The organism is Vibrio thalassae (genome assembly GCF_900089835.1).
In the GTDB taxonomy this organism is placed as follows: domain Bacteria; phylum Pseudomonadota; class Gammaproteobacteria; order Enterobacterales; family Vibrionaceae; genus Vibrio; species Vibrio thalassae.
In genome coordinates this window covers 1-57,671 of sequence record NZ_OANU01000053.1, presented here as the reverse complement: position 1 = coordinate 57,671, position 57,671 = coordinate 1, and the positions used below count along the sequence as shown (strand labels likewise).

Here is a 57,671-nt window from a genome sequence, read left to right as displayed (position 1 = left end):
GATACAAGTTTGATTAATGTTTTCCTTGTAGATGATCACGAACTGGTTCGCACAGGGATACGACGTATTATCGAAGACGTCCGTGGAATGAATGTAGCAGGAGAAGCTGACAGTGGTGAAGAAGCCGTGAAATGGTGTCGTAGCAACCATGTTGACGTCATTTTAATGGATATGAATATGCCTGGTATTGGCGGTTTAGAAGCAACCAAGAAGATTCTTCGCCACAACCCAGACATTAAGATCATCGTGTTAACTGTACATACGGAAAATCCTTTTCCGACAAAAGTGATGCAAGCTGGTGCCGCTGGGTATCTAACCAAAGGTGCAGCACCGGATGAAATGGTCAATGCTATTCGACTCGTCAATAGCGGTCAGAGATATATTTCTCCTGAAATTGCTCAGCAAATGGCTCTTAGCCAATTTTCATCAGCATCCGAGAACCCGTTTAAAGACCTTTCTGAACGTGAACTTCAAATTATGATGATGATCACTAAAGGCCAAAAGGTTACGGATATCTCAGAGCAGTTGAGTCTGAGTCCAAAAACGGTTAATAGCTATCGATACAGACTTTTCAGTAAGCTAGATATCAATGGTGATGTTGAACTGACTCATTTAGCTATTCGACATGGAATGTTAGATACTGAGACATTGTAGTGTCGGAACACATTTTTGATTCAACATCATTTCTAAAGACTGTAACTAACCAGCCCGGCGTCTACCGAATGTACGACGCCGAGTCGGTGGTTATTTACGTCGGTAAAGCCAAAGACCTCAAAAAACGCCTTACTAGTTACTTCCGAAAACGAGTTGACAGCGAAAAGACCCGCACGTTAGTGAGCAACATCGCGAAGATCGATGTCACTGTTACTCATACTGAAACCGAAGCACTGATCCTAGAGCACAACTATATTAAGCAATATCTGCCCAAATATAATGTGTTGCTCAGGGACGATAAGTCTTATCCGTACATCTTTTTGTCAGGACATAAGCACCCTAGATTGTCGATGCACCGCGGATCAAGGCGTAAGAAGGGTGAATATTTCGGCCCTTATCCCGACTCCGGTGCCGTTAGGCAAACGCTCCATCTTCTACAAAAAATCTTTCCTGTACGTCAATGTGAAGACTCGGTGTATGCCAACCGTAGTCGTCCTTGTCTGATGTATCAAATTGGACGCTGTGCCGGACCTTGTGTTAGTAGCATTATTTCTGATGAAGAATACGCCGAGCTAGTTGGCTTGTTGCGACTCTTCTTGCAAGGGAAAGATAAGAACGTGCTGCAAATGCTGGTAGAAAAAATGGATGAAGCCAGCCGAAACCTGAAGTTTGAAGACGCGGCCAAATATCGTGACCAAATTCAAGCTATCAGGCGAGTACAAGAACAACAGTTCGTTTCTGAAGACAGTGACGACGATATGGATGTGCTTGGTTTTGCGCAAGAAAAGGGCGTCGCCTGCGTTCATATATTGATGATCAGGCAAGGGAAAGTACTGGGTAGCCGCAGTCATTTCCCTAAAATCCCGAGCAATACTGACCGCAGAGAGGTGTTTTATAGCTTCTTAAGTCAATATTACTTGAATCACACAGAATCAAGAACCATACCCACTCGAATCATCCTCAACGATGACTTAGTCGAGGATGTGAGTACGTTGACTAAAGCACTGTCTGAGATTGTTGGTAGAAAAGTGATTTTTCATGTTAACCCAACAGGTTCACGTGGCAGATACCTTAAGTTATCAAATACCAATGCGCTTACGGCAATAACGACCAAAATTAACCATAAGATGACGATAAACCAACGCTTTAAGGCTCTTCAAGAAGAGTTAGAGTTGGACAATATAGCTCGAATGGAGTGTTTTGATATCAGTCATACCATGGGAGAGAGCACAATCGCATCTTGTGTGGTGTTCAACCAAGAAGGGCCGCTAAAACAAGAGTATCGTCGCTACAATATAACGGGTATCACTGGTGGCGATGATTATGCAGCTATGGGACAAGTGCTTGAACGTCGCTACTCTAAACAAATTGATGTGGATAAAATCCCTGACATAATCTTTATTGATGGGGGAAAAGGGCAGCTCAATCGCGCTGTTGAAATCGTTTCAAAGTATTGGGGAGAGTGGCCTAAGCATCCATTATTGATTGGTATTGCGAAAGGTGTGACGCGGAAACCCGGTTTGGAAACTTTGATCACTCCAGAAGGTCGAGAGTTCAACTTACCGAGTGATGCACCTGCGCTACATCTTATTCAGCATATTCGGGATGAGAGCCATGACCATGCGATAGCGGGTCATAGAGCAAAACGCGCCAAAACAAGAAGGACCAGCCCACTCGAAGGAATTGAAGGTGTGGGCCCTAAGCGTCGCCAAGCTCTTTTGAAATATATGGGTGGAATGCAAGAACTTAAGCGAGCCAGTGTAGAAGAAATCGCCAAAGTACCCGGAATTAGCAAATCTTTGGCAGAAAACATCTATCAAGCATTGAAACACTAGAGAAAATCCCGCAACATAAAGGCGCAGTAGAAAAGAGCCGATAATAATATGCGTTTAAACATACCTAACATTCTGTCTTTGTTGAGATTATTTCTCATCCCCGTGTTCATTGTAGTTTTCTATCTCCCATACAGCTGGGCGCCGTTTTCTGCCGCTATGGTGTTCTGGGTCGCCGGTTTTACCGATTGGTTGGATGGGATGTTAGCTCGCAAGCTAGGGCAAACTTCTCGATTCGGTGCGTTTATAGATCCAGTTGCCGACAAAGTGTTAGTAGCCTCGGCATTAATTCTTATTACTGAACACTATCACAGTATTTGGGTGACGATCCCTGCGGTCACTATGATTGCCCGTGAGATTATCATTTCAGCGCTGAGAGAATGGATGGCTGAAATAGGAAAACGTGCCAGTGTCGCTGTGTCGTGGGTAGGTAAAGTTAAGACCCTCACACAGATGTTTGCACTGTGGGTACTTATCTGGCGCTATGACGATTGGATGGTATGGCTAGGCTTCGGTGCTCTTTATGTTGCGACGGTATTAACCTACTGGTCAATGTTCCAATATCTGGCTGCTGCTAAAGATGATTTATTGAATGCAGATGATTAGTGATAAAGAATAAGTGAAGGCGAGCAATGAGCTCGCCTTTTTTATCACTATTGAATGCCTTAATACTCGACGACAGGCGCTTCGGTAAGTGAAATCAGAGTTCTTAGGTTTTGTAGATATAAATATAACAACAGAGCAAAACAAGTTTTCTAGTGCTAAATGTGCATGTTTTTGCTAGAAAATTGAGCAAATTAGCGCTTTTTGGATGTTTCTTAGACAAACGATTCAAAATATAAAAAAACGTGTTGACTCATTTTCCTGATTGCGTAAAATGCCTCCCGTACTCAAGAGGAACTGCTTAAAGCAAAGCGCTTAGGTTAGAGCTCAGAGTGACAAGAAGGCGCCTTGGCAGAGTGGCTATGCAGCGGATTGCAAATCCGTGGACCTCGGTTCGACTCCGGGAGGCGCCTCCATTCTCTCTTAGAGAATATGCGACACTAGCTCAGTTGGTAGAGCGCAACCTTGCCAAGGTTGAGGTCACGAGTTCGAACCTCGTGTGTCGCTCCAAATTTTAAAGATATGGCGAAAGCGGTATCCAGATGGTGTCTCCATCACAATGAATTTTGTGTGCCCTGGTGGTGGAATTGGTAGACACAAGGGATTTAAAATCCCTCGGCGTTCGCGCTGTGCCGGTTCAAGTCCGGCCCGGGGCACCATCTCAAATTAGTCTGAAAAGACAAATGCGACACTAGCTCAGTTGGTAGAGCGCAACCTTGCCAAGGTTGAGGTCACGAGTTCGAACCTCGTGTGTCGCTCCAAACAAGAAAGCCCAGCATAATTGCTGGGCTTTTTCGTTTTTCCTTTCTACTCTCTTTATCTTCTTGATTCTTTTTGTAATGATGTCCGTACTAAAGGCACTTCACTAGTGAAATGAGGCATCTATGTTTACGGGAATTATCCAATCTGTCGCGACAATCGATAAAATTACTGATCTTAACGGCATCCGGACCTTTGAAATCGATTTTGAATCTGGGTTTTGCGTCGATGTTGAAATTGGAGCCAGTATCGCGGTGGATGGCGTCTGTTTAACGGTTACTGAAATTCAAAGTGAGACGCGTCTCTCTTTTGACGTCATGCTGCAGAGCCTGAACATCACCACATTGAGTGCGTTTGAAGAAGGCCAGAGAATCAATGTCGAGCGTGCGGCAAAAGATGGGGCCGAGATTGGGGGTCATCCGCTTTCAGGACATGTGGACTTCAAAACGCCATTGGTTGCTATTCATCAACAAGAAGACAACTACCGTATACAATTTCAGTTGCCAAAAGCGTGGAAGCCATACGTGTTCCCTAAAGGCTACATCGCTATCAACGGGGCAAGTTTGACGGTATCAGAAGTCGACAAACAAGAAGGGTGGTTTGACGTGTGGCTGATTCCAGAAACTCGCCGTATGACGACCTTTGAAGGCAAGCTGGTGGGGGATGAGGTTAATATCGAGATTGAGCGTGGCACACAAGTTGTTGTTGATACCGTGCGCGATACAATAGCTGACACTTTAGGCCCACTGTTGCCGATGTTTGAAAAATTCTTGGAACAAAATGGTGTTGACGTAGATACTATTGGCCAAGCGACCACCAAACGCCTCAGTGATCAAAAAGATAAGTAGCAAAATAAAGTAATGCCGCCTCCGATGAGGCGGGTTTTTTATCTAACCAATTTCATATTTTTAGTCGTTATTTTTATAATTTAAACAAAATGTTACCAGAGAAAACGGTTGCGATGATAATGAGTTGTATGTTACTTTTCCGCGCAATCTCGGAATGAATCTGGGGGAGACGCGTTGTGACCATTCAAGCTGATTGTGACACAACGTAGGGTAGGTACTGGTTATGCCAATAATCAGTAGACGGGATACTGATGCCTAGAAGGGCATGTTAATGGGAAACCCAACATTGAAACATATTAACTTACACTCAAAAATCAGCTTTGTACTTCCAAACTGTGTATTGCGCATAAACCGTAGTATCACAGAGCCTTGATTTCAAAACACTAATACTTTTCTAAATGAAGTCGTTCATCTAGGTCTTTGTCACATCTGAAATACGGTGGGACTTGTTTTGCTATGCGCGTAGCAAGTGATTTCGCACGCCTAATCTAGGTTACAAAAAATGAGTACAGCATTCGAATTTGACTCTAAAGAATTCGCGTCTTCAATTTCGGTACACGTTCCACACGTTGAAGGCACTTATGACCTGACACCTGATCAGGTTTTACTTGATCAAGCGGAGCACGAATCAGAAGTTCGTTCCTATCCACGTCGTCTGCCTATCGCCATTAAGCGTGCGTTTGGCGCTTTGGTGGAAGACACTCGCGGCCAAATCTTTCTTGATTGTCTTGCAGGAGCAGGCACGCTTGCGATGGGTTACAACCATCCTGAAATCAATCAAGCTCTCAAACAGCAGCTTGATTCAGGTTTGCCTTACCAAACTCTTGATATTACGACAGAAGCGAAAGATCGTTTTATCAAACGAGTGAAAGCGTTCCTACCGCAAGAGTTCGCTGACCAATCGGTGATTCAGTTTTGTGGCCCTTCGGGTGCTGACGCTGTTGAAGCCGCTATCAAATTGGCGAAGCAAACCTCGGGTAGAAATACGATGTTTGCCTTTCGCGGTGCCTATCATGGTATGACAAATGGCACCATGGGCATGATGGGCAACCTTGGCACCAAAGCGCGTCGCACTGGGCTGATGTCCGATGTTCACTTTATGCCTTTTCCTTATAGTCTTCGTTGTCCGTTTGGTCTTGGTGGCGATGCAGGCGCGAAACAGAGCATTCGTTATATCGAACGACTATTGAATGATGATGAAGCCGGTATCATGAAACCAGCTGCCATTATTGTTGAGCCAGTTCAAGGAGAAGGGGGCGTTATTCCTGCTCCGGCGTTTTGGCTGAGAGAACTGCGCCGACTTTGTGATGAGCATGAGATCTTGCTCATTTTGGATGAAATCCAGTGCGGCGTAGGCAAAACAGGCTACCGTTTTGCGTTTGAAGAGGCGGGGATTAGCCCAGATATTCTCTGTTTGTCCAAAGCGATTGGTGGCGGCTTGCCGATGTCGCTATTGGTATTTAACAAAAAAGTGGATACGTGGAACGCAGGCGAACACACGGGCACATTCCGCGGTAATCAACTGGCCATGGTTTCGGGCGAGAAAGCGCTTGAGATCATCGAGCGTGACAACCTTGTTGAGCATGCCAGAGTTGCTGGACAGTATTTACGTCTTGGCCTCAACAAAATAAAGAAAAGAGTAAACTGTATAGCTGAGGTTCGCGGCAAAGGACTGATGCTGGGCGTCGAGATTGTCAAGCCAACGGGTGAACACAACAAGTTTGGTGAACCTATTGCCGATGGTCAGCTTACCCTAGACATACAGCGCGCCGCGCTAGAACGAGGTTTGATGGTTGAAAAAGGTGGGCGTGAGGGTGCCGTTATTCGCTTTCTTCCACCACTTATCATCAGTTTCGAACAGATCGATTTTGCATTACGCACTATTGAAGAGGCTATCGTGGTAGCTGGTGGCGGGCAAAAGTCACAGCAAGATGACAAAGCAAAGTCGTGGAAAAAGCACTTCATCCACACGGGTGTGCAAGGAGCGACCGAATTTTCTCAGGTCATGAATCACACCACACAAGCGATGAAAGAAGTGTTTGAGGGCGTCTCGAAACCGTATTCGGGATTCGACGCAAAACTGCTTGAATCGGCCATTAACAATGTCAATCTTGACGGCAGTCATCACGATCTACAACGTGTTGTTGATGAGACAGCACGTTTGGTCGCAGATCATTCAATATTTACGCAACACCCTAATTGTATTGCACATTTGCATACACCACCTTTAATGCCAGCTGTCGCTGCAGAGGCGATGATCGCGGCGTTGAATCAATCTATGGATTCTTGGGACCAAGCATCAGCTGCGACTTATGTTGAGCAGAAAGTATTGAATTGGCTTTGTGAGCGCTATGAGCTTGGTGCGTCAGCAGATGGTATTTTCACCAGTGGTGGCACACAGAGTAATTTAATGGGTCTTCTGTTGGCACGTGACCGAATTGCCGATGTGACGGATGGTCATTCTATCCAAAAGCAAGGTCTTCCGAGTTATGCCGATAGACTTCGTATTGTCTGTTCCGATAAGTCGCACTTTACGGTTCAAAAGTCAGCCTCGTTGTTAGGCTTGGGTGAAAAAGCCGTGCACTGCGTTGCAACCCACGACAACGGTACCATCAAAACGGATGCACTTATCACTGACTTACAAGCGATGAGAGCTGAAGGCTTGATACCTTTTGCTTTAGTCGGAACAGCAGGGACGACAGATCACGGGGCTATCGATGATCTAAACTCTCTCGCCACCATTGCTGCCGAAAACCAGCTTTGGTTCCACGTTGATGGTGCTTACGGTGGCGCCCTTATTCTAAGCAGTCACAAACACAAGCTTAATGGTATTGAAAAAGCGGACTCTGTCAGCGTCGATTTCCATAAATTGTTCTATCAAACCATCAGTTGTGGCTCGCTGCTGGTAAAAGATCGCAGCAACTTTAAGTACCTGCTTCATCATGCGGATTATCTCAATCGAGAACACGATGAACTGCCAAACTTGGTCGATAAATCCATTGCGACAACCAAACGTTTCGATGCTCTAAAAGTCTTCATGACGATGCAAAACGTTGGTCCACAGGCACTAGGTGATATGTATGACCATCTGATGGCACAAACGCAAGAGGTGGCAAAACTGGTTCAAGCGCATCAACGATTTGAGCTATTGGCACAGCCATCATTATCAACGGTCTTATTGCGCGTTATTAATCATGACGCCAACGATTTGAATGAACTGAATAAAGCGATTCGTTTACAAGCACTAACACGTGGCGTTGCGGTGTTAGGGGAAACAGTAGTGAACGGTCAGTCGGCACTGAAGTTCACGATTCTAAATCCATGCTTAACGCTCTCAGATTTTGAGAGCCTACTGAATAACATTGATCAGTTAGCACTTGAGCTAGCTAACTCGTACTAACCGATAAACAGAATAAGGAAAGAAAATGGCAGTTTTACAGATTGGCGCAGGTGGTGTTGGTTGGGTAGTCGCGCACAAGGCGGCTCAGAATAACGATGTATTAGGTGATATTACAATTGCGTCACGCACCGTCGCGAAGTGTGAAAAAATCATTGAATCCATTAAAGGTAAAAATAACTTAAAAGACGCGACTAAAAAGCTAGACGCTCGTGCCGTTGATGCTGACGATGTTGAAGCGCTGGTTGCCCTGATCAATGAAGTGAAGCCAGATCTAGTGATTAACGCGGGTCCTCCTTGGGTAAACATCACCATCATGGAAGCGTGTCTGCAAGCAAAAGTCTCTTATTTAGATACTTCTGTCGCTGTCGATCTATGCTCGGAAGGTCAGCAAGTTCCTCAAGCTTATGATTGGCAATGGGGTTTCCGTGACAAATTCAAACAGGCAGGCATCACGGGTATTTTAGGCGCAGGTTTTGATCCTGGTGTGGTAAGCGTATTTGCCGCCTATGCAGTGAAGCATTTATTCGATGAAATCGACACCATCGATGTTATGGATGTCAATGCTGGCGACCACGGTAAAAATTTTGCCACTAACTTTGATCCAGAAACCAACATGCTAGAAATTCAAGGTGACTCTTTCTATTGGGAAAACGGTGAATGGAAACAAGTTGAATGCCACACTCGTATGCTTGAGTTCGATTTCCCATTAGTCGGCAAACACAAAGTTTACTCAATGGCACATGATGAAGTTCGTTCTATGCAAGAGTTCATTCCTGCAAAGCGCATCGAGTTCTGGATGGGCTTTGGCGATAAATACTTGAACTATTTCAATTGCATGCGTGATATTGGTCTACTTAGCCCTGACCCTCTAACTCTACATGATGGCACTGTGGTTCAGCCACTACATGTGTTAAAAGCACTGCTTCCAGACCCAACGTCTTTGGCACCAGGTTACACAGGTAAAACTTGTATCGGGACTTGGGTTCAAGGTAAGAAAGACGGTAAACAACGGTCAGTATTTATCTACAATAATGCAGACCATGAAGTGGCGTACGAAGATGTAGAGCATCAAGCCATTTCTTATACAACTGGTGTCCCAGCCATCACGGCGGCACTGCAATACTTCCGTGGTCAATGGGCAGACGCTGGAGTGTTCAATATGGAGCAATTAGACCCTGATCCGTTCCTAGAAACCATGCTTGAAATCGGTTTAGATTGGCATGTTCAAGAACTGGAAGTCGGTGCTCCGGATATCAAGATTCTTAAATAAAGTGACAGACCCTAGGTAGCTATCTAGGGTCTTTAAACTTAGGTCTACAAAATGATTAAAAACGAACTCAAAACTCCATACTTCATGATTAATGAAGGCAAACTGATTGAGAACCTAGAGAAAGCAAAACACCTCAAAGAGGTCTCTGGCGTAAAGCTAGTGCTGGCGCTTAAGTGTTTCTCAACTTGGGGTGTGTTTGACATTATTAAACCATACTTAGATGGCTCAACCAGCAGTGGTCCATTTGAGGTAAAACTTGGTTACGAGACGTTTGGTGGTGAAACGCACGCATACAGTGTTGGTTACAGCGAAGACGACGTACGCGAAGTGGCTGATATTTGTGACAAGATGATCTTCAACTCGCAGTCTCAATTAGCCGCTTATCGTCATATCGTTGAAGGCAAAGTGTCCATTGGTTTACGTCTTAATCCGGGGGTGAGCTATGCGGGACAGGACTTGGCCAACCCTGCTAGACCGTACTCTCGCCTTGGAGTGCAAGCCGATCATATCGACCCAACGATCTTCGATTCTATCGATGGTGTTATGTTTCACATAAACTGTGAAAATAAAGATGTCGATGCATTTATCGGTTTACTTGATGCTATTTCACAGCAATTTGGTCCCCATCTAGATAAGCTCGATTGGGTTAGTATGGGGGGCGGTGTGTTCTTTACGTGGCCTGGTTATGATATCGATAAACTTGGTGCTGCATTGAGTGCGTTCTCGAAAAAGCATGGTGTGCAGCTCTACCTAGAGCCAGGTGAAGCGATCATAACTAAAACGACTGACCTTGTTGTTACCGTTGTGGACATTGTCGAAAATGAGAAAAAGACGGCGATTGTAAATTCTGCGACGGAAGCGCATCGTCTGGACACGCTCATATACGATGAACCCGCTTCGATTTTAGAAGCCAATTCAGAAGGTGATCATGAATACGTCATTGGCTCATGTTCATGTTTGGCTGGTGACCAATTCTGTGAGGCCAAGTTTGATGAGCCGTTAGAGGTGGGGCAACAACTGCATATTATGGATAGTGCTGGCTATACCATGGTGAAACTCAATTGGTTTAATGGTCTGAAGATGCCGTCAATCTATTGTGAGCGCTCAAGCGGTCAAATCGAAAAGCTTAACGAGTTTGGCTACGATGACTTTAAGAGCTCATTGTCACGCTGGTCTATTAGCTAGGCTATTCTGACCAAGTCAACACTTGCCTGTGACACAAAAACAACTTACCTTCTAGTAAAATAAAGCAGACTCAAAGGTCTGCTTTATTTTTCTCTTATTCCGGTATTATCAGAGTGTTACCCGCTATGAAAAACAGATTCGCCAAGCTCCTGTGGGCTTCATCAGTGCTGTTGTTATTATCAGGTTGTGTGAGTTACAGCATCACTGAACGAGAAATGACGAATTATCTCAATGACAACCTACAGCTCAACCAATCTGTCGGCGTTGAAAACGTCATGTATGCCAAACTTTCAGTCGATGATCTTCAAGTTAAAATAGGACGTTCTGACGCTGATCGTGTAGCGGTATTTGCCAATACTAAGGCTCAGCTACAGTTGTTGGATGAACAAGATATTAACCTTGATTTGGATATAGAATTCAGTGCTATACCTAAATATGAACAAGAAAATGGTGAGATTTTTCTACAATCGATCCGTTTAGAAAAAATTGACCAAGAAGGGCAACTGCTAACACCAGAAATCAAAAAGCTAATTAAGCCAGCAGTAAGTATGATTGGTGCTGCTATGTCTACCTATCCGGTTTACAAACTCGATAGCAATACGGTCAAAGAGGCACTGTTGAAATCCTCTAATCCTGAAGTTGTAGTTAAGAACAACCAGCTAGTAATAGAGTTTTTCGAATAGCATTTAATATGCTTATCAAATATGGCTGCGCTTTAACTCAGTTTAGGCGCAGTACTGTCTCTCACTTCGAGATGGTAGGGAATAAAGCTTACGTGATTGGTCAAATCCAGTTCAGGCTTTTCAATTAGCATATGCAGTAAATGTGCACCGGTTTTACCGGATTTCTCAAAGCCATAAACCAGCGAGGTAATCTTAGAAGGTAATTGAAAGCATTGCAGTTGTTCGCGGGTCTATATGACCAGCGTTCTTGATTGGAGGATAAGTAAATGCAGCTACGATTAACTCTTTTGGTCTTCATATTATTGTCGTTTCCGATATCACTATTGGCTAAGGTGCTCAATGGATTCAACATCGACAATGCTTCTGTGCCTTTGCATCTCATTCAAAGGGGCGGGCCACCTAAAGATGGTATTCCAGCGCTCAATCAGCCTGAGTTTATTAAAGGCAAGGATGCAAAATTTATGCGTGCACAGGATATCGTGTTGGGGCTGCAGGTTAGTGATGTGGTTAAGGCGTACCCGATTCGAATTCTCAACTGGCATGAAATCGTTAATGACCAATTCGGTGGAACACGTTACGTCATCAGTTATTGTCCACTATGCGGCAGTGGAATGGCATTTCTTAGCCAGCCAACAGGGGAGCTCGAAGCTCTGGACTTTGGGGTTTCTGGTTTGTTGTATAACTCAGACGTACTTATGTACGACCGAAAAACCGAATCGTTATGGTCTCAAATTCATGGTGAGGCTATAGCTGGAGCATCAGTTGGTAGTAAACTCAAACAAGTGCCGCTTACACTTAGTCGTTGGTCTAATTGGCTAGCTCGTCACCCTGATTCACTCGTTCTCTCCACCAACACTGGTTATCAACGCGATTACCAGAGAGATCCTTATGCAGGTTATGGTAAAAATGCTGCCATTTACTTTCCTGTAGCAAATCAAGCACCCAATGAGTATCACCCGAAAGAGATGGTATTAGGGTTTAAAGTGGAGCAGTCGACTATCGCGTTTCCATTTAGTGAGCTGTCCCAGCTAACAGGACTGAAGCACGGCTTTGAATTGGCGGGGAGCCGTTATTTTGTACACTGGGATAGCGACAACCAGTCAGCTTGGATAACTAATGATAAGGGTAAAACCCAATCGTCAACGTTACTATTTTGGTTCGCATGGTACGCTTTTTATCCAGATACCAAGGTCTACAAATTGAAAGAAAGCGATAGTCAGGTGGATCCAAAATAAAGGGTCCCGCCATGTTAAAGATAGTCTAATACGAATACTTTCTCTGATGATACAAGGTTATACAACATAACGCTGCTTCTCTCACCGGATGGATGAATGGGCGTGCTTCTATGAGAACAGGAGCGGTGACGGATGATTTGGTTTTCATTTCATCAATTGGCAGGCTTGAGGCCATTGGGCGATACCCTGTTAGGGTCTCAAATGGTAGACTTAAGGCCACTTCGTTTAATATTGAGAAAGGTAGTGAAATGAATCCAATTATTGCAATGCTAAAAGAGAATAACATCAGTGATCAGCAGATTAGCGAAATCTTTGAAGTGCTGACACAGAACCCTTTGGCAGCAATGGCAACGATCAGTCAACTTGGTCTGCCACAAGAGAAGCTTCAAGCACTAATGGGTCAAGTCATGCAAAATCCGGCGTTGATTAAAGAAGCGGTCGAAGAGCTAGGGCTTGATTTTGCAAAAGTTGAGGCGGCAAAGGAGCAACTGAGTAAATAGTCGCTGACGATGGTAATCTTGCGGCTTGCCATGCAGGAATGTTAGGCAAGCCGCAGCTGATTTTATTCATCACGTCTTCTAACTAAAGTTCAACGCCCGCTTCGTCCTCCACTATGATATCTTGCTCGTGACTCGCTTGTATTAACCACGCTTTAATAGCGCTACTGTTAAGGACTCGCTGCTGATACTGCTGCGCTAGCTCGGACAGTTGAATCCCATAAGTTTGAAAACGAAGGGCCACGGGAGCAAACATGGCGTCAGCGATAGACCAGTCGCCAAACAACCATTGCCCATCATTCTCTAACATCTGCTCTGACCATAATATGTCAATTCTCTCGATATCTTTTAATGCTTCAGGAGAAAGGGTTACGTGGCGCGTGGCGCGACAATTCATTGGAAGCTCATTTCGTAGTGCTAAGAACCCAGAATGCATCTCACAGGATACTGCTCTCGCTTTCGCTTTCTCTGTGCTGTCTTGGGGCCAGCAGTGGTTATTCAGATATTGCTCATTGATATACTCCAGTATCGCCAGAGACTCCCAAACGGTAGTCTCGTCATCCACGAGTGTAGGAACTTTGGCTGTTGGTGTCAGCGCGTTAAGTGTATGATAAAACTCGGGTGAAAACAGCTTGAGTTTTTCTACTTCAACTTCTAGCTGGTACTGCTCAAAGATAAGCCACGCGCGCAATGACCAACTCGAATAATTTTGATTTCCAATATACAGCTTCATATTTGCCTCCCTAGTGATTTGATTTTCATACTAATCAATGGTGAGATGGGCGACCAACGCAAAATTTGAATGTATGTCATTAATAAAAATGATGGATGGAGGCGATATGGATATCGAGGCGTTGAGAAGTCTTCTTGCCTTTTCTGAGACCGGTAGTTTTACTCGGGCAGCCAAACAGATTAATCGGACTCAGTCTGCGTTTAGTGCGCAGATGAAAAAACTGGAATCTGAAACTGGTACGGTATTATTCGAACGGAACGGCCGCAATAGAGTGCTAAGTGAAGCTGGACTTACACTAAAAGCTCACGCCGAACAGATACTTTCTTTACACGATGCTGCACTGCATCAGGTTAAGCGTTATCAAAACAAGACCGCGTTGAGGCTAGGTTGTCCCGAAGACTATAATGATACCATCCTTCCCGACGTGGTGGCTGCAATTAATCAGGCAGAACCCACGTGCTCGATTCAGATATTCAGTCAACCTAGTGTTGTACTTCGAACTTGGCTCGATGAAGGAAAGTTAGATGCCGCAATTGTGACTCGAGCAGCAGATAGTGAGGAAGGCTACTGGTTAGAATCCGACAAAGGGGTTTGGATAGCAGCACATGATTTCGATACAGAGAGGCTTCCATTACCATTAGTATTGTTTCAGACAGACTGTAAGTATCATGCAGCAGCGCTGGATAGTTTAGCCAAACAGGGTGTTTCTCATCGTTTGGTTGCTTGCTGTAACACGGCTTCTGCGCAGCGTGCTCTGGTGGCGAGCGGAGTTGGGATAGGGGCGATGGGGCGTTTAAGCACGAACGAACAGGTGAAAATACTAAATGGAATGCCTTCATTACCGAGTGTCGATATCGTACTTCTGACAGCAGCGACGCCTCATCCATCACTGCGTAATTTGTTTATTAATTAGTCATTACTAGCACGTTACTAATGTGTCTAAATGAGTTTGATAGTCATTTATAAAATCAAATAACTATCAATACAAAAAGTTATTGTTCCTTTAAATAACAAATTATTAATTTCTATAAATGCCAGAATAAAAAACATTCCACTAAACGCTAAAGACATGCCAAAAAACTAACTATTAAGTATTAGAGTTGATTTTTATCAACTGTTTTACCTGATTTCGTTAGTAACATTCGCTCGATGATGCATAACTATAATCGAGCATGTCTTTATGAATAATAAACTGAAGCAATTATTGACGCCGTCGCTGACGCGTCGAGGGTTCATAAAATCCTCTTCAGCCATCGGTGGTCTTGCTGCTGCAACCAGCGCCATTTCCCTCCCTTTTAAATCTGCCCAAGCGGAAACCAAACCACAAGCCAACGACGAAAAAGTGGTGTGGAGCGCATGTACTGTAAACTGTGGCAGTCGATGCCCACTGCGCATGCATGTCGTTGACGGTGAAATTAAGTGGGTAGATGCCGACAATACGGGTAAAGATGATTACGCGAACAAAGACGTTCAGGTACGAGCATGCTTACGTGGTCGTTCTATGCGTCGTCGTGTGTACAACCCAGACCGTCTGAAATACCCAATGAAGCGTGTCGGTAAACGTGGCGAGGGGAAATTCAAGCGTATTTCTTGGGATGAAGCTTACACGGAGATCGTAAACAGCTTAGACCACATTAAGAAGCAGTACGGTAATGAAGCTATCTATCTCAACTACGGGACGGGCACATTAGGCGGCACTGTCACTAAGTCATGGCCTCCTGGTAGCACGTTAATCGCGCGTCTGATGAACCTCACGGGTGGTTATTTAAATCACTATGGCGACTATTCAACAGCGCAAATTGCCAAAGGTTTGAGTTATACCTACGGTGGTTGGGCGAATGGTAACTCTTTCTCGGATACCGAAAACAGTAAGCTCATAGTTCAGTTTGGTAATAACCCTGCTGAAACGCGCATGTCTGGCGGCGGTTTGATTCATCACTTGATTGAAAGTAAAGAGAAATCCAACGCACGGATGATCATGATTGACCCGCGCTACAATGACACGGCAGCGGGTCGCGAAGATCAGTGGATTCCAATCAAACCGGGCACTGATGCAGCGCTTATTGCCGCAATGGCTCACGTCATGATCAAAGAAGATTTGGTAGACCAAGAGTTCTTAGACACTTACTGTATTGGTTACGATGAGAAAACACTGCCAGCGTCTGCGCCAGCCAACAGCGATTACAAATCTTATATCCTAGGTTTAGGGGAAGATGGTATTGAGAAGACGCCTGAGTGGGCGGCACCAATTACGGGTATTCCTGCAGATATTATTATCAAGACAGCGCGTGAAATCGGTTCAACTAAACCTTGTGCTATCTATCAAGGTTGGGGTCTTCAGCGTACACAAAATGGTGAAATCGCGTCACGTGCGATTGCTATGCTAGCGCTATTAACCGGTAACCTAGGTATTCATGGTGGTGGCTCTGGTGCTCGTGAATCGGACTATAACATTCCGTTTGTGCGCTTCCCAACACTAGAAAACCCAGTGAAAACAGCGATCTCTATGTTCTTATGGACTGATGCGATTGTTCGTGGCCCTGAGATGACGGCGACGCGTGATGGGGTACGTGGTAAAGACAAACTTGATGTGCCGATTAAATTTATCTGGAACTATGCTGGTAACTGTGTGATTAACCAGCACTCAGACATCAACCGCACCCACGATATCCTACAAGATGACAAAGCATGTGAAATGATCGTCGTGATCGATAACCACATGACGTCTTCTGCAAAATACGCCGACATCATTCTGCCTGACCTAACGACGTCAGAGCAGGCGGATTTCTGTATGGATGGTAAAGCGGCGAACATGCCTTACTTTATTTTTGCCGATAAAGCGATTGAGCCTCAATTTGAAGCACGCAGCATCTATCAAATCTGTTCTGATTTGGCGGAGCGTATGGGGGTAGGTCCAGCGTTTACCGAAGGTCGCGACCAAGAAGGTTGGTTACGTCATTTGTATGCTGAGACATTGAAGCTAGACCCGACAATGCCAGACTTTGAGACAGTGCGTCAGCAAGGCATCGTAAAACGTAGCGATCCAAACGGTCACTATGTGGCGTACCAAGCATTCCGTGCCGATCCGGTGAATAACCCACTTAACACACCGTCTGGCAAAGTGGAGATCTACTCTGAAGAGCTTGCTCGCATTGCCGCGGAATGGGAGTTGCCAGAAGGTGACGTCATTCACCCATTACCGATTTACGTCAGTACTTCAGAAGGCTGGGATTCACCGCTACGCGATAAGTATCCGTTGCAGCTAACGGGTTTCCACTTTAAAGCTCGTTGTCACTCAACATACGGTAACGTCGATGTATTGAAGCAGGCTGCACAACAAGAAATGTGGATCAACCCTGTAGATGCTGAGCGTCGTGGTATTAAAAATGGTGACCGAATCAAGATCTTCAATGACCGTGGTGAAGTTCGAATTAACGCCAAAGTTACGCCAAGAATGATGCCGGGAGTGGTGGCTCTCGGAGAGGGTGCATGGTATGCACCAGACGGCAACAAGGTTGACCATAACGGTTCAATTAACGTTCTAACGTCTCAACACCCAAGCCCTCTGGCGAAAGGTAACCCTCAACACACTAACTTAGTAGAAGTTCAACTGGCAAATAAGGCGTAAGGACTAACTCATGAAACAATACGGTTTTTATATCGATTCGAGTAAGTGTACTGGCTGTAAGACCTGTCAGTTATCTTGCAAAGACTTTAAGGATCTTGGCGTTGATCGTAGCTTTCGTCGAGTCTACGAATACGCTGGTGGTAACTGGGTAGAAGAGAACGGTACTTACCGTCAAGACGTGTTTGCTTATTACACTTCTATTGCGTGTAACCACTGTGATGAACCAGCTTGTGCAAAAGTGTGCCCATCAGGTGCGATGCACAAACGTGAAGATGGTTTTGTCGTTGTGGATGAGAAGGTGTGTATTGGCTGTAAACACTGTGCTAATGCTTGCCCATACGGTGCTCCTCAGTACAGCAAAGAAAAAGGTCACATGACGAAATGTGATGGTTGCTTTGAACGCGTAGCAGAAGGTTTTGAGCCAATTTGTGTCGGCTCTTGTCCACTTCGTGCGCTGGAGTTCGGTCCGATTGCCGAGCTACGCGCTAAATATGGCACCAACGCCGATGTTGCGCCATTACCGTCATCAACATTAACGAAACCAAATATCGTGATCAAACCAAACCGTCATGCGCGTCCAACGAATGACACCACTGGTCACCTAGCAAACCCTAAGGAGGTTTAACATGGGATGGCATGAATGGCCTCTGATTTTCTTCACTGTATTTGCACAAACAGCCGTTGGTGCGTTTATCGTGATGGGCGTAATCACACTGTTAGGCAAAGCGGATGCACATGTTAAGACAGCGATGACTCGCAATATGTTCTTTATTTGGGTGTTTATGGGACTCGGCTTTATGGCGTCGACCATGCACCTAGGTAGTCCACTGCGCGCGATTAACGCGTTAAACCAAATCGGCACATCGTGGTTATCACGTGAGATTCTGTTTGGCTCGATGTTCTTTGGTTTAGGGGGGCTATATTGGCTGCTCTCTGTGATCAATAAAGGCAGCGAGGTAATTCGCAAAGGATTGATGGTTGCAGCGATGGTTATTGGTGTGATTTTTATGGTCGCTATGACGAACGTTTACATCATCGATACCGTTCCAACTTGGGATACGCCATTTACCAGTCAATCATTTACGCTTACAGCTATCCTTTGCGGCGTGATGCTGTCACTTATCCTGATGCGTGGTGCTAAATTAGAATGTCCGCGTTTAGGTAAAGTGACGGCAATCGTTGCTGGCGTGACTGCTGTTGCCATGGTGATGGTCACGATGTCCATGGTGGCTGACTTACCAAACATTCACTCGGCGATTGTTGCAGCGAATGAACTAGTACCAAATATGGCTGAGATTCAAAACTTGCGTTTTGTTCTAGTGTTTGTTGGTGTTGCTGCGTGGATCTGGGCGATGCGCTCTGAATCTCGCTCAATGCCAATTGCGGTGATTGGTTTTGCTATGGTGTTAGTTGCCGAACTGATTGGACGCAGTGTGTTCTTTGGTCTGCATATGACAGCAGGCATGTAGAAAAGACAAGAGCAGGCTAACATAGCCTGCTCTTGTTCTAAGGTTCAATTTAGTCACTTTTCAAATTTGGTAAATTCATGTCAGAAAATCAATCTATCGACCTACTTAGTTTGCAAACCATGGCAAAGGTATTTGGTTCACTGTTTTACTTCCCTCTTACCGACAGTAATAACCAGATCTTGCTGGCTGCATTGGCACAAGATGAAAACTTGCAAGACAGCGATCTGCAAGCCTGGTGCCAACAGGTAAAAGGCGAGAGCAATGAGGCGCTAAATCAAGATTTCTTCTTGCTGTTTGAAGGCGGAGAAGCGATGCTGGCACCCCCATGGGGCTCAGTATATATGGATCGAGAAGAGGTGATTTTTGGTGAGAGCACGGTAGCATACCGTCAGTTTCTTCGATCTCACGATATTGCCCTAGATACTGGGATGAGAGAGCCAGAAGATCAGATTGGTCTAATGTTGTTCGCCGTTAGTCAGTTGGTGGAACAAGAGCAAGATATTGAATCGGTCAAAGTGCTATTCGCAGAGCATTTACTGACGTGGTGTTACCGCTATTTCGAGTTAGTTGAGAAGCATGCTGCTACCACAAGCTACAAACAGTTAGCCAAATTGGTATCACAATGGTGTGAAGCTGTTCAGGAGCTGCTCACTATTACTCCTCTTGCCGTCAAACTGTATCGCTAAGGTTGGTAAGTACTCATGACCAGAGATGAAAAATACTACAAAGCGTATATGGAGCACAAAACCATAAGTCGTCGTGGTCTTTTTCGCGCTTTGGCAAAGGGTAGTACTCGAAATTCACCGATAACGGCTAATGATGATTCAATCGCGGCTAAGTTAGATTGCCAAGAAATCTCACGAACCGTCCCGAGACCGCCCAAAGCGGTGGATGAAGTGCTGTATCAACAGATCTGCAATGCGTGTGGAGATTGTGTCAAAGCTTGTCCGGAGCAGGTCATTACTGTTGAAGATGAACTCGCCCGGCTAGTACTTGACTATGGCTACTGCAGTCAGTGTGGCGCATGTAACCGAGCATGCCCAACGGGAGCATTACATGGGCAGAACAGCAATACGGGCTTAATTCCACAGTTTTCAGATGGATGTCAAAATGCGCTGTTTGGTGATTGCTACCTATGCCAAGAAGCCTGTCCAAAACAGGCGGTAAGTATCGCCTCATACGCTTTACCAGAGCTGAATAAGAACGCTTGTGATGGTTGTGGACGCTGTAAGCAGGGCTGCCCTTTTTCTGCGATATCTATGGTGTTGTCCACACAGTAGCGCATAAAAAAACAGCTCTGCGTTTTAACGAAGAGCTGTTTTACAATGGCTTATGGCTTATGGCTTATGGCTTATGGCTTAAGCTTTGATGATTCGAGCGCGGAAATTACGGCCTTTCATCTTACCATTGGTAATCTTAGTTAAAGCTTGCTTAGCAATCCCTTTTTCGACCGCCACATAAGCACTCATCGGGAACATATTGATCTTACCAATTTGATTGCCTGAAAGTGTTTTATCACCGGTTAACGCCCCTAGAATGTCACCCGGACGCAGTTTTTGCTTCTTACCGCCTTGGATTTGAATCGTCACCATTTTTGCTTGGAATGGTTGATTGTTTGACTTAGCAGGCAGTGCACTAGGCTCAATTGGCATATCCATGTATTCATCGATACGCGCGACACGATAAAACTCTTTCTCGTTATAGAAGCTAAAAGCTAGACCTTTGTTGCCGGCGCGGCCAGTACGGCCAATGCGGTGTACATGGACTTCCGGATCGCGAGACAGCTCATAGTTGAATACAGCATCGAGGTTATCCACATCAAGACCGCGAGCTGCGACATCGGTTGCCACAAGAATCGACACACTTTTGTTGGCAAATTGCACCAGTGCTTGATCACGCTCTCTTTGTTCCAAATCACCATGAATGTCAATCACACTAAAGCCACGATGAAGCAGTTCATCCGCCACGTTCTGAACCTCTTTTTTGGTGTTACAAAACACCACTGCGGATTCAGGTTGGTGAGTCAGCAGCAAGTTTTCAAGTGCATTATCACGCTCTTCGAGAGTGTTGGTTTGATAGAAGAACTGTTTGATGCTTGAGTGATCGTGTTTACTCTCTACTTTGACCACTTCTGGTTGCTTCATAACACGAGCAGCAATAGTTTGAATTTGTTCTGGGAATGTGGCGCTGAAAAGCAGGGTTTGTCGCTCTTTTGGTGCTTCGTTGATGATGGCGTCTAATGCGTCTTTGAAGCCCATATCTAGCATACGGTCGGCCTCATCAAGCACCAAAGTATTCAGTTCGCTAAGGTCGATGCGACCTTTTTCTAGATGATCGAGGATGCGACCGGGCGTCCCAACTAGGATATGCGCTCCGTGTTCCAGAGAACCGATTTGTGGTCCCATCGGCATACCGCCACACAAAGTCAGTACTTTGATATTGTGGATACCACGAGCGAGGGTGCGAATTTCTTTTGCCACTTGATCCGCAAGCTCACGAGTTGGACAAAGAACAAGTGACTGCACGCGAAAGCGCTTTACTTTTAAGTTGCTAAGTACACCGAGAGAGAAGGCTGCGGTTTTACCTGAGCCTGTTTTTCCTTGGCCGATAACATCCTTACCCGCCAAAATTTTTGGTAGGGCTTCAGCTTGGATTGGCGTCATTGAAGCGTAACCCAGACTGTCTAACGTGCCGAGTAATTCAGATGGTAAGTTTAAGGTAGAAAAGGCTGGAGTGTTCAAGAGCTGTCCTCAGTCGGTATGCAGAGCGGGTATTATCAACATTCCCGCTCTAGATGCTACTTTTATCTACGCTTTTGCAGATTTAGTATGAGGATAGCAGGCAAAGACTATTTTGTGTTTGGTTGCGCAGTACTCATCCAATCACGATAGTCATTGGCACCGTCTTCGCCTTCTGCTGGCGACCAAGGTGCGAAATCTTCTTGAGGCGTCGGAATATACGCGCCTTCTTTGATTTCAAGTCCCACAGTACCTGATTGCATACACGCGTAACCATGCCAAGTACCCGGTGGGATTTCGATAGCGCGATTCGTCTCTGGTGACAGACTATGACGTTCGGTCACATTGCCTTCATCATCAAAAATCAGTAAATCCAGTTGTCCTTTAAGAACAAGGAACAATTCCCATTTGTGCTCTTCACTGTGACGGTGAGGGCGCATATAAGTTTCTGGTTCGGTAGAGATGAATAGACGTTGAACGCCTGCGTCTAGTTGTTCGTGAAGGTTATGATGACTGCGTTTACGCGGTGCGTCTTTTGCGTTTTGCGCAAAGGTATCGAAGTCTTGGTTACTGATGATTTTTAACATGACATTGTTCTTTGAAGTGTAAAGTGCCGTTATTCTACCGTCTCAATAAAAAAGTTCAGTAACAAATTGCTGCCGTCGTTCACTGTCCGATAAAGTTTAGAAAGTTTTGGGTCAAAACTCGTTAGATTGTGACGGTAGTTCCAGAAATGTTTGAAAAATCTGTACGATCTGATCAGAGTGGTATTATCACACTGTTTAGGAAATAACCCGTAACTAAGGTGGTACAGCAGTGGAAGCAGTCATCAACCAACTGAAAAAAGACTTTTATGCACACCTTAATTCATCCCACGGTGCTAGCTCAGGAGAGCTGTCACAAACGATTTCTTTGCTAACGAAGGAAGAGTTAGCGGAATTAGAGAATGTGTGGGTGCAGTTAGCGGTGTGGAAACAAAAACAAGCCTAGCGCTTATCGTTCCTGTCCCCTCAGCAAGAGATTTCTATTAGCCCCGAGTGCGATCACTCGGGGCTTTTTTAGTTTCTTATCGTCAGTGATTGTTATAATATAACAATCACTATATTGATCTTATTGTTGAAAAGTCGAGTATTAGCCCCCATAGTTCACTTTATGGAGAATAGAGCGATGGCTGAGATAAGTTCATTACTAGCCCGAGATAATCTAGTGAGAGAGACTATGGCGGAAGTACGTGCCAGAATAGAATTAAAAGTCGGTTCAAGAAGTGATACAGATGCTGAAATGTTGTCGTTTCGTGGACTCAAGACAGATAAAGAACATGTGGCGATTATTTTTAGATCATCTGACAAGACCCAATCTTTACCTTTAGTAAGGATGCATTCAGAGTGTTTGACCGGTGATGTGTTCCACTCGTCACGCTGCGACTGTGGCGAGCAATTGGAAGAAACTATCCAAAGAATGGGTAAAGAAGGTGGAATCATCCTATATTTGCGCCAAGAGGGACGGGGTATCGGGCTCTACAACAAGTTAGATGCCTATAAGCTTCAATCTGAAGGCATGAATACGTATGAGGCCAACAACCATTTGGGGTTTGGTGATGATTTGCGTGACTTTACTGAAGCGGCTCAAATGCTCAAAGCGCTAGACGTGCACTCCATTCGCCTGGTCACTAACAATCCTAAAAAAGTTCGTGAATTGCGCGAGCACGGCATCAACATTGAAGAAGTCGTGAATACCCACGCCCACATCAAAGATGGCAATGAAAACTACCTGAAAGCGAAAGTTTCTCACGGTAAACACTACCTCAAGCTATAGAGCATTAATCAAAGCGCCAAGTAAAAAGTTGTTAGTAAAATGATATAAAAGCCTCACTTTCGTGAGGCTTTTTTGTATTTATTCTTGAAAATAAATTGTAACTGAGTATTATCGCACTTCGTAGTATAAATGATAATAATTCGCACTACTAATAACTATTAAGCTCAACAAGGATGCTTTTGATGAATCTAACAACCATGGTGAAGGGGGCTGTGGCAGCCTCTCTCGTAATGACTTCAAGCGCTGCGTTTTCTGCAGTTTCTAAAGACCAAGTGGTCGAACACTATGCCGATCTTGCTCATGCGGTATTCGCAGATGCACTGACTAAGGCGAAAGATCTAGACACATCTATTAACACATTCTTAGCGAACCCCTCTGAAAAAGGGCTTGCTGATGTACAACAAGCATGGCTTGCTTCTCGCGTACCTTATCAGCAAACCGAAGTATTTCGTTTTGGTAATGCCATCGTTGATGATTGGGAAGGTCAACTGAACGCATGGCCGCTCGATGAAGGTCTTATTGACTATGTGAGTGCGGACTACCAGTATGAGCTAGGTAATGAAGGTGCTCAAGCAAACATCGTGGCTAACGAGAGCCTAAAAATTGGCGCGACAACGCTTGATATTAAAGAAATTACCCCTGAAGTGATTGCTAACTTAAATGAAGTTGGTGGCTCTGAAGCAAACGTAGCATCAGGCTATCATGCGATTGAGTTTTTATTGTGGGGCCAAGATCTTAATGGCACCAACGCGGGGGCTGGTGAGCGTCCTTATACTGACTATGTAATCGGTGAAGGCTGCACCAACGGTAACTGTGAACGTCGTGCACAATATCTTCAAGCAGCGTCAAAGCTATTGGTCCATGATCTTCAATGGATTGAAAAACAGTGGTCTGCCGCTGAAAAGGACAACTACCGCTCAGAACTTCTTGCTGATAAAGCGGATAACGGTATTCGTAAAATGCTCTTTGGTATGGGTTCATTGTCTCTAGGTGAACTCGCTGGTGAACGTATGAAAGTGGCTCTAGAAGCCAACTCTACAGAAGATGAACACGATTGTTTCTCTGATAACACGCACAACTCGCACTATTACAACGAGCAAGGCATCTACAACGTTTATACCGGTACCTATCTACGTACTGACGGCACTATGGTTGATGGGCCAAGTATTGCGGATCTCGTTGAAGCGAAAGACAAAACAGCGGCGAAAGAAATTCTAACCCAGTTTGATGCAGCACGAGCTCAAGTTGGCAAACTAGTGACGTCAGCCGAAAAAGACAATCAACACTTTGACCAGTTGATCGCATCAAACAACCCTCAAGGCAATAAACTCGTCAATGACACCATTGTAGCGCTGATTGGTCAAACAGGTTCTATCGAACGTGCAGCTGGTATCATTGGTATTGATAGCTTAAATCCAGATACTGCTGACCACGAATTCTAAACACCATAACCATAATAATTAGGGGGCTACTGCCCCCTTTTGTCGATCTTTTTGTGAGCTCTGTATGTCTAGAACTTATCCTTTTTTAGCCACGCTATTTTTGCTTTTTGTCGGATCTGCATTTGCGGAGTCCGAGTCTTCCCATCTATCTGGCGGTAAAACAACAGTAAAAAAAGAAGGGCCGAATGCTTATTCAATGCCAGCGGCTAACTTACCTATGTCAAAGCGACTAGATTTTAGTGTTGGTAACAGTTTTTTTAGAAACCCGTGGGTTCAAGCTCCCGCGTCAACGGACGCAAGAGATGGCCTGGGGCCACTATTTAATACCAATGGGTGTCAAAACTGTCATATTAAAGACGGTCGTGGCCACCCCCCTGAAGAAAACGATCAACATGCTGTCTCTATGCTAGTTCGTTTGAGTATTCCAGCCGTGACAGTGCAGCAAAAAGCTGCCTATGAACGTGATGGCTTGATACCTGAACCGAGCTATGGCGGTCAGTTGCAAGATTTTGCTTTGCCCAATATGCAGCCTGAAGGGCAAATTGATATTACTTACGATGAGGTTGCGGTCACCTTTGACGATGGGACGGTCGTGATGTTGCGCAAACCTAATCTCAAAATCGTAGAGCTTGCTTACGGCGACATGCATCAGGATGTGCTGATGTCTGCACGAGTGGCACCGCCGATGATTGGTTTAGGGTTAATCGAATCGATACCCGAGTCGGCTATTTTAGCCTTTGCTGCAGAACAAAAAGCCGAGAAGACAACAGTTTCGGGAAAGCCAAACTATGTGATGGACGTTCGCTCCAACAAGATGGAACTGGGCCGTTTTGGCTGGAAAGCAGGGCAGCCTAATTTGATGCAGCAAAATGCGGCGGCGTTTAATGGTGACGTAGGTTTAACCAGTTCGCTGTTTCCAAGTGAGAACTGTTCTAGTAATCAGGACATCTGTACCGCACAGCACAGCGGTGGCGAACCTGAAGTCAGCGACAAAATTCTCAACTTCGTCGAGTTTTATACTCAGCATTTAGCGGTACCTCAACGACGTAATATCAATGATCCGTTAGTTGTTGAAGGTGAAAAGCTATTCAATAAGGTGGGTTGTCAAAACTGCCATAGGAGCGATATTCAAACCAGCACACGCGAAGGACTCCCTGCCATTTCGAACCAGACGATACACCCTTATACTGACATGCTATTACATGACATGGGGGAGGGGCTAGCAGACCATCGACCAGAGTATGCAGCAACGGGTCGTGAGTGGCGCACAGCACCATTATGGGGCATTGGTTATACCGAAGAAGTCAATGGTCACACCTATTTTCTTCATGATGGGCGAGCGAGAAATCTCACCGAAGCGATTTTATGGCACGGTGGCGAAGCAGAACATGCAAAACAAAACGTGTTAGCTCTTTCTAAATCAGAACGTGATGCGCTACTAGCGTTTCTAAATTCACTTTAAGGAGAACTGCGTGAATTACAAACCTTCGTCCATAGCGCTGAGCTTACTTTTATTAACGGCATGTCAGTCGAGCAGTGTGACTCAAACCGCTAAGCCTGAACTGACGACACATCTTAGCCAAGCCTTATATGAAGTTGAGTTCGACTCTGCGCTGAAGTTTAAAACCGCAATGGTGAACCTGCAATCGCAAACCGAGCAATTCTGCCAAGCAAAATCGAGTCTAGAGCAGGTCTCCTTGGCATGGAAACAAGGGATGTCCCGTTGGATGTGGATACAAGGGCAAGAGCGCGGCCCTGCGATGGCTCTGGAACAGAATTGGAATGTTCAATTCTGGCCAGACAAGAAAAATACCACAGGTCGAAAGATGTCACAGGCGGTGAAAACTGACGTTTGGAGCATGGAGTCGGTGCAATTACAGAGTGTCACCATTCAAGGACTCGGTGCCGTTGAATGGCTGCTTTATGATGAGGCATCAACACTAGCAAAAGGTACCCGAGAGCACTGTGCATTGGCAACTGCCATAACCGCTTCTTTAACCGATCGGGCTGATACAATTTTTAAGGCATGGCAAACTAATCCATGGTCCTCGTTGGATAAAGAAGCATGGGAGGCAGAATATCTTGCGCTGCTTTCTAACCAGCTTGATTACAGTATGAAAAAGCTGTCTCGTCCGTTAGCCAAAATAGGGGCTCCGCGACCGTATTTCTCAGAGTCTTGGCGTTCTAAAATATCGATGAGCAATTTAAAAGCCAACGTCGAAGCACTGCAAGCGCTCTATTTAGCTAAAGGAGAGGGGCTTGATAGGATATTGCGTGATGAAGGTCATGCACCATTGGCAGACCGTATTGTTAAGCAGTTTGAAGACACCTTAGAACCTTGGCCCAATGAAACCAGCTTATTTGCGCTATTGCAATCCAAGCAAGGTTATCGGATGGCGCTGTCGCAATACAACAAGCTTGAGCAGCTTAAGTATCTGATCAATGAAGAGGCTTCGATTCAGTTGGGTGTAGTTATAGGGTTTAATGCGACCGATGGCGATTAATATTTCTAGACGCAACTTCACCAAGTGGGCCGGCATCACAGCGATGTCGCCTTCTTTATTAACGGCTTGCGCATCCACGGCAACCCACACTAAGGAAACCTTGATAGGGGGATCGGTTCGCAGTAAAGGGGACTACGAAGTTATCGTCTCCAGCGAAAAGGCGACCACTATACATAGGTTACCTCTCCCCGCTCGTGGGCACGGTATCGCGGTATCGCCACACTCTCGTCATGCAGTGATGTTTGCTCGTCGGCCCGGAAGTTATGCGATGGTGTTCGACTATCTTGAAGGAACGATGAAGAAGCTCATTCTAGCACCAGATAACCGACATTTTTATGGGCATGGTGTCTATTCTAATGATGGTCGCTGGTTGTATTCAACGGAAGGCGAACGCTCAAGTAGTCGAGGCATTGTGGGGGTCTATGATGTGAACAATGACTATCAAAAAGTAGGGGAATTTACCGATTTTGGATTGGGACCCCACGAAGTTATTGTGATGGCAGACGATTCGTTGGTTGTTGGTGTAGGCGGTGTCCATACCAATGGTCGACGACCACAAAATCTGGCGACCATGCAACCAAGCTTGAGTTACCTGTCTCCTCATGGTGAATTATTAGAACAAGCGACGCTGAGTGATCATCACAAGAGTATTCGGCACCTTGCTCATGATGGTGATAAAACGGTACTGACGGGACAACAATACCGAGGTGAACCTGATGATTATGTGCCGCTCGTAGCGATTCATCAACGAGGCGACGCGATGCAAGAGCTGGGGGGAGAGCCCGAGCAATGGGCGAGATTTAACCACTACATTGCAAGCATTGCTGCAACAGAGACGCACATTCTAGCCACATCTCCTCGTGGCAGCTGTTACGGCATTTGGGACAAAGCAACTCGAGCGCTGCTCGAAATCAATGCACTTCCAGATGCATCAGGCGTGGTGGTGAGAAACGGCGATTTCCATGTGAGTTCAGGTGTTGGTCAGGTCGTTCAAATTAGCCCAAATTTGCAAAAAAAACGCTTTTACTCTGGTATTCAATGGGATAATCACTGGAGTGCAATCACATAAATGAGACGGTAGCTGGTTTAGCGTAAATTTATCATGTTGACAGTGTGATTTCTGCCATACTTATGATCCTTGTTGGAAAGGAGTTTGGCAAATGCAAAACAGACGGCTCTCATTGTGTGTCGGTTGGCTCTCCTTTGCGTTGACCAGTATGTTGGTCGCAGCGCCGGATCAGCTTGTCTCAGGTTCAACAGGGCTAGCTTCTTATTCTGTCAAACATATCAAGCCAATTCTCGAACAAGGCACGTCGCCCGCAATGACCGCATCCGGTAATACGGTCGAGGATCATCAAAACGGTTTGCTCTATCCCTCATTAGTAGATTACCTATACTCTCGATTGGGCGTGGAATCACTCTGGAGCGAAAACGAGCTCAACGCTCAATTGAATCTGCAACTGGATATTATGAGGCTTGCTGGCTTTAGTCCGTTATTCCAATCCAGAGTGGAACAGCTGCAACAGCATTACCAACAAGGCGAAATGAGCCAATACGATAAGGTGGCAACCGATACCTTTTTGCTCTACCTAAGTTATGTGGCTGAATCTCAGGACAAAGGTAAGGAGTGGCTGTTTACCACAGATTTGGTTGAGCCACTTTCTCGCCCTTCGGCGACAGAAATTGATTTAATGGTGAAAGCATTTGTGGCGGGGAATGAACTCAGATACATCACGTCATTCGCATCTCCTATGCTTAAACAAGACGGGTTTGAAAACGCCTACATTGCTCTGGTCTCTAAATCGCAGATGACCAATGTAGACTATGAGCAGTTTGGCCTTAAACGGCTTGGAGACAGTTTTCCAGACGCTTCTTATTCTGTACTGTTGGAGCGATTGTCAGAATCAAACATTTTTGTTGCGGCAAGAGAGGATCGTGTCTTCGATGAGTCACTTGAGCTTGCTATAAGGCAGTTCCAAACCATTTATGGTTTAAACGATGACGGCATTATTGGTCCTAATACGATTGAGTGGTTGAATAAATCTGCATCTGATAAATTGCGGATCTTAGCACTTAACTCCGAGCGTTCTCGCCTGTGGCCGCAGCAACGGGATAATATCATCTTGGTGAATGTGCCAAACTTTCAGCTTCAATATTGGGACGACGGGGAAGAAAGATTTGAGTCACGTGTTATTGTCGGTAGAGCGTCGCGCCAAACACCACTACTTGAGACAAAAATGGATTCGCTTATCCTGAATCCTACCTGGAATGTGCCGTGGAAAATTATGGTCAAAGATATCATTCCGAAAGTGAAAAGGAATCCTACCTATTTGTTCGCACAGCGAATCGAAATCCTCGAAGGTTGGAACAACCAAGTCACGATTGACCCGACCATGATCGATTGGCAACAAGTTAATGCTCGACGTTTCCCTTATCGTATGCGCCAGCAAGCTGGCGAATTAAATGCACTCGGACAATATAAGTTCAATACCCCTAATGCCCGAGCGATCTTTTTGCATGACACGCCCAGCAAACATTTGTTTGATGAAAGCTTACGTGCGTTTAGCTCTGGTTGTGTGAGGGTTGAGCATGCAGATCAGTTTGCTCAAGTGCTGCTTGAAGCCCAAGGAAAAACGTTGGGAGACGTTGCAACCGAACGCCCAAACAAAGCGATTGCACTCAAACAACGTATTCCCGTTCATATCATTTATCAGACCGCTTGGATGGCTGATGGACAGGCACATTTCCGTGGAGATGTTTATCGCTACGATGCAAAGCGAGAAAGTATCGACAGTGCGGCCTTATCAAAAAAATGACACAAATTTGAACAATATAAAAATCGCTTTTCGGTCAAAGGGTAACCAATAGTTGTAGAGGCAATAGCGGCCTCTTGGTTGTTATCCGATTTGTAATAAGTGCGGTAAACACGTATCTTGCGCCGCAATTCTGTTGTTCCCTTTCGCTAAATAGTATGAATCAAATCAACATATCTAGACGAGGCGCCCTCAAACTCGCTTTGTGTGGCGCGACCGCAACACTGGTGCCGTCCCTATCTTTTGCTACACAGTCAGCTGCACCAAGAACATTGGCTCTGAATAACTTACATACAGGTGAAAGTCTGGAGAGCTGTTATTTTGATGGGGCTCAGTATATTCAAGCGGAGCTTGCTCGCCTCAATACGCTGTGTCGAGATCATCGACGTAATGAAATCCATAGTATGGATAAGCGCCTATTTGATCAATTATCGGAAATTCAGAACTTATTAGGGGTTAAGTCTGAAGTACTGATCATCTCTGGGTATCGTTCCCCAGAAACCAACGCGGCGTTGGGTGCACGATCGAGCGGTGTGGCGAGGAAAAGCCGTCATATGCTGGGTCAAGCAATAGACTTTAGATTGGAGGGCGTGAAACTAAGTCATGTTCACGAAGCGGCGTTAGCTATTCAATCAGGTGGGGTTGGGTATTACCCTAAAAGTCAGTTTGTGCATATTGATACGGGCCCTGTGCGGAATTGGTAGCACTTGTCATTCCGTTAGTGTGATGTCATAGTCCAGCTAATTGCAAAATTAATAGGATGTATGATGAGTCTTCAATATCAAGTAGTGCCTGTCACTTCATTTGCCCAAAATTGCTCGATTGTTTGGTGTGATGAGACCATGAAAGGGGTGGTGGTTGATCCCGGCGGTGATGTAAAACAGCTGGAAATGTTGATTAAAGAACTTGGCGTTGAGGTGGAACAGCTCGTATTGACACATGGCCATCTTGACCATGTTGGTGGAACAGAGCCACTGGCCGCCGCCCTTAATGCCCAAATTGTTGGCCCTCATAAAGCGGATAACTTCTGGTTACAAGGCTTGGAAAACCAAAGTCAAATGTTCGGTTTTCCATTGACGACTGCATTTGAACCAAATCAGTGGTTAGACGATGGCGATACGGTAAAATTTGGTAATCAAACGCTCAATGTCATTCATACTCCAGGGCACACTCCAGGTCATGTCGTGCTGTTTAATGAAGACTCAAAAGTCGCGTTTGTTGGTGACGTATTATTTAACGGTGGGATCGGTCGAACCGATTTCCCGCAAGGTGATTACGCGACATTAATCAACTCCATTAAAACGAAGCTATGGCCATTAGGTAATGATGTAAGATTCGTTCCGGGGCATGGACCTCAATCTACGTTTGGTCATGAACGAGCGTCAAACCCATTTGTTGCCGATGAAATGCCACTTTATTAATGAAGGTTTTTTTAAGCGCTGACGGCCTCGTTTCGCGCTTCGCCTCGCTTTTAGGGGTACTCTTTATCCGCTGCTGCTAAGTAGCGGCGGGTAAGTCCAACAAATTCCTCTGCGGGTCTATCTAAGTCGGCTTCTGCGACAAAGACATCAAAGCCATGAAACTCCCTTTGGTATCGCATTCGATTGGCGAGCATGGCGAGCAAGCCTCGATACTCTTTCCCGCTGTCAGTGACATACGCTTCCGAGTCCAAAACAATGTCTTCAAAATTGAGTGAAGGAGAAGTTTGCTGAGCTCCGATATAAAGTAACGCACGCTGACTTAATAACAGATCCGTTGCCACTCTCGGGCAGATGGCATCCAAGTATGGCTCGTAATGTTTGAGTCTTATGCCTATCCATGGCAAAGGCTTGTGCCAGCCATCTTGATGATGAGTACACATACCGATACGTTCAATATTGCTCCATTTTACCACCCATCCGCCCTTAAATACGTGCTGTTGAAAGTGAGTGGCAGTCAGAGTAAAAGTGACACGACTTTTGATGAGCATAAAGTAGGCGAAAGTCATGACGGCAATAACTAGGCATATGAAAACCAACGCCTGTTGCCAATTGGGCGACAATAAAAGAAAGCTAAAACACGCTAAACCGCCCACCGCGGCGACGACTTTGATGGTTGGAGACTGCCATGTGTAGTTATGGTTGCTGAAATGTAATGTATCCATATTAACTGTTGATGTTGACCTTACCTGTTTCTTTATACCGATGAGCTGATAAGAAAGTTTATTGTTTAAATAATAGCCATAAACGGCGTAGGTCTGCATTTTTGCCTCCACTTTGTGTCAATACTCTACAAAAGCTATCAAAATTTTGGTATAAAACGCGCTTCGAATTTTGACCACTGTCCTGATGCAGTGAATTGGAGAGAAAACTAAATGAGACTTGCTCATAAGCGCAAAGTGCAATCTAAGTTGCAAAAGCGTATTAAAGCGGTAGTTGCCAACACAGCAGCTGCAACAAAAACAGAAAAACCTGTTGTAGCGAAAGCACCTGTAGTTGAAACCGCAACTGCGACAAAAAAAGTTGATGTAGCCTTAACTCCTAAGCAGCAACAAGTGCTAGACATCGTTGCTAAAAATGCTGACGGTATCAATCCAAAAGGCATCGGCCTTGAAGCTGGCCAAGAAGAAGCGAAAGCGGCATCTTGGGCGACTGGCGCACTTAAGAAACTTCTAGAAGAAGGCTTAGTGGCGAAAGAGCAGCTAGCAGGCAATAAAGTGATCTACAAAGCGCTATAAGCGTTCACTTTAACCTATTTTCAAAAAGACCCCTATAAAAGGGGTCTTTTTGATCGTCCAGATTTAACGCTTGTTAATGTTAGCGACTGATGTCACAAAAGTAGCGTGCGTGTAATAACCTTCTGATAATAAATACCTAAGTATTTAATCCTGTAGCTGACAATGGTTGTGGGCTTAATTTATTGATTTAATTCGCTTTTAATTTTATTTATCTTATTTCCTGCGTATATCTACGTAATACCAAGGTCGGAAGGGTCTAATTGATTCTTTTGTCACTGCGTGCTCTCCCGAATATCCGTTGTTCAAATTTGCATCCATAGTAATGGGGAATGTGAAACTTGGAGCTACCTAGTGGCTTCAACAGGGAACTTACTCAAGGAACTGAATAATGAGTTTTATCAAGAAATCAGTAACACGTGTCATGAAGAGCACGGCTATTGTTGCGGCAACCTGTTTGGCGTTTGTTGCAGGTACTGCGAGCGCGGCCGATAAAGTGTATCGCTTGAAATTAGCAGAAACATGGGGGCCAAACTTCCCTATCTTTGGTGACGCAACGAAGAACATGGCGAAAATGGCTGAAGAAATGTCAAACGGTCGTTTGCAAATCCGCATTGACTCTTCGAACAAGCACAAAGCGCCTTTCGGTGTGTTTGATATGGTGAAATCTGGTCAATATGACATGGGTCACTCAGCGTCGTATTACTGGAAAGGTAAAGTGCCAAATACCCTCTACTTTACGACAATGCCTTTTGGTATGACGGCACCAGAACAGTACGCTTGGTTCTATCACGGTGGTGGTATGGAACTAATGGAGAAAGTGTATGCGCCGCATAACATGATGTCTTTCCCTGGTGGTAACACTGATGTTCAGATGGGCGGATGGTTCCAAAAAGAGATCAACAGTGTGGATGACCTGCAAGGTTTGAAAATGCGTATCCCAGGCTTTGCTGGCGAGATCTTAGCAGAGGTTGGTGCTAAACCAACGAATATTGCTTCTGGTGAGCTGTATACTTCTTTAGAGCGCCGTACTATTGATGCTCTCGAATGGGTGGGCCCATCACTAGACCTTCGTATGGGCTTCCACAAAATTGCACCGTACTACTACACAGGTTGGCATGAGCCAGCAACAGAGCTGCAGTTCCTAGTGAACAAACGTACTTGGAACAAGCTACCTGATGATTTGAAGGCCATTCTACAAATCGCGATGAAGACAGCCGCGTACGATATGTACATTCAATCTACTCACGAAAGTGGTAAGAACTGGGCAACGATTCAAACAGACTACCCAGACGTGAAAGTAAAAGATTTCCCACGTGAAGTAATGGATGCACTGCGTGATGCTAACGACAAATTGCTAAAAGAGCATGCAGCGAAAGATGAGACGGCAAAAGAAATTCAAGCTTCTCAAGCGGCTTACCTTCAGCAAGCCCGTTCTTGGACTGACATTGCATCGAAAGCTTACCTAAATAAGTTCGACAATTAATACCCCCCTTTAAGTGGCGCGGCTCCTGCGCCACTTTTCCCCAAAAAATGGTCATATGCCCTTAACTAAAACATTGAAATAAATATGGCGGATAGGCGGAAAGTTGTATGCGTAGTTTAATTTATATTGAAAGACTGTTTAACAAAGTAGCAGACGTGCTAGGTTGGTTATCCAGTATTTTATTTTTACTGTTACTAGCGAATGTTGTTTATGACGTAGTGATGCGCTACGTGTTTAATGATGTTTCCATTGCCTTCCAAGAGATGGAATGGCATTTGTTCTCGGCGGTGTTTATGCTCGGTGTGCCCTATGCGATTAAAGCGGGTGGACATGTACGTGTGGACGTGTTCTATGAGCGTCTATCTATTAAGGCTCAAGCTATCATCGACCTGTTAGGCACTTTTGCTTTTCTGTTCCCATTTTGCTTATTGGTCGCTTGGTTCGGTATTGATTTCGCCAAAGAAAGTTACGCGCTTGGTGAAACCTCTGGCGATCCAGGCGGTTTGCCTTATCGCTGGATAATCAAAGCGATGATTCCTCTGTCATTCTTCTTTATGGCGATTGCTGGTGTGGGTTTAGTTCTGCATTCATTGAACAAGCTGTTCAATCCACACCTCATTTACGTTAAATCTTCCGGCTCAAACGAATAAGGACATTCTCGTGATCGGTATTGTGATGTTTTTTGTAGCCTTATTCGCGCTACTACTAGGTTTCCCTGTTGCTTTCACTTTTGGCGGTATCGCGCTGATCTTTGGTGTGTGGGCCGAAGGGATAGAAATGTTTGCGTTTATGCCATACCGCATACAGTCCATTATGGAAAATACGGTACTAATGGCGGTTCCTCTGTTTGTCTTTATGGGGTTGGTGTTACAAAAAACTCGACTCGCTGAGCAGCTTCTTGAATCAATGGGACGTTTGTTTGGTGGTGTGCGAGGTGGGATTGCGATTTCAACCGTGCTTGTGGGTGCCTTGCTGGCCGCATCAACGGGTGTTGTAGGAGCGTCCGTGGTCGCCATGGGGCTTATCTCACTGCCTGTGATGCTCAAATACAACTACGATAAAGGATTAGCCTGCGGCACCATTTGTGCGTCGGGTACGTTGGGACAAATCATCCCGCCGTCTATCGTACTGATTCTTCTGGGTGACGTACTAGGGGTACCAGTAGGGGATCTCTTCCAAGCAGCGTTGTGGCCAGGCTTTGTTTTAGTTGGTGCTTACGTCGCGTACATACTTATCTACGCCAAGCTAAACCCAGAGAGTGCTCAGCCGATTCCAAGAGATGAAACGATTTCACGCTCAGAGGAAGTAAAAACAGCGCTAAAGGCTATCATTCCACCTCTTGCACTGATTGTGGTGGTACTAGGTTCTATCTTTGCAGGTATTGCAACGCCAACAGAGTCTGCGGCTCTTGGTGGAGCCGGTGCGATTGTTTTGTCAGTGATGTATCGCCAATTTAGTTGGAGCATGCTTTACGATGCATCCAAGGAGACGGTGAAAGTAACGGCAATGGTATTCGCCATTCTACTCGGTGCGACGGCGTTCTCAATGGCGTTTACCTATACTGGCGGTGATATGTTGGTTGAGGAATGGATGCTTGCACTGCCAGGTGAAAAATGGGGCTTCCTAATCATTACTATGGTGGTGATTTTGATTCTTGGGTTCTTCATCGATTTTGTAGAAATTTGTTTCATTATCGTACCTATGATTGCCCCTGTAGCGGAGTTAATGGGTATCAACATGACGTGGTTTGCGATTTTGATTGCGATGAACCTGCAAACGTCGTTCTTAACCCCACCGTTTGGCTTTAGCTTGTTTTATTTGAAAGGTGTTGCGCCTAATGGCGTGACTACGAGAGATATTTATCGCGGTGTCATGCCCTTTATCGCAATACAAATAGCGGTCTTGGCATCGATACTTATGTTCCCAGAATTCTATGGAATGTGATCGACACTGCGTTAGCTCGGCATAGTAGTTCATTTCTATTTTAGACATTGCTACTGTTTACGATAGGAAACAATAAGCTACATCCAATGCAGCTTAGAAAAAGGACTGCTATGCCGCTGAAAGCAAAACTTATCCTTCTGACACTGATCCCACTTATTATTGTGACAGCGAGTGTCAGTTGGATAACTCTTCATCAAGCGAAAGCGCTCGGAGAAAATGAGATTAACATTTTCCGAGAGAGCCTCATTCGTTCAAAAGAATCCGCACTCAAAGACAGTGTTGAAATGGCGTTTGATGCTATTGAACAGGTCTATCACAATACGTCATTGACGGAAGAGCAAGCACAAAGTCAGGTCAAAGCCACTCTGAATCGTCTTCGCTATGGAAAAGACGGGTATTTTTTTGCATACGATAAAAATGGCACCAATTTAGTCCATCCTATTTTGCCTCAATTGGTTGGGCGCAATCTCTTAAAACTGCAAGATCAAGATGGCGACTATCTGATTGAGACTTTGTTGTTTCAGGCGCAGTCTGGAGGCGGATATCACCAGTACTTGTGGCAAAAGCCCTCGACTGGCGAGACAGTGACAAAACTCAGCTATGCCGCATGGCTCGATAAGTGGGACTGGATGATTGGCACCGGTCTTTACATAGAAGATGTTGCACAAGAAGTGGCTATTCTCAGAGCAGCTATCGATAATAATATCGAGACCACGATCTTTTCTATAGTGACGATTTTTGCAGTGACGGTAGCCGTCATTATTGTGTTAACACTCGCAGTCAATTGGCATGAGCATAAGTTGGCGGATAGAAACCTCAAGGAATTGGCGCACAAGACGGTCATGTTCCAAGAAGATGAGCGAAAACACTTAGCCAGAGAGCTGCATGATGGGGTGAATCAATTGCTAGTATCGAGCAAATGTCATTTAGAGTTGATGGATACCAAAAGTGTGGGCGAACGCTCGATGGGTCATTTACAGCACTCTCAGAACTCCTTGTCAGAAGCCATTATGGAAGTGCGCCGTATTTCTCATCATTTACGCCCCAGCGCGTTAGATGATATTGGTTTGGAAGCGGCGATAACTACGCTATTGCAAGACTTTAAAACTTACTCTTTAGCGTCAACGGAACTGGTATTGGACTCCCATGCATCCAAGCTTAAATCCGAAGTGGCGACGACACTTTATAGGGTTGTTCAGGAGTCATTAAACAACATTGAAAAGCATGCTCAGGCGTCGAAAGTCACGGTGTTTTTGAAGCAATTTGGTGGTGTTCTACAATTGATCATCGCCGATGACGGCATTGGGTTTGACGTGTCGAATGCAATGAACAGCCGCGGTATTGGTTTACGGAACATGCGCGAACGCGTGGAGTTTATCGGTGGCGAGTTCGAGCTGATCAGTGAGTATGGGAAAGGAACAGAAATTACCGTATTGTTAAAGGTAGAGGAGACAATGTAATGGACGAAAAGATCCGAGTTGTTATTGTCGATGATCATCAGGTTGTACTGGAAGGGTTTATGGCTCGGCTGGAGCGAGAACCAGAAATCGACGTCGTTGCTACAGCTAGTAATGGTGTCGAAGCCATTGAAGTAGTGAAAAGTACCTTACCAGATGTGGTTCTTATGGATGTGAGTATGCCTATTATGAATGGTATTGAGTCCACTCAAGTTCTGAAAGAAGAGCTACCGAATATTCGGGTATTAATGCTCACCATGCACGATAACCGTGAATACATTATGAAAGTGATGCAAGCGGGAGCAGTAGGCTACATGTTGAAAGAAATCTCTGCGGAAAAAATGGTTCAAGCGATTAAAACTGTCTATCAAGGTTCGACTTACTTCTGTGAATCGGTGACTCAAACCCTATTCTCGCAAGAGATTACACCAGTGGTGGCCAAATCTAATCCATTGAGCCGACGTGAAGAATCTGTCCTAAGGCTCGTTGCCCAAGGGTGCAGTAGTAAGAAAATTGCCCAAATGCTGGATATCTCATACCGAACCGTTGAGACTCATCGACAAAATATCAAACATAAATTGGACTTACATTCTACCGCGGAGTTGGCCAAATACGCCTTAGAGAACGGACTGTCATCGTAAGGAGAGCTGGCGAGAGAATTTCCTTTGGCCGCTGTTTTTGCCTTTTTAGAGTCGCGATGTCCAAGCCACATTGGTTTCGCAAAAGCTGTGATCGGTAAAGACTTTTACCAAAATCTCGACGTATTCTGCCCAGCGTTCTGTTATAAATAGCGCGCTAGCACATTGAAATATTGGATCAGACCTTGGAAAAACACGAAGAAGTATTAGTGGCACTGCGCCAAATTATCCGCGCAATTGATCTGCACTCTAAAAAATTGAAGAAAGAGTGTGGTCTTACGGGGCCGCAATTGATTTTGATGAAGGCCATTAAAGATATGGGGGATGTGACGATCCGCGAACTGTCAAACTCTACCAATATCAGCCAAGCTACCGCGACTACCATTATTGACCGTCTTGAAGCACAAAATTTTGTACAACGTATCCGCAGCCAGCAAGATAAGCGGAAAGTTCACGCGGTGTTGACGGCTAAGGGGAGCGAAGTACTTAAAGACTCGCCATTGCCACTTCAAGACAGTTTTGTGCAAAAATTCCAGCAGCTAGAGAGTTGGGAGCAAACGTTATTGTTATCATCGATCCAACGTATCTCGTTGATGATGAATGCTGATGATATCGATGCATCTCCGGTGCTTCAACTCGACAGTAGTATCTCTAAAAACTAGTCCACATACTCTCATTTAACAGGGGGAGTGAAACGCAATATGAACGGCGAAATCCCTCCCTTTAGTCACGCAATCTGCCAATTTAATTTGAACTCTAATTGTTAATTATGTCTCTAAAAGGTGGCTCGAACAGCTCGTGCTACCTAACATTATGTGAAATTCGGCTTACGATTTGGTAATATAGGCGGTTTGCATAGTATATATCATTCTAGGCCATGTTTTTTGCTAACGTTTAGCATCTATGGTGCTGAACTGAAATGCTTTGAGTTAAAAGGATTGAGTCGTAGAGAGGATTAATGACAAAGGGTATTGATAAGTACAGTATTGATAGTACTGACTACACCATTGGACAAGATAATGTCCAAAAGTGGGGGTTTGATGTTCATAACCCCGTGTTCGGAATTAGTGCAGGATTTATTGCACTATTCTTGGTATTAACCGTTGTGGTTGACGCTGACACCGCGAAGTCCGCTTTGGATGGTATTAAGTGGTCAATCATCAATAAGTTTGACTGGCTATTTATGTGGTCAGGCAATATTTTTGTAGTGTTCTGTTTAGCGCTGGTGGTTTCCCCTTTCGGTAAAATCCGTCTTGGCGGTACCGATGCGGTGGCTGATTATTCCTTTATATCGTGGCTCGCAATGCTGTTCGCTGCGGGCATGGGTATTGGTCTTATGTTCTGGAGCGTGGCAGAACCTGTTGCTTACTTCACCGGATGGTTTGAAACCCCGCTAGGTGTAGAAGCCAATACTGCGAGAGCAAAAGAACTTGCAATGGGGGCGACCATGTTCCACTGGGGTTTACACCCTTGGGCTATTTATGGTGTGGTTGCACTGTCTCTTGCTTTCTTTGCTTACAACAAAGGTTTGCCTTTGTCGATGCGCTCGATTTTCTATCCTATTTTAGGAGACAGAGCGTGGGGTTGGGCTGGTCACATTGTTGATATTTTAGCTGTGCTGGCAACCCTATTTGGTTTAGCAACATCACTCGGTTTGGGTGCTCAACAAGCGGCAAGCGGTATTCATCATGTCTTCGGTGTTGAATCGGGCATGACACTGCAAATTGTTGTGATTGCCGTGGTCACCTTACTGGCCGTTGTTTCGGTGCTGCGTGGTATTGATGGCGGCGTTAAGGTTATTAGTAACATCAACATGATCATTGCATTCTTGCTGTTGATCCTTGTGGCTATCATTGGTTATGCGGTTACTTTTGCCGCTATTCCAGAGACGCTAATGGCGTATATCAAAAACATTATTCCATTGAGTAATCCACATGGTCGTGAAGATGAAGCATGGATGCACGGCTGGACGGTATTCTACTGGGCGTGGTGGATTTCTTGGTCCCCATTTGTCGGTATGTTTATTGCTCGTGTGTCTAAGGGCCGTACGGTTCGTCAGTTCATTACTGCGGTCTTGATTGTTCCAACTGCAGTGACGGTAGTGTGGATGTCTGTGTTTGGTGGCATGGCCATTGATCAGGTGGTAAATCAAGTTGGTTCGCTAGGTACAAATGGGCTAGGTGATATGCCATTAGCCATGTTTGAAATGTTTGATGAATTGCCGATGGGCACCATGCTCTCTATCGTTGCTGTGGTATTGGTTTTGGTTTTCTTTATTACATCGTCGGACTCTGGCTCGTTAGTTATCGATAGTATTACAGCGGGCGGTAAAGTCGATGCACCCGTTATCCAGCGCGTATTTTGGGCGTTTATGGAAGGTGCTATTGCGGTTGCTTTGCTTTGGATTGGTGGTAATGAGGCCATTGCCGCGTTACAGGCCGGAGCGATTTCGTCAGCATTGCCGTTTACGGTGATATTACTGATGATGTGCGTCAGTTTGTTACTAGGGATGAGAACAGAAAAATACTAGTAGCGATGAGAACAAATCGGAAAAGAGCGGCGAATTAGCCGCTCTTTTTTTGTTTATGCCTAGGCAAGTAACCTACGACGCGCGCTTGGATGGAGTTATTCAAATCGAGCCCTAAAGAAATTACTTAATCAGCCGATTATAGTGTGATTGATTAATTCCCCAGCATAATGCAAATGAAACCAGAATTTGCAACGTTGGCGATGGTCAATGGAATGTCACTAGAAAGTGCTTGTAAGTCAATATATTGGCGCTCTATTTTGCTGATAAATATGTATATTATTCGCACGCCATTTAGTAGTTAACAATAAAAATAACGAACGCAATCCGTTAAAGACAGAATAATAAACTATGAACTTATCATTAAGACAAAAGCTTATTGCCGCGACATTAAGTGCAGTGGTGCTAATGGCGGCCGCGTTGACCATTCTTGCTGCTCATCAATTATCTTCACAAACCAATGCAGCGATCAGTGCCAGAGCAAATAACATCTCATTTGCAGCGGTAGAAGGGATTAATAACTGGGTGGATATTCGAAAAAATATCGCCTCTGCATTTAACGGCTTTACTGGGCAACAAGACAAGGTGCCTTATTTGCAACAAGCCCGAATAGCGGGTGGTTTTGATGACATTTTCTTTGGAACACCAAAAGGTGAGATGCACCGCTCTCACCCAGAACGCAACCGCGCAGACTATGATCCGCGCACGCGTGTTTGGTATCAGGATGCACAAGCCGCAAACAAACAAATCATCACAGAAGCTTATCGAGATGCGATTACTAATGCGTTATTGGTGACGATTGCAGAGCCAGTCAAGCAACATGGCGAGCTGTTAGGCGTTGTTGGTGCGGACGTTCTTATTGACCAATTAGTGAAGGATGTGATCAGCTTAAACGTTGGTCATAATGCCACAGCGATGCTGATTGATATGACCAATGGTACGTTCTTAGCGCATCCTAATTCTGGGCTACTTCTAAAGCCAGTCTCAGCATTCAGTCCGAGTCTGAATCTTCAAACGATTCAACAAAAAGCCATGGGCAGCTCAATGCTAGAATTAGCGGTAAACGGTACCGATAAGTTGATGTTTTTCTCGAATGTGCCAGGTACCAATTGGGTCTTTGCTATTGAGCTTGATAAGGCGACGGAATTAGCAGGACATAAAACCGCGTTAACACAGCTAGTAATAACGTCTCTAGTTATCGTTTTACTAGTCGGCATAGTGGCATCTTGGCTAATTAGCTTTTTAGTCAATGACCTTACACGAGTGTCTAAAGCGCTAAAAGAGATTGCTTCAGGTGAGGGAGACCTTACTCAACGACTAGAACCTCGTAGCAAAGATGAGGTTGGGCAATTGGCACGTAATTTCAACACCTTTGTTAGTTACATGCATGAAACTGTTATGCATTTAAAAGACGTCTCTTTGGCACTCTCTGAGCAAGCGAAAGATACTGCGACTCATGCTCGTGTCCGCAGCCAGCGAATCCAGACTCAGCAAGACGAAATAAACATGGTGGCAACGGCCATTAATGAGATGGCTGCAGCGACTCAGGAAATTGCCAGTAACGCTGATATGACAGCGTCCAATTCGTCGGAGGCGGTTGGTGCAAGCAATCATGGTGCTGGACAAGTGTCGCAGACTCAAGGCTCTATACAAAACCTTGCTGCAGAGGTTGAAGTGGCGACTAGCGTAATTCAAGAGCTTGAAACTCACGGTAACAGTATCAATGCGATTCTTTCGACTATCCAAGACATCGCTGAGCAGACCAATTTACTTGCGCTCAATGCAGCCATTGAAGCAGCTCGTGCGGGTGAACAAGGTCGCGGTTTTGCGGTGGTTGCTGATGAAGTTCGTGTACTTAGTCAACGTACCCATGCTTCAACCCAAGAGATACAAAGCACGATAGAGACGCTACAAGCCACAACAGCAAAAGCGGTTGGTATTATGAACGACAGCAGAAAACTGGCGGATACCAGTGTTGACGATGCTAATTGTGCTGCTGCAAGCCTAACGCAAATTCACGCAGCAGTAGAGCAAATTAGCGACATGGCGGCACAGATTGCAACGGCGGCAGAAGAGCAAGCATCGGTGACCTCTGAAATCACGCGCAATACGCAAGGTATTCGTGATGTATCGGACGAGCTGGCAGATGAGGCTGAAGAGGCGGCACAACAAGCCGTGGAACTGTCTAATCTCTCTCAAAAACTTGAACAAGAGATTGGTCGATTTAAGATCTAGGCTCTATATTTCAGCTCTGGCGAGCAACGCCAGAGCTGAAACCTTATAACCAAAGCTCTTTAATGGTATGTTTACCTTCGAAATGATACGCAAGCTGCGCTTGCAATAGCTCGGCGGTGGCAATTGCGTCCGTCAAAGCATGATGGGGTGGATAGTCCGGCAAGCCATAACGGCGACGGCTTTGACCAAGGCGGACTGATTCAGCTCGTTTCCCTTTGAGTTTATTAATAAGGCCTCCGGTAAGGCGAGCTTGATAATCCGATTCAATTTGCATCGTGTCGACCACAGGAAATTCGATGCCCTCACCAATCATTCGTTTGAGGGCACTGTTTAGAAACCCTCTCTCTATTGGCCGATAGTGGACGACGATAACCTTCCCAGCTAAAGCACTCAACACATCACTGAGCACTTCATCGAGTGTCGGGGCGTCGAGGATATCATTGTGCGTGATGCCATGAATCACGACAGACTCTTCTTCCAGTTTTGCTTTGGGCCTAATCGTCCAGTGCGCCGCTTGGTTTAATCGAATTCGAGCCGAGTTAAATGGCACTAAGCCAATGGATAAGATCCCATCTTTATCCGGATTTAACCCCGTCGTTTCAAAGTCCAGCGCCACAAACTCAATCTGTTTCAATGGTGTCGTTGCACTGGGTAACCCCGCTGAATAAAAGTCGCGAAGCCGTTGATCGGTTACTCTCTGTGCCAAAGTCGCAAACTTGTTTTCCCATTGAATGGATGGAACTTGAAGCAGTTTCTTAATCATTTGAACCTACTTTAATGCGTTGTTAGCTTGGTAACGAAATTTAAGGAAATTTTGACTATTGCTTAATATCTGGAAGGCGTCTTTTAAGTTACGACGTTCAAAATCAGATAGGTTTTCTGGTTCAATATTGTTATCTGGTTCAATACCTTGTTCGACGTCTATCGCTTGGTGGCGGATACGCACCATGGATATAAACTCAAGAGCATCTTTGAGATCGCGCGCTCGTCCTTTGGGCAGAATTCCCGCTTCGTGGATATCGTCCAACCGCTCAAAAGAGTTAGTGGAGCGAGAGCCAACGGCCAGTGCATGGACTCGAATCAAATCGACCAGAGGAGCAGTACCGCGCCGCTTTAAGTTTATCGAGTTATTGTGTTGACCATCTTTTTCCATCACGAAGTCTTTAAAGAAGCCAAGCGGTGGTTTTCTATTTAGTGCATTACGTGCTAAACAGGCTAGGAATCGGTTATTACGACGTGCTCTTCTGACGATGAAGCTATTAAGTTGCTCAGCCCACTTCAGTTTGCCATAGACACCATCAAGGTCGAAGAAAATGGAGGCATTAAGCAGCGCCTTAGGATTCGGGTCATCAATCCAATCTGAAAAACACGCTTCCCATTCTTTGCGTGTCATTCGCCATTCTGGATTGGTAGCCATAATGTCACCGGTACAGTAGGTGTAGCCGCAATCAGCTAAAGCATCGCAAATGAATTTCGCAAAGTTTTCGAAGTATTGGCCATGTTTCTTTTCGTCATAGCTGTCATCAAGAATGATGGCGTTATCTTGATCCGTTACCACAAGCTGTTCATCTCGTCCCATAGAGCCAAGTGCTAAGAAGCAGTAGGGGATAGGAGCGCTGCCCAGTTCTTCTTCGGCAAGTTCGATAATACGTTGCTTAAAACTTCTGCCAATGACGGACATCGCAGTGCCAACCATGTGAGCGTTGGCATCTTCGTTAACAAGACGCACAAAGCTGTCACCGACTTGTTCTGAGAGCGACTTAAGGTCTTCTACCGATTGCTGTTGGAAAATACTGCTGACCAAGAGTAGTGAGTTTTGAGACTCGTAGCGCACGATATCTGTGGTTTCAATGATGCCAATGGGTTTCTTGTTTTTTAGTACCGGAAGGTGATGCACGTTATAACGAAGCATGGTTAGCATCGCTTCGTAAACATAAGCATTGTGATCGAGAGAAATGACATCAGTAGACATGACGCTTCCCACTTCATCTTGTGGGTCGAGGTTTTCTGCCAGAACACGAGTACATAAATCTCTATCGGTAATAATGCCCAATACTGGCGACGTGTCGTCTTCATCGTTCTCAACAACTTCGGGGTCAATAATAAGAAGAGAGGAGACCTGTTCGTCAGCCATCAACCTCGCAGCACTTTGAATGGTGTTTGAACGTTCAATCGTCGGGGCATCTCGAGTAAGTAAGGTTCTCACCTTGGAAGTAGTCAGGTCATTTTCGCTAGTGTTGTTTGAAACAGCTTGGCGTAAACGAACGGTATCTTCCACTTCAACAAAGTCTGCGAATGAATCGAAACCGTCGTAGAGCTCTTGGAAAATCTTAGCCGATAAGCAGTAAACGAGCGTGTCCTCGACAGCTTTGGCGGGAAAACGGACTTTGTTGTTGGTTAACAGCCCCATTTGACCAAAGAGATCACCTTCATCTAAGCGGTTGTAGAGTTCACCCTTACGACGATAGATTTCCACCACGCCGCTACGAACCATGTAAAGATCGTGAATGTCGTCACCAAAATGAATGATGGGGGTGTCTTGTCGGTAATAGGCGATTTCCATATGTTGAGAGACATACAGTACTGTCTCTTCCGGAAGCTCGTCAAAAGGGGGATGAGAGGCTAGGAAGTTTTGAATTTCCAAGATTTCTGCGTCCATGTGAGGCCTTTGCTGTCTATCAATGTTTTAATACTACACGCAGATACAAAAAAGGTCAGCCGAAGCTGACCTATTATTTCGAATTGTTTAACGCTAACGCGTTGATTCTACTCAGTAGAGTTTAAAGAACCGCTGCGATACCTTTACACAGTGGGCCCATATTTGTTTTTGTCATACCAGCAACACTGATGCGACCAGAGCCAACGATATAGATACCAAACTCGTCTTTTAGACGGTTTACTTGCTCTTTAATTAGACCTGAGAACGAGAACATGCCATTTTGGCGCTCAATAAAGCTAAAGTCCGCGTCTACGCCTTCGGCCTTAAGTGTCTGTACAAACAATTCACGCATCTCTTGAATACGGTCGCGCATCTCTGCAACTTCTTGTTCCCATTCTGCACGCAGTGCTTGGTCATTTAGGATGTAAGTGACGACTGATGAACCGTGTGCTGGCGGGTTAGAGTAAATAGAGCGAATGATACTTTTCACTTGTGAGAATGCAGTAGTTGCAACTTCTTCGGTTGTCGCAACCAGAGTGAAGGCCCCAACACGCTCGTTATACAAGCCAAAGTTCTTAGAGAATGAACTCGCAACTAGAATTTCGTTGTTGTATTTAGCAAAGGTGCGCAGACCTTGTGCGTCTTCTTCTACGCCTTTAGCAAAACCTTGGTAAGCAAAGTCAAACAGAGGAATAAGTCCTTTGTCTGCAACAAGTTTTGCCAGTTGCTCCCACTCATCGGCAGTAGGGTCGATACCTGTTGGGTTGTGGCAACAGCCGTGAAGTAGCACGATATCACCAGACGTTGCCTGCTCTAGGTCAGCAACCATACCGGCAAAGTCTTTGTCTTTTGTCTCTGCATCGTAATAACGATATTGAGCTGTCTCAATGCCTGCTGCACTGAAGACACCGTTGTGGTTTGCCCAAGTTGGGTTACTGATCCAGATTCTTACATCACCAAGTTGACGTTTAATAAATTCGCCAGCAACGCGTAGCGCACCTGTACCACCTGGTGCTTGTGCTGTTTTTGCACGTTTTTCGGTTACGATTTCTGAATCAGCACCGAAAAGCAGTTTTTGAACAGCTAGACCATACTCCGCAGTCCCTTCAATTGTTAGATAAGATTTGGTTTTCTCAGTCTCCAGCAGGGCCGCTTCTGCTTTCTTAACAGTCGCTAGAACGGGAGTTTCACCTTGTTCATTTTTATAGATACCAACACCTAGGTTAATTTTCTCTGTACGAGGGTCTTTTTTAAACTCTTCTGTCAGACCAAGGATTGGATCGGCGGGTGCTGCAACAACTTTTTCAAACATATTCTTCATCCATGTTAATTGAAGGGGCTATCAAAACGTTTGTTAATAAACGACAACAGCCTATTTATACCTTTCAAGGCTATAGGAGACAACTACATTAAAGAAGAAAACCGAAAATTATTTTGATTTGAAACAGAAAAGGGCACTCATTCATTGTTTGTGTATGTAAAGTTCGAGAAATAGTGGTTGTGTTGCTGGGTAAAGTTATAACTAACGTGCTCTTTATATAGGTTTTAAAGAGCACGCTTTCGCGCTCGAAATGATTAGTCGTCGTGACCTTTCGATTCATGTTCAGATTTAGTGGCTTGTGTTTCAATGTCAGAGTTGTGCGCTAATTTGTCTTTAAGCCATTCATTGAGATGTTTGACGATGGCACTCACTGCGTGCTCTTTTGTTGCAGTTTCTTTGTCATTGACTTCTAACGCTTGTTTTGGATGCAATCCAATTTCATCTTCCGCAACATGTAGCCAATCTGGATGCCAATAGTAAGGCTGACCACTTGATGCTTGCCATTTATGAACGCCGTCTGATTCACCGTAGTATTCAATGTCTTTTGCTGTAAATTTTCCCATCATTAGACCTCGTTCTATATAAAGTTAACACTCTAAATGTAGTGCTAAAATAGTGATTTACCAACCGAATATTTACTTCGAATTTGCAACTTAAGCATTCAAATATTGACGGTTGAATTTGCATGATAAATTTAAAAAAAGACCACCTAGTGGTGGTCTTAACATGGATTCTAATTGTGCGTTACGAGCTTAGAAGTTCGCGCTACGTGGTGCACGTGGGAATGGAATCACGTCACGGATGTTTGCCATACCAGTAACATAAGATACCAAACGCTCAAAACCAAGACCGAAGCCTGCGTGAGGAACCGTGCCGTAGCGACGAAGATCGCGGTACCAGCTCATGTGCTCTGGGTCGATACCCATCTCAATCATGCGTTTGTCTAGCAGTTCTAGACGCTCTTCACGTTGAGAACCACCGATGATTTCACCGATGCCAGGTGCTAGTACATCCATCGCAGCTACCGTCTTACCGTCATCGTTCAGACGCATGTAGAACGCTTTGATGTCTTTCGGGTAGTTCTTAACAACCACAGGAGCGTTGAAGTGCTCTTCCGCTAGGTAGCGCTCGTGTTCAGAAGACATATCGATACCCCACTCAACAGGGAATTCGAACTCTTTACCTGAATCAAGCAAGATTTGAATTGCGTCTGTGTAGTCTACTTGTGCAAAGTCAGACTCTACAAACTTCTCTAGGCGAGTAATTGCTTCTTTGTTGATGCGTTGAGCAAAGAACTCAAGATCGTCACGACGCTCTTCCAATACCGCTTTGAACACGTACTTCAACATGTCTTCAGCCAGTTTCGCCGCATCATCAAGGTCTGCAAACGCCACTTCAGGCTCAACCATCCAGAATTCTGCTAGGTGACGGCTGGTGTTTGAGTTTTCCGCACGGAAAGTAGGACCGAATGTGTACACTTTGCTTAGTGCACATGCATATGCTTCAGCGTTAAGCTGGCCAGAAACGGTTAGGAAGGTTTCTTTACCGAAGAAATCTTCGTTGAAGTCAACGTCACCTTGTTCGGTCAACGGAAGGTTAGCCATATCTAGTGTAGATACGCGGAACATTTCACCAGCACCTTCTGCGTCAGAAGCCGTGATCAGTGGCGCAGACATCCAGAAGTAACCTTGCTCGTGATAAAAACGGTGAATAGCTTGCGATAGGCAGTTACGTACACGTGCTACAGCACCAATCACGTTGGTACGTGGACGTAGGTGAGCCACTTCACGTAGATACTCGATTGAGTGACGAGTTTTCGCCATTGGGTAAGTATCAGCATCTTCAACCCAACCAACAACCTTAACGTCTGTAGCTGCAAGCTCGAAGTCTTGACCTTTTGCTGGAGACTCTACGATAGTACCTGTTACTTCAACAGAACAGCCTGTTGTTAACTTGAGTACTTCATTCTCGTAATTATTAAGATTATTAGGGACCACGGCCTGAATCGGGTCGAAACAAGAGCCGTCGTAGATGGCAAGGAAAGAGATTCCAGCTTTGGAATCACGACGTGAACGGATCCAGCCGCGTACAGTGACTTCACTGTCAACAGCTAGCTTACCGCTTAGTACGTCAGTTACAGGCGCGTAAGTCATGTTATTAATCTTCTCCATGGAGGTAACAATACAACCCAATGATTGTTGGCCAACATTTAACCAATTCATTGGGTTGTTACTAAATTTCTTTTCAAAGAGACATATTACCTGTCAATTTTCACGGTTCAACCTTTATTGTGGTTATTCAGCATAAATTGATTCAGTAATGTATCGAGTTGATGGGAAAGTTGCTGCAAATCCATACTAATTTGATGCGTTTGCGTGGCTGAGTCCGAAGCTTCGTTGGCATGCACACTAATTGTGATGACTTTTTGATCAATGCTTTCACTGGTGTCTCGATTGGCTTGTATTTGTTCTTGGACTTGATTGGCTATATCGGTAGTCACTTCAATTTGAGACACGACAGTTTGCATTTTGTCGGCTAGCGCCTGAACTTCATCTGCCCTTTGATGTGCGGTATTGGAGACGCTTTGAACCGCTTGAACAGAGAAACTACTGCCTTGCTGAAATTGGGCAATAATGGTTTCAATATCGTTAGTGGCTTGTGTCGTTCGACTCGCGAGGGAACGCACTTCATCTGCGACAACGGCAAATCCTCTTCCTTGCTCACCTGCTCGTGCGGCTTCAATCGCCGCATTGAGAGCCAGTAGGTTTGTTTGGTCTGCGATGCCTTTTATGGTCGATAAAATGGCAGACACTTGTTCCGTTTGTTGGTTAAGCTCTGAGATATGAGTGGAGACTTGTGTGATGTCTTGAACCAAAGATTCAATATCACTGCTAGCCGATTGTGCTACTAGGCTGCTGGCTTTGGTCAAGTCACAAGTTTCTTGCATCAATAATGACGCGCGCTCTGTTGCATCGCTGACGGTCGCTTGCTGCTGTTTCAGCATTTGCATGTTCGACTCCACGGCGGCAGTTTCGGCGAGCTGCCTTTTCGCGATGGACTCGTTAGACTCGGCGATGTCCGTCAACTTATCAGCATTCGCACTGACGGTTTGTGCAGTGTTTTGAACTTTGATCAGACTGTCAGAGACAGTGTCCAAGAAAGCATTAATGTCTTTGGTTAAATCGCCAACTTCATCGTTTTGCTTTTGAGGCAGTCGGATAGCGAGGTCTTTACTTCCACTCACTCGTGTCATGAACTTTGATGTGGTTTGCACTGGGGCAACGATAAATCGACGGGCGATGAAGATTGTCGCAAGGTACCCAAGAAAAGCGATGGCAGCCATAATAGCAACAGCAATAGCGGTACGCTGGTTAATCAGCCCATTCACTTGAGTGAGGTTATACTCGATACGAATTGCACCCAAGACTTCACCTTCTTCGGTCATATGACAGGCGATGCAGTTCGTACCTCGATAATTGGTACTTGCCTCCATGGGAAGCGCAACAACCAAACCGTTTCCCCATTCTGCTTTGAAAGGTTCAATGACGGTTTCGCCACTAAGTGCCCGCTTATCGATGTTATCAAGGGGGACCTGGTTTGCTAGTCCCTTTCCATAAATCCTAGACACGGCATCGCCTCTAAGAACCCGAACGTTTTCAATATTCTCTTGAGCGAGAGCTTTGTTTCTCAATGTTTCCTTTTGAGCCATGGTTCCAGTGAGCATCATCATATTTAAACTATCGAAATAGTTACTTGCTTTATCATGAAGTTGTTCACTAAGGACTGAGTAGATGAGATTTCTTTGCTGATTATATTGGTAGGTTGTCGAGATGATGACCACTGTTGCAAATACCAATATAAGTGCGATTAATAGTTTATTCGTTATAGTTAGACGCATGGTTTTAATTGTTAATAATATGGGCTGACAGAGTGAATGTTAAGTTAATCATTAGTGGGGCGAAAAGGTATTTATTAGTAAAACCTCGAAAAGCTCATGGTTTTTGTTGTAATCATTCTAAGAATTGAGAAATACGACCAATAAGTTTGCACTAGATATTCGTCTGTTTTGTCCTAATGTATTGCTGAAATGGAAGCCGTCGATGAATGGGAGTTTAGGTTGTTGGTTTGATTATTGGTTAATCAAATCTTAATCAGCTTCTGACTATTTGTTGACAGTCACCCCACGGCGCAGGAGTAAAACAACATGAAATGTATCTAGTTGTAAATGAATTATGACCGAACAAAATCACCAAAACGCAAGCTCTAGAGACCAATCAAAAGCAAACAGCCACCGTGTTCGAATAGGCTTGATTAGTATTCTGATTGTGTTGTCTTGCTACTATTTGTGGGTTCTATATTTGGCTGCGACGCCTAATGTAACGATTGGCTATCAAACCTACTATATCGATAAAAATACGCTATTTTGGGGCAAGGATAATAATAACTTATTACTGCCTGAGTCAGGCATTATTGAACCGGGCGACCAATCGCCATTTATTAGCCGCGAAGGATGGAATTACGATTTACATACTGAACAAGACAGAAAAAAGAATGAAGGTAGGCAACTGTTTCATTCTGGTGGTGTGTATTTTAATTTCAATCCGCTTCCTTCTAAAACGATTCACCTAAAAATAGATCTTGCTAAAAGTATTACCGAGCCTGTTTATGCGTCGTTAGATGGCGAACATAAAACTCGACTCCAGCCAATAGGGCTACGTACCCTAGCGACCACCATACCCGCAACCAGCATCGATACGGCGCTTCCGATTCAATACATGCAATTTGAAACGCCCGCAAGTTTAACTATCACCAAAATAACCATTAAGGACGGGTCTAATGAAGAGCTGTAATGATTTTAGTTTGTCCATATTAGTACCTGTGTTTAATGAGGAGGAGTCAATTGGGCCTTTTATCGCTGCACTTGATAACGCACTGAGTAGTCTCCGTCACCAATTAGATATTGTTTTTGTCAACGATGGCAGCTCGGACAATACTCGGAAGGTCATTGAAGGCTTGATTACCAACGACCCTCGCGTGACTTTAGTCAATTTGGCGAGAAACTTTGGTAAAGAAGCGGCGATGACAGCGGGTTTGGATCACGTTAAAGGTGATGCTTGTGTGATTATGGATGTCGATCTTCAGGATCCTCCAGAGTTAATTTTGGAGTTTGTAAAAGAATGGCGAACAGGGGAGTGGGACACCATCTACGGAGTGCGTGAAGACAGAAGTAAAGATACTTGGATGAAGCGTGTTTCGGCTGGTGGATTTTACCGTGTGTTTAACTGGCTCGCCTCGGAGACTACCCTACCAGAAAATGCCGGTGACTTTCGTCTTATCGATAGAGTAGTTATTGATGCCATGCGCCAGCTTCCCGAGCGAAACCGTTTTATGAAAGGTCTACTGGCATGGGGAGCATTTCGATCTAAAGGTATTACATTTACTCGCCCTGAAAGACATGCCGGAGAAACTAAGTTCAATTATTGGAAGCTATGGAATTTCGCCGTCGATGGGTTATTAAGCTTTACAGCTTGGCCGCTGCGTATTTGGGGGTTTGTGGGATGTGTGACTTCGTTGCTCGCGTTTCTCTTTATGCTTAAGATTGTTATCGGGGCTTCGTTCTTTGATATTCAAACACCAGGTTACGCGTCAACTATCAGCGTGGTTCTATTCCTTGGCGGAATTCAATTGATTTCACTGGGCATTATTGGTGGCTACATCAGCCGAATGTATCGTGAAATGAAAGGCAGACCTATTTACCTCGTTGAGGGTGTATACGGTCAATATGACAAGCAGAACCTTGTTGAAGGATATTCCGTAGCGAATGCAAAGCACGTTGAAAAAGTGAGTCCAGTTCATGCATAACTCAACTTCTTCAATTGCCTTGACCAAAGAGCAATGGATCACACTTTTGCTAGCGGTATTGACCAGCCGTATTGTTTTTGCCGCTTTTGGTCTAATTGGAACCTATTCATTTAACCCTGAGGCGGTAAAAGATGTCGATGTATGGCCTCAAATGTGCCGGTTTGACTGCGTATGGTTTAGACGAATAGCGGAAGAGGGATATGCGCTTGTTCCGAGTTATATGCGACAAAGTAATGGTGCTAACTGGGCGTTTATGCCGATGTCGCCTTTTCTTGCTAAAACGGTGAATTATGTTTTTAACAACATCAATTTTTCCTTGGTTTTAGTGTCCAATCTAACCCTAATTGCTGGGACAGCGGCACTTGTGATGGCGCTAAAACAGATGAAACTTAGCGACAATGTCCAAGATACCGCAATTTGGTTAATGTGTTTCTCTCCGTATACCGTCTATTCATTGGCTGGCTACTCTGAACCACTATACATCGCATTGGTTGCTGGGCTTTTTATCGCCTGTTATCGTCAAAATTGGCTGTTGGTGGCCCTGTTTGGCATGCTTGCCGCGATCACCAGAAACCTCGGGGTAATGTTGGTTTTCTCTGTACTCATTATCGGCATACAGCACTACGGTCTCAGTAGCTTCTATCGATTTAAAAATCGAGGTCTAGCAGTTATTGCCGCAATATGGTTTATACCATTGGGCTTTTTTACCTATATGGCCTATCTGTATTTCCATATGGGCGATGCGCTTGCATTTGGGCATATTCAAATTGCCTGGGGAAGAACGTTCAGCAATCCATTCGTCTGGTTGGAATATGGCTTTGAGAGAGGAGGGCCGAAGCTTTACCTCAGTCTTGTGTCTCTATTAGGATTCGCTCTCAACGGTTATTTAGTTTACAAAAAACGCTACGCTGAAGCGGTATTTATGTTGATTAATCTGGTGATCCCATTGTCGTCAGGGGTCAATGCTATGCCACGTTATATCTTTGGTTTGTATCCAACTTATTTAGCGATCATATTGCTTCTTGAGGCTTACCCGAGAGCAAAAATGCCAGTTCTGTTGTGTGGAGCGGCGATGTCGACATTTGTATCGATAGGTTTTTTCTCATCGTCGTTCTTTACGGTATAGCTTGAGATAGCGCTCGGTTTTCAGTAGGATTGCGTGTCATTTTTTACCAGAGATATCCTATGAAAACTGAGTTGTATAAAGAGTTCATGTTTGAAGCTGCACACCATCTTCCACATGTACCAGAGGGCCACAAATGCGGCCGTTTGCATGGACACTCTTTTTTAGTGCGTCTCTATGTTGAAGGTGAAGTAGATCCGCATACCGGTTGGGTGGTTGATTTTGCTGAAATCAAGGCAGCATTCAAACCTATTTACGATCGTTTAGACCACTACTATTTGAACGATATTGAAGGGCTAGAAAACCCGACGAGTGAAGTGCTGGCTAAATGGATTTGGGGTCAACTTAAACCCAATTTACCGCTACTAAGCAAAGTAGAAATCAAAGAAACGTGTACAGCGGGCTGCATCTATAAAGGTGAATAACTGCTTGCCATTGACGCTACTGAGAGCACAAAAAAACCGAAGCTGAAGCTTCGGTTTTTTTATTGTGGTGAATGATTACTTAGCAAACCACTTTAATAGCCAAACCACCTTGTGAGGTTTCACGATATTTGGCGTTCATGTCTTTGCCAGTTTCAAGCATCGTTTCAATCACTTTATCCAACGAAACGCGAGGTGCTGAAGCGCGACGCAAAGCCATTCGAGTAGCGTTGATCGCTTTAACAGCCGCAATGCCGTTACGTTCGATACACGGAACTTGAACTTGGCCTGCTACAGGGTCACATGTTAGACCTAGGTTATGTTCCATCGCGATTTCTGCAGCCATACATACTTGCTCTGGGCTACCACCCATTAGTTCAGCAAGGCCAGCTGCAGCCATAGAACAAGCAACGCCAACTTCACCTTGGCAACCTACTTCTGCGCCAGAAATAGAAGCGTTTTGCTTATAAAGCCCGCCAACGGCACCGGATGCTGCGAAATAACGGATATAGTCTTTTTCGGTGACAGTTTGGATGAATTTGTCGTAGTACGCTAGAACCGCAGGAATGATACCGCAAGCACCGTTAGTTGGTGCTGTAACCACACGGCCTCCAGCTGCGTTTTCTTCGTTCACAGCGAAAGCGAACATGTTTACCCAGTCAACCACTGACATTGGGTCAGTTGTGGTTTTTTCCGAAGTAATTAATTGTTGGCGCAATGCTGCAGCACGACGTGGAACACGCAATGGACCCGGTAGAATACCCTCTGTATTCATGCCGCGCTCCATACATTCACGCATGGTTTTCCAGATGTTAGCAAAGTAAGTACGAGTTTCTTCGTCTGAGTGTACGGCGTGTTCATTTGCCATAACTAACGTGCTAATAGACAGACCATGTTCTTTACAAAGCTCTACGAGTTCTTCTGCAGAGTTAAACTCATAGGGAGCTTTGAGTGCAGAGACTTCTTCTTTTCCGAAGTGCTCTTCATCAACGATAAAGCCACCACCAATAGAGTAGTAGGTTTTTGAATACGCTTTCTCATCATCGATCCAAGCATGGATTTGCATGCCGTTTTCGTGAAGTTCAAGGTTCGTTGAATGGAAGTTCATGCCGCCGTCACGAGGGAACGAAACGGTGTGACAGTGCATACCAACTGGAAGACGTTCTGTTTCTTCGACACGGGCAATAAAACTTGGGATTGAGTCGATATCCACTTTTTCTGGTGAATTACCAGCTAAACCCATAATGATAGCAATATCTGTGTGGTGACCTTTCCCTGTCAGTGATAGTGAACCATAAACATCTACAGTAATTTTGGTGATGTCTCTAAGCTTACCCATTGAACGTAGATCATCGATGAACTCTTTACCAGCTTTCATCGGGCCTACAGTGTGAGAGCTTGAAGGACCAACACCAATTTTGTAGATATCAAAAACACTGATCATACTGATTTACCTCTAGAAAAGCCCCCAAAGTACATGGAGGCTCATATTATCGTTATTGTTTAATCGAGATGTTCAACTGACAAAGTCAATTAAAAAGCGCCGTAGATTACAGAAGTAATCGCTGCAATACCACAAATTGCTGTAAAGATTTGTACAGGCGTTGACGTTTTGAGCTTCGCCATCGCAGGTACTTTCTTCATCGCGTATACAGGCATTAGGAACAGGATTGCCGCAATCATTGGCGCACCCATTGTTTCAATCATACCCAAGATACTTGGGTTAATAATAGAAACAATCCAAGTTGTGATAACGATAAATAGTAGAGATGCTTTCTCAATCTTAGCTACCGGTACTTTAGAGCGAGATTTACCGAGGCCTACAAGACCTTCGTGTGCGCCTAGGAAGTGACCAAAGTAGCTTGATGTGATTGCAGCAAACGCAATAACTGGACCAAGGATAGAAATCAGTGGTGACTCGTGTACGTTTGCTAGGTAAGAAAGAACAGAGATGTTTTGCTCTTGTGCGATCGCTAGTTGTTCTGGAGATAGAGAAAGAACAACAGAGAATACGAAGAACATAACAAAACCCATAAGCATCATCGCTGCACCGCCAGTGATCATATCAGTTTTCTTAACTGCATCTTCACCATAAACACGGCGCTGCTCTTTAGAGAACTGGCTGATGATTGGGCTGTGGTTGAATGAGAATACGATGATTGGAATAGCTAGCCAAACAACAGCAGGCATTGAACCCCAGTCAGGGCTTACGCTCATCATTGAAGTATTCCAATCAGGAATTAGGTATACAGAAAGAGCAAGCAAGATGAAGACTAGTGGGTAAACCATTGCTGACGTCGCTTTTAGCATTAGCTCTTTACCAAATACTACGCCGCAAGTCATCGCAGCAATTAGACTGCCTGAGAGCAACCAGCGTGGAATAGATTCCATACCCATTTGGTTTACTAGGAATGAATCCACTGTGTTTGTGATACCTACACCGTAGATTAGAACGATTGGATAGATCGCGAAGAAATATGCAAAAGTGATGAGGTTCGCACCAGTTTTACCAAAGTGTTCTTCCACTGTGTCGGTAATATCCGCTTCTGGGTTCTTAGCAGAAAGAACGAAGCGCGCTAAACTTTTGTGAGCAAACCAAGTCATTGGTGCTGCAATTAGGGCAAGGATAACTAATGGCCAAAAACCGCCAGCACCTGCTTTAATCGGAAGGAAAAGTACACCGGCGCCAACCGCTGTACCGAATAGGGAAAGAGCCCAAGTGAAATCCTGATAGGTCCACTTAGACCGAGAACGGCTAGATGCCGCAGTAGTTGTGGTAGTCATAGTTTTTTACTCATTTTGGGAACAGGAAATAAGTCGGGGGCATTTTGCATGCTTTTCTCACGTGAAAATTAGATCTAGGTCATGATTTGTAGCGGGATATTGATACTAATGATGGATTCGTTATTTGGGTCACGTTTTTTACGTGCCAGAGATTAGGCTGGCTATTGCAAGGTATTAATAAAACGGCTCTTCTCCGCTTAGATGAGCTTGACAGAAGGGTATAATATTGAACTTACCTCAGGTACTGAAAGCTGTTTAATCTTCAGTTTGAAGTATTCGGTATCTCTTATCCCGCGAGCTCTTCTACGCAACAATCCTATTGATACATTGCCAGCCTCGATTATAGAGCTGGTTAGTCGGTCATACTTTGCAAAGTTACAGATGCCTTCTTT

At 44.9% G+C, this 57,671-nt stretch carries 50 protein-coding genes, 4 tRNA genes and 2 pseudogenes; 43 read left to right on the top strand and 13 right to left on the bottom strand.

Annotated features, from left to right (window positions below; all coding sequences use genetic code 11):
* Window positions 1-9: 9 nt before the first annotated feature.
* The 14 genes from uvrY to VTH8203_RS14620 all read left to right on the top strand — a co-directional run bounded on the left by uvrY (window position 10) and on the right by VTH8203_RS14620 (window position 12,969).
* On the top strand, window positions 10-654 hold the full coding sequence (gene uvrY / locus VTH8203_RS14685) for a UvrY/SirA/GacA family response regulator transcription factor (RefSeq protein WP_006075673.1): 645 nt from the start codon (window positions 10-12) through the stop codon (window positions 652-654).
* Complete coding sequence (gene uvrC / locus VTH8203_RS14680) at window positions 654-2,489, top strand: excinuclease ABC subunit UvrC (protein ID WP_096994341.1); 1,836 nt, start codon at window positions 654-656, stop codon at window positions 2,487-2,489. The genes uvrY and uvrC overlap by 1 nt, the downstream gene beginning before the upstream one ends.
* A 48-nt stretch (window positions 2,490-2,537) precedes the next feature.
* Window positions 2,538-3,092, top strand: coding sequence for a CDP-diacylglycerol--glycerol-3-phosphate 3-phosphatidyltransferase (pgsA, locus tag VTH8203_RS14675; protein WP_096994340.1), 555 nt, complete (start codon window positions 2,538-2,540; stop codon window positions 3,090-3,092).
* A 339-nt stretch (window positions 3,093-3,431) separates the two neighbouring features.
* A tRNA-Cys gene (locus VTH8203_RS14670) sits at window positions 3,432-3,505 on the top strand.
* Window positions 3,506-3,523: 18 nt separating this feature from the next.
* Window positions 3,524-3,599, top strand: a tRNA-Gly gene (locus VTH8203_RS14665).
* A 62-nt stretch (window positions 3,600-3,661) separates the two neighbouring features.
* A tRNA-Leu gene (locus VTH8203_RS14660) sits at window positions 3,662-3,748 on the top strand.
* Between the two features lie 26 nt (window positions 3,749-3,774).
* Window positions 3,775-3,850: transfer RNA gene (locus VTH8203_RS14655), tRNA-Gly, on the top strand.
* Window positions 3,851-3,973: 123 nt separating this feature from the next.
* Window positions 3,974-4,696, top strand: a complete 723-nt coding sequence (locus tag VTH8203_RS14650; protein WP_096994339.1) for a riboflavin synthase subunit alpha — start codon at window positions 3,974-3,976, stop codon at window positions 4,694-4,696.
* Window positions 4,697-5,198: 502 nt separating this feature from the next.
* Complete coding sequence (locus VTH8203_RS14645; RefSeq protein ID WP_096994338.1) at window positions 5,199-8,096, top strand: pyridoxal phosphate-dependent class III aminotransferase; 2,898 nt, start codon at window positions 5,199-5,201, stop codon at window positions 8,094-8,096.
* Window positions 8,097-8,121: 25 nt separating this feature from the next.
* Window positions 8,122-9,366, top strand: a complete 1,245-nt coding sequence (locus VTH8203_RS14640) for a carboxynorspermidine synthase (RefSeq protein ID WP_096994337.1) — start codon at window positions 8,122-8,124, stop codon at window positions 9,364-9,366.
* Between the two features lie 51 nt (window positions 9,367-9,417).
* The gene (nspC, locus tag VTH8203_RS14635) at window positions 9,418-10,551 is read left to right on the top strand and encodes a carboxynorspermidine decarboxylase (RefSeq protein ID WP_096994336.1); all 1,134 of its coding nucleotides are present in this window, start codon (window positions 9,418-9,420) and stop codon (window positions 10,549-10,551) included.
* A 125-nt stretch (window positions 10,552-10,676) separates the two neighbouring features.
* Window positions 10,677-11,234, top strand: a complete 558-nt coding sequence (locus VTH8203_RS14630; RefSeq protein WP_096994335.1) for a YceB family lipoprotein — start codon at window positions 10,677-10,679, stop codon at window positions 11,232-11,234.
* A 266-nt stretch (window positions 11,235-11,500) separates the two neighbouring features.
* Window positions 11,501-12,469, top strand: a complete 969-nt coding sequence (locus tag VTH8203_RS14625) for a DUF3179 domain-containing protein (RefSeq protein ID WP_096994334.1) — start codon at window positions 11,501-11,503, stop codon at window positions 12,467-12,469.
* Between the two features lie 248 nt (window positions 12,470-12,717).
* Window positions 12,718-12,969 (top strand): DUF2999 family protein, encoded by a 252-nt coding sequence (locus tag VTH8203_RS14620; RefSeq protein WP_096994397.1) that lies wholly within the window; start codon window positions 12,718-12,720, stop codon window positions 12,967-12,969.
* Window positions 12,970-13,051: 82 nt separating this feature from the next.
* On the opposite strand, the gene VTH8203_RS14615 is transcribed toward VTH8203_RS14620, so the two are convergent.
* A complete protein-coding gene (locus VTH8203_RS14615) occupies window positions 13,052-13,699 on the bottom strand; it encodes a glutathione S-transferase family protein (RefSeq protein ID WP_096994333.1) in 648 nt (215 codons plus the stop codon).
* Between the two features lie 106 nt (window positions 13,700-13,805).
* Between VTH8203_RS14615 and VTH8203_RS14610 the strand changes: the two genes are divergently transcribed.
* The 6 genes from VTH8203_RS14610 to VTH8203_RS14585 all read left to right on the top strand — a co-directional run bounded on the left by VTH8203_RS14610 (window position 13,806) and on the right by VTH8203_RS14585 (window position 20,076).
* Window positions 13,806-14,612 (top strand): LysR substrate-binding domain-containing protein, encoded by an 807-nt coding sequence (locus VTH8203_RS14610; protein ID WP_096994332.1) that lies wholly within the window; start codon window positions 13,806-13,808, stop codon window positions 14,610-14,612.
* Between the two features lie 267 nt (window positions 14,613-14,879).
* A complete protein-coding gene (locus tag VTH8203_RS14605) occupies window positions 14,880-17,327 on the top strand; it encodes a DmsA/YnfE/YnfF family dimethyl sulfoxide reductase (RefSeq protein ID WP_096994331.1) in 2,448 nt (815 codons plus the stop codon).
* Between the two features lie 10 nt (window positions 17,328-17,337).
* Window positions 17,338-17,952 carry a DMSO/selenate family reductase complex B subunit gene (locus VTH8203_RS14600; protein ID WP_096994330.1) on the top strand — a complete coding sequence of 205 codons (615 nt, stop codon included), beginning with the start codon at window positions 17,338-17,340 and terminating at the stop codon, window positions 17,950-17,952.
* Between the two features lies 1 nt (window position 17,953).
* Window positions 17,954-18,796 carry a DmsC/YnfH family molybdoenzyme membrane anchor subunit gene (locus VTH8203_RS14595; protein WP_096994329.1) on the top strand — a complete coding sequence of 281 codons (843 nt, stop codon included), beginning with the start codon at window positions 17,954-17,956 and terminating at the stop codon, window positions 18,794-18,796.
* A 77-nt stretch (window positions 18,797-18,873) separates the two neighbouring features.
* Complete coding sequence (locus VTH8203_RS14590; RefSeq protein WP_244181222.1) at window positions 18,874-19,482, top strand: molecular chaperone TorD family protein; 609 nt, start codon at window positions 18,874-18,876, stop codon at window positions 19,480-19,482.
* 15 nt (window positions 19,483-19,497) lie between these two features.
* Window positions 19,498-20,076, top strand: a complete 579-nt coding sequence (locus VTH8203_RS14585; RefSeq protein WP_096994328.1) for a ferredoxin-type protein NapF — start codon at window positions 19,498-19,500, stop codon at window positions 20,074-20,076.
* Window positions 20,077-20,154: 78 nt separating this feature from the next.
* Here the strand turns inward: VTH8203_RS14585 and dbpA are convergent, their stop codons facing one another.
* Both dbpA and VTH8203_RS14575 read right to left on the bottom strand, forming a co-directional pair.
* Window positions 20,155-21,537, bottom strand: a complete 1,383-nt coding sequence (gene dbpA / locus VTH8203_RS14580) for an ATP-dependent RNA helicase DbpA (RefSeq protein ID WP_096994327.1) — start codon at window positions 21,535-21,537, stop codon at window positions 20,155-20,157.
* A gap of 107 nt (window positions 21,538-21,644) precedes the next feature.
* Window positions 21,645-22,121: a WbuC family cupin fold metalloprotein gene (locus VTH8203_RS14575; protein ID WP_096994326.1), complete on the bottom strand. Its 477-nt coding sequence runs from the start codon at window positions 22,119-22,121 to the stop codon at window positions 21,645-21,647.
* Window positions 22,122-22,350: 229 nt separating this feature from the next.
* Here VTH8203_RS14575 and VTH8203_RS24785 point away from each other — a divergent pair, with 229 nt between their 5' ends.
* From VTH8203_RS24785 to VTH8203_RS14530, 9 genes are all read left to right on the top strand, one after another.
* Window positions 22,351-22,524, top strand: a complete 174-nt coding sequence (locus tag VTH8203_RS24785) for a hypothetical protein (protein ID WP_096994325.1) — start codon at window positions 22,351-22,353, stop codon at window positions 22,522-22,524.
* Between the two features lie 228 nt (window positions 22,525-22,752).
* The gene (locus tag VTH8203_RS14565) at window positions 22,753-23,349 is read left to right on the top strand and encodes a GTP cyclohydrolase II (protein ID WP_096994395.1); all 597 of its coding nucleotides are present in this window, start codon (window positions 22,753-22,755) and stop codon (window positions 23,347-23,349) included.
* A 182-nt stretch (window positions 23,350-23,531) separates the two neighbouring features.
* Complete coding sequence (locus VTH8203_RS14560; protein ID WP_096994324.1) at window positions 23,532-24,791, top strand: imelysin family protein; 1,260 nt, start codon at window positions 23,532-23,534, stop codon at window positions 24,789-24,791.
* A gap of 64 nt (window positions 24,792-24,855) precedes the next feature.
* Window positions 24,856-26,253 (top strand): di-heme oxidoreductase family protein, encoded by a 1,398-nt coding sequence (locus VTH8203_RS14555; RefSeq protein ID WP_096994323.1) that lies wholly within the window; start codon window positions 24,856-24,858, stop codon window positions 26,251-26,253.
* 10 nt (window positions 26,254-26,263) lie between these two features.
* Entirely contained in the window at window positions 26,264-27,295 is a 1,032-nt protein-coding gene (locus VTH8203_RS14550) for an imelysin family protein (protein ID WP_096994322.1), read from the top strand.
* Window positions 27,276-28,364, top strand: coding sequence for a DUF1513 domain-containing protein (locus VTH8203_RS14545; protein ID WP_167385826.1), 1,089 nt, complete (start codon window positions 27,276-27,278; stop codon window positions 28,362-28,364). Before VTH8203_RS14550 ends, VTH8203_RS14545 begins: the two co-directional genes overlap by 20 nt.
* 91 nt (window positions 28,365-28,455) lie before the next feature.
* Window positions 28,456-30,111, top strand: coding sequence for a L,D-transpeptidase family protein (locus tag VTH8203_RS14540; RefSeq protein WP_096994320.1), 1,656 nt, complete (start codon window positions 28,456-28,458; stop codon window positions 30,109-30,111).
* Window positions 30,112-30,266: 155 nt separating this feature from the next.
* Window positions 30,267-30,812: a peptidoglycan L,D-endopeptidase MepK gene (gene mepK, locus VTH8203_RS14535; RefSeq protein WP_096994319.1), complete on the top strand. Its 546-nt coding sequence runs from the start codon at window positions 30,267-30,269 to the stop codon at window positions 30,810-30,812.
* A gap of 63 nt (window positions 30,813-30,875) precedes the next feature.
* A complete protein-coding gene (locus VTH8203_RS14530; protein ID WP_096994318.1) occupies window positions 30,876-31,529 on the top strand; it encodes an MBL fold metallo-hydrolase in 654 nt (217 codons plus the stop codon).
* A gap of 50 nt (window positions 31,530-31,579) precedes the next feature.
* Here the strand turns inward: VTH8203_RS14530 and VTH8203_RS14525 are convergent, their stop codons facing one another.
* Window positions 31,580-32,251: a DUF2982 domain-containing protein gene (locus tag VTH8203_RS14525; protein WP_096994394.1), complete on the bottom strand. Its 672-nt coding sequence runs from the start codon at window positions 32,249-32,251 to the stop codon at window positions 31,580-31,582.
* Between the two features lie 210 nt (window positions 32,252-32,461).
* Between VTH8203_RS14525 and VTH8203_RS14520 the strand changes: the two genes are divergently transcribed.
* From VTH8203_RS14520 to VTH8203_RS25520, 10 genes and pseudogenes are all read left to right on the top strand, one after another.
* On the top strand, window positions 32,462-32,824 hold the full coding sequence (locus VTH8203_RS14520) for a MarR family transcriptional regulator (RefSeq protein WP_096994317.1): 363 nt from the start codon (window positions 32,462-32,464) through the stop codon (window positions 32,822-32,824).
* Between the two features lie 388 nt (window positions 32,825-33,212).
* A complete protein-coding gene (locus VTH8203_RS14515) occupies window positions 33,213-34,307 on the top strand; it encodes a TRAP transporter substrate-binding protein (protein ID WP_096994316.1) in 1,095 nt (364 codons plus the stop codon).
* Window positions 34,308-34,414: 107 nt separating this feature from the next.
* Window positions 34,415-34,957 (top strand): TRAP transporter small permease subunit, encoded by a 543-nt coding sequence (locus tag VTH8203_RS14510; protein ID WP_096994315.1) that lies wholly within the window; start codon window positions 34,415-34,417, stop codon window positions 34,955-34,957.
* Window positions 34,958-34,967: 10 nt separating this feature from the next.
* On the top strand, window positions 34,968-36,251 hold the full coding sequence (locus tag VTH8203_RS14505; RefSeq protein WP_096994314.1) for a TRAP transporter large permease: 1,284 nt from the start codon (window positions 34,968-34,970) through the stop codon (window positions 36,249-36,251).
* Window positions 36,252-36,361: 110 nt separating this feature from the next.
* Entirely contained in the window at window positions 36,362-37,711 is a 1,350-nt protein-coding gene (locus VTH8203_RS14500; protein ID WP_096994313.1) for a cache domain-containing protein, read from the top strand.
* Window positions 37,711-38,349 carry a response regulator transcription factor gene (locus VTH8203_RS14495; protein ID WP_096994312.1) on the top strand — a complete coding sequence of 213 codons (639 nt, stop codon included), beginning with the start codon at window positions 37,711-37,713 and terminating at the stop codon, window positions 38,347-38,349. The genes VTH8203_RS14500 and VTH8203_RS14495 overlap by 1 nt, the downstream gene beginning before the upstream one ends.
* A 182-nt stretch (window positions 38,350-38,531) precedes the next feature.
* The gene (locus tag VTH8203_RS14490; protein WP_096994311.1) at window positions 38,532-39,008 is read left to right on the top strand and encodes a MarR family winged helix-turn-helix transcriptional regulator; all 477 of its coding nucleotides are present in this window, start codon (window positions 38,532-38,534) and stop codon (window positions 39,006-39,008) included.
* A 296-nt stretch (window positions 39,009-39,304) separates the two neighbouring features.
* Window positions 39,305-40,876, top strand: coding sequence for a BCCT family transporter (locus VTH8203_RS14485; protein WP_096994310.1), 1,572 nt, complete (start codon window positions 39,305-39,307; stop codon window positions 40,874-40,876).
* Between the two features lie 348 nt (window positions 40,877-41,224).
* Window positions 41,225-41,953: pseudogene (locus VTH8203_RS25525) on the top strand (PDC sensor domain-containing protein); the annotation flags it as partial.
* Window positions 41,939-43,108, top strand: a pseudogene (locus tag VTH8203_RS25520) (methyl-accepting chemotaxis protein); the annotation flags it as partial. The pseudogenes VTH8203_RS25525 and VTH8203_RS25520, both read left to right, overlap by 15 nt.
* Before the next feature lie 43 nt (window positions 43,109-43,151).
* Here VTH8203_RS25520 and VTH8203_RS14475 read toward each other — a convergent pair.
* The 6 genes from VTH8203_RS14475 to VTH8203_RS14450 form a co-directional block, all read right to left on the bottom strand.
* Window positions 43,152-43,868: a 3'-5' exonuclease gene (locus VTH8203_RS14475; RefSeq protein ID WP_096994393.1), complete on the bottom strand. Its 717-nt coding sequence runs from the start codon at window positions 43,866-43,868 to the stop codon at window positions 43,152-43,154.
* A 9-nt stretch (window positions 43,869-43,877) separates the two neighbouring features.
* Window positions 43,878-45,767: a putative nucleotidyltransferase substrate binding domain-containing protein gene (locus VTH8203_RS14470; RefSeq protein WP_096994308.1), complete on the bottom strand. Its 1,890-nt coding sequence runs from the start codon at window positions 45,765-45,767 to the stop codon at window positions 43,878-43,880.
* A gap of 121 nt (window positions 45,768-45,888) precedes the next feature.
* Window positions 45,889-47,079 carry an amino acid aminotransferase gene (locus VTH8203_RS14465; RefSeq protein ID WP_096994307.1) on the bottom strand — a complete coding sequence of 397 codons (1,191 nt, stop codon included), beginning with the start codon at window positions 47,077-47,079 and terminating at the stop codon, window positions 45,889-45,891.
* 263 nt (window positions 47,080-47,342) lie between these two features.
* Window positions 47,343-47,651: a hypothetical protein gene (locus tag VTH8203_RS14460; protein ID WP_096994392.1), complete on the bottom strand. Its 309-nt coding sequence runs from the start codon at window positions 47,649-47,651 to the stop codon at window positions 47,343-47,345.
* A gap of 189 nt (window positions 47,652-47,840) precedes the next feature.
* Window positions 47,841-49,241, bottom strand: coding sequence for an asparagine--tRNA ligase (gene asnS, locus VTH8203_RS14455; RefSeq protein WP_096994391.1), 1,401 nt, complete (start codon window positions 49,239-49,241; stop codon window positions 47,841-47,843).
* A gap of 125 nt (window positions 49,242-49,366) precedes the next feature.
* The gene (locus VTH8203_RS14450; RefSeq protein WP_096994306.1) at window positions 49,367-50,986 is read right to left on the bottom strand and encodes a methyl-accepting chemotaxis protein; all 1,620 of its coding nucleotides are present in this window, start codon (window positions 50,984-50,986) and stop codon (window positions 49,367-49,369) included.
* A 334-nt stretch (window positions 50,987-51,320) separates the two neighbouring features.
* Between VTH8203_RS14450 and VTH8203_RS14445 the strand changes: the two genes are divergently transcribed.
* Genes VTH8203_RS14445 through queD form a run of 4 tightly spaced genes read left to right on the top strand, consistent with a single transcriptional unit; the run spans window position 51,321 to window position 54,498 of the window.
* Window positions 51,321-51,938, top strand: coding sequence for a hypothetical protein (locus tag VTH8203_RS14445; protein WP_096994305.1), 618 nt, complete (start codon window positions 51,321-51,323; stop codon window positions 51,936-51,938).
* Window positions 51,925-52,950 carry a glycosyltransferase family 2 protein gene (locus VTH8203_RS14440; RefSeq protein WP_096994304.1) on the top strand — a complete coding sequence of 342 codons (1,026 nt, stop codon included), beginning with the start codon at window positions 51,925-51,927 and terminating at the stop codon, window positions 52,948-52,950. Before VTH8203_RS14445 ends, VTH8203_RS14440 begins: the two co-directional genes overlap by 14 nt.
* A complete protein-coding gene (locus tag VTH8203_RS14435) occupies window positions 52,943-54,076 on the top strand; it encodes a hypothetical protein (RefSeq protein ID WP_096994303.1) in 1,134 nt (377 codons plus the stop codon). Before VTH8203_RS14440 ends, VTH8203_RS14435 begins: the two co-directional genes overlap by 8 nt.
* Before the next feature lie 59 nt (window positions 54,077-54,135).
* A complete protein-coding gene (gene queD / locus VTH8203_RS14430) occupies window positions 54,136-54,498 on the top strand; it encodes a 6-carboxytetrahydropterin synthase QueD (protein WP_006073712.1) in 363 nt (120 codons plus the stop codon).
* A 79-nt stretch (window positions 54,499-54,577) separates the two neighbouring features.
* Here the strand turns inward: queD and VTH8203_RS14425 are convergent, their stop codons facing one another.
* The 3 genes from VTH8203_RS14425 to VTH8203_RS14415 form a co-directional block, all read right to left on the bottom strand.
* Window positions 54,578-55,939 carry an L-serine ammonia-lyase gene (locus VTH8203_RS14425; RefSeq protein WP_096994302.1) on the bottom strand — a complete coding sequence of 454 codons (1,362 nt, stop codon included), beginning with the start codon at window positions 55,937-55,939 and terminating at the stop codon, window positions 54,578-54,580.
* Window positions 55,940-56,028: 89 nt separating this feature from the next.
* On the bottom strand, window positions 56,029-57,279 hold the full coding sequence (locus tag VTH8203_RS14420; protein ID WP_096994301.1) for an aromatic amino acid transport family protein: 1,251 nt from the start codon (window positions 57,277-57,279) through the stop codon (window positions 56,029-56,031).
* 197 nt (window positions 57,280-57,476) lie between these two features.
* Window positions 57,477-57,671: transposase (locus VTH8203_RS14415; RefSeq protein ID WP_167385790.1), on the bottom strand; the 195-nt coding region annotated here is incomplete at its 5' end.

Coding starts and splice junctions, on each gene's coding strand:
- pgsA (WP_096994340.1), top strand. CDS start 2,538: ATGCGTTTAAACATACCTAACATTCTGTCTTTGTTGAGATTATTTCTC.
- VTH8203_RS14650 (WP_096994339.1), top strand. CDS start 3,974: ATGTTTACGGGAATTATCCAATCTGTCGCGACAATCGATAAAATTACT.
- VTH8203_RS14645 (WP_096994338.1), top strand. CDS start 5,199: ATGAGTACAGCATTCGAATTTGACTCTAAAGAATTCGCGTCTTCAATT.
- VTH8203_RS14640 (WP_096994337.1), top strand. CDS start 8,122: ATGGCAGTTTTACAGATTGGCGCAGGTGGTGTTGGTTGGGTAGTCGCG.
- nspC (WP_096994336.1), top strand. CDS start 9,418: ATGATTAAAAACGAACTCAAAACTCCATACTTCATGATTAATGAAGGC.
- VTH8203_RS14630 (WP_096994335.1), top strand. CDS start 10,677: ATGAAAAACAGATTCGCCAAGCTCCTGTGGGCTTCATCAGTGCTGTTG.
- VTH8203_RS14625 (WP_096994334.1), top strand. CDS start 11,501: ATGCAGCTACGATTAACTCTTTTGGTCTTCATATTATTGTCGTTTCCG.
- VTH8203_RS14620 (WP_096994397.1), top strand. CDS start 12,718: ATGAATCCAATTATTGCAATGCTAAAAGAGAATAACATCAGTGATCAG.
- VTH8203_RS14615 (WP_096994333.1), bottom strand. CDS start 13,699: ATGAAGCTGTATATTGGAAATCAAAATTATTCGAGTTGGTCATTGCGC.
- VTH8203_RS14610 (WP_096994332.1), top strand. CDS start 13,806: ATGGATATCGAGGCGTTGAGAAGTCTTCTTGCCTTTTCTGAGACCGGT.
- VTH8203_RS14605 (WP_096994331.1), top strand. CDS start 14,880: ATGAATAATAAACTGAAGCAATTATTGACGCCGTCGCTGACGCGTCGA.
- VTH8203_RS14600 (WP_096994330.1), top strand. CDS start 17,338: ATGAAACAATACGGTTTTTATATCGATTCGAGTAAGTGTACTGGCTGT.
- VTH8203_RS14595 (WP_096994329.1), top strand. CDS start 17,954: ATGGGATGGCATGAATGGCCTCTGATTTTCTTCACTGTATTTGCACAA.
- VTH8203_RS14590 (WP_244181222.1), top strand. CDS start 18,874: ATGTCAGAAAATCAATCTATCGACCTACTTAGTTTGCAAACCATGGCA.
- VTH8203_RS14585 (WP_096994328.1), top strand. CDS start 19,498: ATGACCAGAGATGAAAAATACTACAAAGCGTATATGGAGCACAAAACC.
- VTH8203_RS14575 (WP_096994326.1), bottom strand. CDS start 22,121: ATGTTAAAAATCATCAGTAACCAAGACTTCGATACCTTTGCGCAAAAC.
- VTH8203_RS14565 (WP_096994395.1), top strand. CDS start 22,753: ATGGCGGAAGTACGTGCCAGAATAGAATTAAAAGTCGGTTCAAGAAGT.
- VTH8203_RS14560 (WP_096994324.1), top strand. CDS start 23,532: ATGAATCTAACAACCATGGTGAAGGGGGCTGTGGCAGCCTCTCTCGTA.
- VTH8203_RS14555 (WP_096994323.1), top strand. CDS start 24,856: ATGTCTAGAACTTATCCTTTTTTAGCCACGCTATTTTTGCTTTTTGTC.
- VTH8203_RS14545 (WP_167385826.1), top strand. CDS start 27,276: ATGCGACCGATGGCGATTAATATTTCTAGACGCAACTTCACCAAGTGG.
- VTH8203_RS14540 (WP_096994320.1), top strand. CDS start 28,456: ATGCAAAACAGACGGCTCTCATTGTGTGTCGGTTGGCTCTCCTTTGCG.
- mepK (WP_096994319.1), top strand. CDS start 30,267: ATGAATCAAATCAACATATCTAGACGAGGCGCCCTCAAACTCGCTTTG.
- VTH8203_RS14530 (WP_096994318.1), top strand. CDS start 30,876: ATGAGTCTTCAATATCAAGTAGTGCCTGTCACTTCATTTGCCCAAAAT.
- VTH8203_RS14525 (WP_096994394.1), bottom strand. CDS start 32,251: ATGGATACATTACATTTCAGCAACCATAACTACACATGGCAGTCTCCA.
- VTH8203_RS14520 (WP_096994317.1), top strand. CDS start 32,462: ATGAGACTTGCTCATAAGCGCAAAGTGCAATCTAAGTTGCAAAAGCGT.
- VTH8203_RS14515 (WP_096994316.1), top strand. CDS start 33,213: ATGAGTTTTATCAAGAAATCAGTAACACGTGTCATGAAGAGCACGGCT.
- VTH8203_RS14510 (WP_096994315.1), top strand. CDS start 34,415: ATGCGTAGTTTAATTTATATTGAAAGACTGTTTAACAAAGTAGCAGAC.
- VTH8203_RS14500 (WP_096994313.1), top strand. CDS start 36,362: ATGCCGCTGAAAGCAAAACTTATCCTTCTGACACTGATCCCACTTATT.
- VTH8203_RS14495 (WP_096994312.1), top strand. CDS start 37,711: ATGGACGAAAAGATCCGAGTTGTTATTGTCGATGATCATCAGGTTGTA.
- VTH8203_RS14485 (WP_096994310.1), top strand. CDS start 39,305: ATGACAAAGGGTATTGATAAGTACAGTATTGATAGTACTGACTACACC.
- VTH8203_RS14470 (WP_096994308.1), bottom strand. CDS start 45,767: ATGGACGCAGAAATCTTGGAAATTCAAAACTTCCTAGCCTCTCATCCC.
- VTH8203_RS14465 (WP_096994307.1), bottom strand. CDS start 47,079: ATGTTTGAAAAAGTTGTTGCAGCACCCGCCGATCCAATCCTTGGTCTG.
- VTH8203_RS14460 (WP_096994392.1), bottom strand. CDS start 47,651: ATGGGAAAATTTACAGCAAAAGACATTGAATACTACGGTGAATCAGAC.
- asnS (WP_096994391.1), bottom strand. CDS start 49,241: ATGACTTACGCGCCTGTAACTGACGTACTAAGCGGTAAGCTAGCTGTT.
- VTH8203_RS14450 (WP_096994306.1), bottom strand. CDS start 50,986: ATGCGTCTAACTATAACGAATAAACTATTAATCGCACTTATATTGGTA.
- VTH8203_RS14445 (WP_096994305.1), top strand. CDS start 51,321: ATGACCGAACAAAATCACCAAAACGCAAGCTCTAGAGACCAATCAAAA.
- VTH8203_RS14440 (WP_096994304.1), top strand. CDS start 51,925: ATGAAGAGCTGTAATGATTTTAGTTTGTCCATATTAGTACCTGTGTTT.
- VTH8203_RS14435 (WP_096994303.1), top strand. CDS start 52,943: ATGCATAACTCAACTTCTTCAATTGCCTTGACCAAAGAGCAATGGATC.
- queD (WP_006073712.1), top strand. CDS start 54,136: ATGAAAACTGAGTTGTATAAAGAGTTCATGTTTGAAGCTGCACACCAT.
- VTH8203_RS14425 (WP_096994302.1), bottom strand. CDS start 55,939: ATGATCAGTGTTTTTGATATCTACAAAATTGGTGTTGGTCCTTCAAGC.
- VTH8203_RS14420 (WP_096994301.1), bottom strand. CDS start 57,279: ATGACTACCACAACTACTGCGGCATCTAGCCGTTCTCGGTCTAAGTGG.